Here is a 57,671-nt window from a genome sequence, read left to right on the forward strand (position 1 = left end):
CGCTCATTTGTTTCCAGTCCAGAAACGTTAACGCTATCCCAGGGCCGTAGTCCATTAAGTTCCCTGAGTTTTCATCGGGTAGCTCTCCGGTAATTCGAAAAATATGTTTCAGTTGAAAGATTCCATGGCCGAGTTCATGGATTGCAACCCCGGTAGGATCAGGTTTAAATTCCAGTGTTTCAGAATCCTGTGCTCCAAAAACGAAGCCCCATTGACGTCCAGGAGGCATAAACCCGGATATTCCAGCCGAATTCCTGATCTCTTCCCCACAGATGAACAGATAGTAAGTTCCACTCTCATAATCAAAATTGCGCTTTTTATATACCCGTATAAAGGATCGGAATTCTTCCGGATAGTCCGACAATAATCCGCTGCCATCATAGGTTAGCAATCCATCATGATCCTCTGTATCCCAGTCATTTTGTGCAATCTTCCATTCTGAAAAACTAACCGACAGCGCTGCTCCTGCAGTTTTAAATATGCCGGTTAATTCTGATTCCAGTGATTTTGGTTTAGCAGCAGCATTCACCAGCACCACATGCACTTGTATATCCTTAATCGATCGTAAATGATGAAGAAAGAACATCGAGATCACCTGGTCCTTTGCTGCTCCTGCAGGGTGAAGAGCTATAATTATCTCTTCATCGAGATCAGGTGTAAGCCCCTTTAATGTAAGCTTCAGATCGCTCCCATTATTCAATACTTCTGTCGGAATTGCTCTACCCTCTTTGGTTTTCACTACAATATCCTCCGGTTCGAATCCGGTATTTCCAAAATTGATCCCTACATACAAAAAATCTTCTTGCCCACTGACGACCGCCTTGTGCGGTGGATAGAGCCGTTGCCCTTGAAACGCCACTGAAGGATAGTAAGCCAATTCGGTTTTATGGTCCGCAATATCAATTCCGTAACGGGTTCCTTTTCCAAGATAATAGTTAATCTCAATTCCGGTATCAGCTATTGTATCAACCACGATGTCTCCGGTATCGGGATCCATCGAAATCCCTTCGGTATTCACGGGAGAAATGGGTCCACCGGTTGCACCTTCACCGATCTTTCGAACTTCTCCGTCTCCAGCTATTGTAAACTGATCTCCTGAAGCATCTGTGATAATGACTACATCATGAGGATCATGATCATAGTTTAACTGGTTGCCATCCGGAAGATCGATGATGATCTTCCCATTCTCAATAGAAATATCATCTTCCTCAATATCATATTCCAATGGATTTATTGTGATCAGGTCTCCTCCGGATACCACATCCCCAATATCTTCAATCGCATCGATGACCTCATCTGCATCGACTACCTGATCCCATTCTTTATCATAAATGGTCAATACTACTCCATCTGCAAGTTGCTGCTCCGAATTGATAAAAACTCCGGTGAATTTAACAGCAACCTTCATATTTCCCAGGTATGGAATCGTGATATATCCATTCCCTGTAAAAATGCCATCACTTCCTTTCACCTTAGTCACCTTGACCGGAAAACCTCCAGCCTTAAAAACATCGTTTACTTCCAGTTGCTGCAAAGGAACTTCTGCCCTGACATTCATTTCAGGTACAATTCCACAATCGTAGATGGATAGACTATCAACAGCCAATCCGGTTGTGAAGCTTCGAAGTTTAGCGTAATCACTGTTAATCTCTTCACACTGCTTCATGACCTGGTATTCGTAAGTTGTACCTGGTCTGAGATCCCAAAGTGTAAGCCATGATAAACGGGTTTTGCTGAAAAACCATCGACTCCCAGCCACTTTTTCCCGGTATCGAATCAGATACACACCACCTTTAAGATCTGGATCGTCCCAATAGATATTCGCCTGATGTTTTCCTTTAATTTCATGAGATACATCCAGGGGATAATTACAGGGAGCTGTATAATCAAAAGAATATATTTCACTATATCCATGGTTGCGAAATAGTCCTGTATCACTTCCATCAATTGCCTGAATTACCCTTACCTGCCAGGCATAGCGGGTGTCAGCCCGCAATAAGGGATAGGTGTTATCATAATTTAAGTAAGGTTCTGTGACCACTTCTCGGTGTATCACTGAAGACCAGCTGTAAACTGTATTAACATCTTGTGAACGGTCTGCGATAGCTTTTAAGGTGAATTCATAAGCAACCGCATTGACATTGATATGTCTGGGCGACCATTGAAAGAATATTCGTTGCGGTATAAAATTCGCTATCCCCTTTCCATTAATGGGAAGCAACAGAAAAGGCGGATCATTATGATAGACATAGGCATAAGCACAGGTTCTTTGCGCTAAGCTTCTATGGGTGATACTATCAAAAATCTCTATACAGAAACTTATATCCCCCTCCGGCAACATATCAGTCGATAATTCATCATCGATCCCGGAAGTGTTCTGTTCTTCAAAGTAATAGGCGATTTCTTCTGGTGTCAACTCGTATGGGATCCCGCTTTCCAGGTAAAAAGTCTGGCCCTGAGAAGCAGCCACATTAGATTTAAATCCGCCTGATCGGGTCTTGCAGGTGATTTTGATATACACTTCCCTACCCGTCACCCTCAGATCGTTCAACAGCAACCGAACTTTTAATGCGGGGTTCCCACTTAACTTTCCGGAATACTCATTCAGATATACCGGTGCCGGTGATTTTATATGTACCAATGCCTGAACGGGATATTGCTGTCCAAAAACGGAAATAGATATACATACTGAAATCAGTATAAGAATTCGCAAACGCATAATTTCAGGATTTAGGGTTCTTTGTTGTTAGACATGGATCTGAGAAGGTGATCTTCTGCAATGGTGAGAAGCGATTTGAATAGAAAATCGATCAGCTCAATTTCCAACGCTACTTTCCTGCTTTCCAAGAATCGCTCCCCTTCCCGAAGCTTGCTGTAGTTTTTAAAATGAAGTTCCTGAAACTCGCGTAATTCCGGGATGACCAGCATGGCTGAATTAAAATCTGAAACAAGTGCAAGTTTTTTCAATAACCTACTATGCACTTTCCTGTTAATTGCAGATCTGACCTCTTCATGATCATCAATCAACGATCCGGTGTCGGCTTGTCCGGGTTCTGCCGTTTGGACATCCCGAATGAAATGACGGAATAAATTATCCAGCATCTCCTGATAATCATGAAAAGTTTTCGTTATAGCATAGGCAGATCTCAGATACGCTATTGCATGAAATCGAAACGCTCCTTTTCGCTCATATTCCTTTAGATCTTTAAAACTGTCTTTTAACTGTTTCCTTTCGGCAGGTAATAATTCACCGACTCCCAATTGTGCAGTTAAATTTTGGATCTGTGCCGTGACTTCAGGAATCGATCCTTTATAGACGATACCACGAAACTTAAATTGTAATTCCGAATTTCTGTCCGTCATCTTTTTACGCCCTATTTCAACCTTATATTTATCCAGACTATTGAAGGTATACCTGTAGCCTGCAGAAATATTTATTGCGCTGCTCCTATTCAATCCTGATTCCCTAAAGACAGAACCAACATTCATGGTTAACGATTGGTTTTTTCGGATAGTCCATACATTTCTGCATCTAATGGTAACATTTGTACCCTGCCAGGCTCCATTTTTCCGGTGTTTATTCCAGCTAACGGTTACCCCGGACCTCAGGCGGTCTTTCAGAAACTTTTGACTGATCCCCAAATTTGGCCCCAATGTAAAATCATGTGATTCTTTGCTCACCAGTAACGCATAATTCAAAGAAGTGTTTATCGATATCCCAAATTTTTTAATGTTCTGTCCGTATCCGGTAGTAGCCTGAAAATTTAGAGGTGCCAAAGCATCAGGGTCACCGGTTACGCTTCGCTGAGCAGAAATATTAACATGAAGATCAGCTGATGAGGTGAAATTTATATACGCACTTAAGGAAGCATTCTCATTTATCTGACGATAGGTCACTGTATCATGAACGATAGGTTCCGAAATCCGTTCCTCAAAGGGGTCTTTAGTGTTGATTCGGGTTGTAAAATTTGAATAATCCACCTGCATCCTCAATTGTTTACCTGAATCATAGGTAATGCTCATCGCATTGACCATTTTCAAAGTATTACTGGATTTCTTTTGCTGCAGATCGTTCCTTTGAATACCGGAATGCATACTAATACCGATCTTACCGGAAAAAAGAGATTGTTGCAATTTTAGGGTGATCTGCTCCAGATCATTATTAAAAAAATGGGTGCCCATTGATCGGAATCCCGGATCCAAACGTTCATATTTCAGCTCAAGTCCTCCATTATCTGTGCTCACATCCAGAGAGAAATTCATAGCCTTATAAAAATATTTACGGCTTACTGCGTTATTTCCCTGCGCGTTGAACAAGGTGGTTTTCCAGTGAGATCCGGCCAAACCGACCATAACTTTGAAGTTCGGATTCAGCCGGTAAACACCGGAGATGTGCCACACCTGATTTGACGATGGGAAGTCGGCTTTATCAATCGAAAGCGAATCCGTTAAGGATCCCCGATGATCACGCGCAGCAAAGAATATTCCCTCAAGTGTGAGCTTATCAAAATCGTGTCGGAATCTGGCGCCATACCCACTCCGCTTATAGACCGGTAAAGTTTCGGGGTGGGCAGTACCGAAAAGGATCCGCTTTTGTAATCTTCCGGTAAAAACTTCTGCAGAGAAAGCGCCTGTATTTTCAAGTTGGAGCCCCATACCTGTCACCGGTATTCCTTGCATGCTATAGGAAGAAAAGGATGGATTAAAATCTCCCCAATTCAACCGAATATTTTTCCATGAAGGAGAAAGACTTAATCGGTTATAATTAAAAGGTGTCGGTATATTTACTCCTCCATCTGTTATTGATAACATCAAAGGAATTTGAATCTGACCGGCGAATGTAATATTCAGATTCGCTTTTAAAAGATAGGTAAACAGGTTAGCATTCCGGTCGGAAGTGGCATAATTACCATCCAGAGATATTCCTCCGGCATAGCGCAACCAATCATCTTTTCCGATTTCATCCAAGGCAATTGCCTGCCCGGAGACTATCAAAGTTGAAAAAAGAAATGGCCATATCAAGCGAGAGTCCAGAAATACGCAGATCATAGTAACATATTTGGCTCAATATGTAGAAAATAATCTATATTTCAGGGATTAAAAAAGTTACCTTCTAAAATATTTCAACCTATGGATCGTTATTATGCTTTGCCCCTTCCGTTCAAATTATAGTCTTGTAGCACCTTATTTTATCAGAAAACATTACAGGTGAAACATTTGATAATAAGGATGTTAATAATTTCCTTAAATAGTACTAAACAGAATTTTTTAAGGTCTAATATTAGTATCTTTAACTTAAACCAATCCTATCATAACCAACAAATTAAAGTAAAATGGCCGTTGCCGGAGATCAAAGTCAGAATGCTATTTTTCTTCAAAAGCTGAAAATGATCATCCTGGAAAATCTGGAAAATGAAGATTTCAGCGTAGAAGAACTTGCGGAACTGATCGGATTGAGCAGATCACAATTACACCGAAAATTAAAATCGCAGCGTGGTTTATCGATAAGTCAGTTCATCAGGGAGGTCCGTCTTGAAGAAGCTTTAAAAATGCTTAAAAAAGATGTTGCTACTACCTCTGAGATCGCTTATCGCTGTGGTTTCAACAGTCCGTCATATTTTCATAAATGTTTTCATAAGTATTTTGGTTATACTCCCGGAGAGATCAAAGACCATTTTCGCAATCAGATTGCAGATGAGGAATACAATCCTCTTTCTGATACCGGATCAGATCAATCTTCGATATCGCCGGCTGTAAAATCTGAAACAATCTCGCTACCTGTTAAAACACCCGAGATCGATTTTGGATATTTCAGGGGGAAACGCAAACTCCTATGGTTGTTTATGAGCACCTTCATAATTCTGGCAGTGATGTCTTTCATCTATCTTCGGTACAATGCTACATCCGATAAACGCGAAACTTCAATAGCAGTACTACCTTTTACCAATCTTAGCGACAAACAGGAAAATCAGTTCTTTGCGGATGGTATTGTAGAAGATCTTCTCTTCAGATTATCCAAGATCGATGGATTTAAAGTAATCTCAAGAACATCATCTGACCGATACCGAAACAGAAATGACAAAACCATTCCTCAGATTGGGAAAGAGCTCGGAGTCAATTATATTATCGAAGGAAGTATTCAACGTTCTGACGACCATACAAGATTCAACATTCAGCTCATCGACGCCAACACCGACACACAGCTATGGGTTAAGAACTTTGACAGGGATATGGCTAACATTTTCGATACTCAAAGTGAAATCGCTGTCAATATTGCTACAGAACTCAACAGGTTTCTTAGTCCGGAAGAAGAAGCCAGTATAAACCGGCATAATACAAATAACCTCCGCGCTTTCGAACTCTATCAGCTAGGGAATTTTGAATTGAAAAAAAGAACCGGATTAGGCTATATTTCAGGAATCAACTTTTTCGAAGATGCGATAAAAGAAGATCCAAAATATGCAAGGGCTTATGCGGGACTTGCTGAAATCTATCTTCTGATGTCCCTTGAAGGTTCGATTGAAGTTAGCAGGGGTAGAAATCAATCGGAAGCTCTTGCAAAAAGGGCTTTGGAGATCGATCCAAGTCTGGCTGAAGCCCACACCGTTCTGGCTTCAATCTATACGAATATCGATTTTAACTGGACGAAGGCTGAACAGGAATTCCGCAGAGCGATCGCACTCAACCCCAATTACTCTGCCGTTTATCATTATTACTCCGGTTTCTTAAGCATTCAGGGAAAACATCAGGAAGCAAGAGCGCAGTTAAACAAAGCGTTGGAACTCGATCCATTATCCTTTGTCATTCGCTATTTCAGTGCACATCTCTATTTCAATCAGGGTGATTTTCAAAATGCCCTGGCCGAGAATCAACGCTGTAAGGAGATGCTTCAGGACCATCCCTGGTCTACCTGGAATGATTTTGAAATCAATTATATGCTCGGCAATTATGATAAGGCTTTAGACGCTTTTAAATTATACGGACTTCTTACTAACGAATACCCTCCTAGCAAAGCTGATAGTATCTATAAGAATGAAGGACCGGAAGGATTACTGAAAATGCGTATCGATTACAGTGAGCAACCCTATTTAAATGCCCGGTATTATACACTTTTGGGAGATCGGAACAAAGCCCTGGAAAGTCTTCAACAATCTTTTGATACCGGGACTCCAAATCCGGAGATCTCTTTCGATTATTTCCTCAGAGATTTACGGGAAGATCCCCGATTTTTGAGTATCCTTGATAAAATAGGGCTTAAACCCGAGTTCAGGATTTAATTTTTTATTAAGAATAATGCAACATATGTGCACAATACAACATAAGTGCACAGAAAATCTACACAGATTCTCAACATAATTTCTAAGTCAACCGTGTTTTTAATGAAGAACTTCGATAAACCTTGTTGTCACCAGCAACGAGGAATTCATTAATCAAAAACACGTAAAATGAAAGCTATTAAACTAAAGTGGGTAATCACCACGATGCTATTAAGCCTGTTTATCGTCTCCTGCAGTAGCAGTGACGATGATGTTGCGACCTTCCAGGGTCCTACACCTAGGACCGTGGATCCCGGAATGTCCATTCCGGTTAGTATGGAATTTATCTCCAATCAGACTGCTATTACTGATATGGGTGCCTGTGAGGAAGGATCCTTATATATCACGCATGAGGGTGAAGGCTCTTCTGACGAAATTGGAACGTTCAAAATTAATTACACTTTCTGCGCTGCTCCTAAGAAATTCGGCGTTCACAATTTCGAAGCTGTTATCACCGATGCTTCCGGTGACAACATATTTCTTCGATCTGCGAATTTATTTGAAGAAGATGAATTGCTTCTGGAAGCAGAAATCGACGAGGATGATCAGGATGTTCCGGAGGGAGATGAGCCTGAACTCGCCAACAAAGTTATCATAGATGGAGGAACCGGAGCATATAAAGGTCTTAAAGGTGAATTAACGTACAAATTTCCACCGATAGCTACGCAATCGGTCTTAGAGGTAAAACTCAACGGAAAAATGGAAATAAACGAAGCAGTGGAACTATGATTTAGTTTATTATGCTAATCCGGAAGCTTTCTTAGAACGAGCCTCCAATTCATGATGACAGATGCTGTAAGGGAGAGCAGGCCCTTACAGCATCATTTTTATTATCGAACCGAGTCCATTACGCGTTCTTCTTCAGTAATGTAATTCGACAGATTGATCGCAGTTTCGATTAAAGCCAGATGCGAATATGCCTGCGGAAAGTTTCCGAGTAATCGTTTCGACTCAAAATCGATATCCTCACTAAAAAGGCCCAGATGGTTACTGTATGATAATAAGGTATCGAATAATTTGATCGCCTTTTCTTTTTCCCCAATTTTATTCAGGGCATTGATAAACCAGAATGTACAGATTGTGAACGAGGAAGTGGGCAATCCGAAATCATCCTTATTCTTATATCGATATAAAAGTCCGTTATAACTCAACTCCTTCTCTATGGCTTTGACCGTAGATACATACTTAGGATCTTTGGCATCGATGAACCCATAAGGCTCCATCAGCAAAACAGAAGCATCGAGATCGACCGAACCATAGGATTGTGTAAATGCCTGCGCTTCTTCGCTCCAGGCATTCTCAAAGATATCATCCCTGATTTTCTGTGCTAAAGGCTGCCACTTTTCCAGTTTCTTGGTCTTCCCCAGAATCTGGGCAACTTTAAGTGCCTTATCTACCGCAACCCAGCAGAGTACCTTTGAAAAAGTAAAATGTCTTTCTTCTGTTCTGAATTCCCAAATACCTTTATCCGGTTCTGTCCAGTGACGATTCACCACCCAAACGATCCCCTTGGTGATCGTCCATAGATCTTCACAATTATCGATATCCGTACTAAATTTTGCTATCTGCTCATAGATCACATCCATTAGAATGCCATAGATATCATTCTGACGTTGTTCATAGGCAGCGTTTCCAATTCGAACCGGACGCGAACCTTCATATCCGTCAAGATGATCAAGCGTGATCTCTGTGAGTGTTTTCTCTTTGTTGATCCCGTACATGATCTGAAGCTTCTCATCCTTGTCAGGAACAAGATCAATGATGAACTGTAAATACCGCCTGGCGATATTCTTATGCCCCAGTTCAGAAACTACTTTGATCACCATTGAGGCATCACGAATCCAGCAGAAACGATAATCCCAGTTTCGTACTTCTCCGATAGTCTCAGGAAGTGAGGTTGTAGCTGCCGCAAGTACAGCTCCAGATTTATCATAACTCAGCATTTTGAGCGTCATGGCACTCCGAATGATGATATCATTATATTTTCGATAACTCGGAGTCTTCTCTGTCCAGTTTAACCAGTATACCATGGTTCGCTGCATTTCAAGATGCACCTTATCGGTATTGGGCACAAAGATTTTCTCATTATATCCGATGGAAAAAAAGCCATCCTGACTGAGTTCGATCTCATCCCTGTTCAGAACAGCCTCTTTATCAAAACTTGTATAAAGAAATAGTGTATCGAATTTTTCCTTATCCGTCAGGCTGACGATGAAATCATCCTTAATATAAGTTGCGGTCGATCCGATCGCGTATTCAAGCCTGGGATCATAGACTACTTTGAATCTGGGGCGTCCTTTCTTATATTTTACATATCGGATAATATCCGGTGGCGCATAATGCTTTCCACTTTCACGATAATAACGCGGCATAAAGTCCATCACATCAAAGGAATCGTTCCCGTTGGTAAAACTCGTAACCAATATGCTGGTATTCTTCAAATAGTTCTGAGAAATGGTATAATCTTCATCAACCTGAAAGCCGAAGCTTCCTCCCTTATTCTTATCCAGTAATTTAGCAAAAACCGAGGATGAATCGAACTCCGGCAAACAACACCAATCGATTGATCCATATTTTGAAATTAATGCTGCACTTCTGCAGTTTCCGACAATTCCATAGTCCAAATTCTTCATTAAATAATCGCATTTTTAATGGTAAACAGCTTTTAATTCCTTAAATTAACGAAAATAACATTTGTTAAACAAGACCAGCTTTATGAATAAAACCATTATCGTTTCGAATCGATTACCACTACAAGTAAAACTCAAAGAAAATAACGAACTAGAGATCATTCCAAGTGTAGGAGGACTCGCTACCGGAATGAAATCAGTTCATGCTGAAGGAAATGGAATTTGGATAGGTTGGTCAGGGTTAACAGAAGAAGAATTAACCGATGATCTCAAAGATCGGGTTGACAATGCAATAGCCGCAGAAAAGTGTGCCACAGTCCAACTTTCTCAAAATGATATAGACAATTATTACTTCGGCTTCAGCAATCGTACGTTATGGCCTTTATTCCACTACTTCATGGAATATACGGAGTTTGAAAAAGATTTTTGGGAATCGTATAAAAAAGTGAATGAAAAATTTGCTGAAGTGGTACTCGAAAACCTCGACGAAGGCGATACGGTATGGGTACATGATTATCAACTGCTCTTGCTACCTCAAATGATCAAGGATAAGAAGCCAAATACCTCCATCGGTTTCTTCCTTCATATTCCCTACCCATCCTATGAGATCTTCAGAACTTTTCCCTGGAGGGAGGAAGTTCTTCACGGAATGTTGGGCTCTGACCTCATCGGATTTCATACCTATGATTATGAACGACATTTCCTGAGCTCGGTCAAACGAATACTCCGACTCGAGGTTAAGTTCAATGAAATCGTATATTACGACCGTATCATAAAGGTGGATTCATTCCCGATGGGTATCGATTATAAAAAATTCTATGATGCCGCTGAAAATCATATGCAGCAGGAACAAAATGAACGTTCGGAACTGCAGCAACGTCTGGATGATCATTTACAGGCCGATGAAGAGACCAAGCTCATACTTTCAATCGACAGAATGGACTACACCAAAGGGATACCAAACCGTATCCGTGCCTATGAATATTTTCTGAACAAATACCCGCAATTCAAAGAAAAGGTTCGTCTGATCATGTTGGCAGTACCCTCCCGATCGAATGTTCCACAATATCAATTACTCAAAAAGGAAACCGACGAACTGGTAGGCCGGATCAATGGACATTTCGCCACGGTAAGCTGGACTCCGATCTGGTATTTTTACCGTTCGATGCCTTTTGAAAATCTCATCGACCTTTACACCTCTTCGGATGTAGCCATGATCACTCCTGTTCGCGACGGTATGAACCTGGTTGCCAAAGAATATATCGCCACAAGAACCAATAAGGACGGCGTATTGATCCTTAGCGAAATGGCCGGGGCGGCCAAAGAAATGAACGAAGCACTGGTGGTCAATCCGAACAATTTCGAAGAACTCGCCGATGCTATGAAACAGGCGCTGGAAATGCCGATGGATGAACAAAAAAGAAGAAATGCCATTCTGCAGGAACGTCTCGCGCGATACAGCATCGAGAAATGGGCTACCGAATTTATGAAATCACTCAAAGCCACACAAAACCTGGGAGATGTGATCGTTTCCAAGCGCATGTCTTCGGATGTAGAAACCGAAATGATCCATAGTTTCAAAAAGGCAGAACAGAAACTATTACTTCTGGATTACGACGGTACACTCACCGGCTTTCAGAATAATCCACAAGATGCCAGTCCCGACGCTGAATTATTCGAACTGATCGATAAGCTAAATACCCTCGAAAATGCTGATGTCGTGATCATCAGCGGGCGAGACAAAGCAACTTTTACCAATTGGTTCGGTAACCACGACTACAATCTGATCACCGATCATGGTGTATGGCTAAGAAGAAAACACAAAGACTGGGAGGCACTGGAAAGGCTCAAAACAGACTGGATGGTAAACATCCGCCCTATTTTGGAATCATTCGTTGACCGGACTCCGGGAACCTTCATAGAAGAAAAGCAATATTCACTGGCATGGCATTACCGCAAGGCCGATCCTGAGCTGGCTCAAATTAGAACCATCGAGCTGAACACTGTTCTTACAAGCCTAATTTCCAATAACGATCTGACCGTCTTAAACGGCAATAAGGTCATGGAAATTAAAAGCAGCAGCGTGAATAAAGGCCGGGCCGCATCCCGTTTACTTTCAGAAAAGAACTATGATTTTACCTTTGCCATCGGGGATGACTGGACCGATGAATATATGTTCGATGAATTACCCAAGGATGCTTATACTGTTAAGGTCGGATTTGTAAAGACCAAAGCAAAATACTATGTGAAAAGTAATAATGAAGTTCGAAACCTATTAGAGAAATTTCTGAACTAAAACGTTAAAATAGCAGCTTTTTTAAGGTATACATTTATATTTGTGAGGAACCAGGGAACCTCAGGGTTCCTCAAAATTCTTATGTAACCAACTCAATTTAAAATTTTCATGAGAAAACTCACTACCCTTGCCTTATTACTATCATTTTTTGCACATTCACAAACCGATCAAAAGATCTATGATATCATAGACAACATCTCTCCGGAGAGGATCGAAGCCGACATCACCACCTTGGTCGGATTCGGCACCAGACATACGCTGAGTGATACCGTTTCCCAAACCAGAGGTATCGGTGCCGCCAGAAGATGGATTAAATCTGAATTTGACAAAATCGATAAAAACTGCGGTGATTGTCTGGAAGTATTCTATCAGAAGAACTTTGTTGAAAAAGGTAGCAGCGAAAGAATATTTCAGGATGTATGGATCAACAATGTCGTTGCCATTCAGCGAGGCACCAAATATCCGAACCGATTTATCATAATGAGTGGTGATATCGATTCACGGGTAAGCGATGTAAATAACAATACCGCTGATAGCCCGGGTGCAAATGACAATGCCAGTGGAATGGCGGGAACGATAGAAGCAGCCCGGGTACTCTCCAAATACAAGTTTGAGAACAGTATTATTTACACCGGACTCTCCGGTGAGGAACAAGGTTTGCACGGAGGGAAAGGACTTGCTGAATATGCCAAGGAAAAAGGTTGGGAGATCATCGGGATCTTCAATAATGATATGATCGGAAATATAAAAGGTGTTGATGGCATTATTAGCAATACCGACTTCCGTATCTTTTCTGAACCAGTTCCTCCAACGGAAACCGAACGACAAAGAAATATGAGACGCTTCTACGGCGGAGAGGTCGATGGGATTTCACGGCAATTAGCTCGGTATGTATACAAAACAGTAACAACCTATATGCCTGAAATGAACCCCATGCTGATCTACCGCTTAGACCGATTCGGCCGCGGAGGACATCACAGACCTTTTAATGATGCAGGGTTCGCCGGAATACGTATCATGGAAGCTCATGAAAACTATACACAGCAACATCAGGATCTGAGAACAGAGAATGGAATAGCGTATGGAGATGTACTCGAACATGTCAATTTTGATTATGCTGCGAAACTTACGGCAGTGAATGCGATCAATCTGGCCTCTATCGCATGGGCACCTCCGGCTCCGGAAGAAGTTGAGATCGGCGGAATCGTTGAGGCTGATGTAAAATTAAAATGGAAACCTTCTCCCGGTGCTGTTAGTTACAAGATCTATTGGAGAGATACCACTTCCCCTACGTGGGATCACAGTAGAAATGTAGGTTCAGCAACAGAATTCAAGCTTGAAGGCGTTGTGATCGATAATTTCTTCTTCGGTGTTTCTGCTGTTGATGAAGAAGGTCATGAAAGTGTTGTCACCTTTCCTTCAGGAATAATTAGAAACCGATAATAATTAAACCCTACAGTTTATACAACCCGATTAACGATGAAACGAATATTGCTCACCTTGCTTATCTGTGTTACTGCCGTTGTTCAGGCTCAGGAAACAAATTTCACCAAACAGGACACTCTCAGAGGTAGTATCACCCCTGAAAGAGAATGGTGGGATCTTACCTTTTATCATCTGGACATCAAAGTAACTCCCGAAGATAAATATATCGAAGGAAAGAACACCGTTCGGTACCGAGTGATCAAACCTTACAACCTCCTGCAGATCGACCTGCAAAGTCCGATGCAAATTGACAAGGTTACTCAGGATGATCAGGAACTGGAGGTGATTCATGAAGGCAATGCGCATTTCATCAAACTTAAAAAAACACAAACGGCCGGTGAAGAAAATGAAGTGGTCGTTCATTATTCCGGACATCCCCGGGAAGCCGTACGCGCTCCCTGGGACGGAGGACTCTCCTGGAAAAAGGATGTGAATGGAAATCATTTTGTTGCCACCTCCTGTCAGGGACTCGGAGCCAGTGTATGGTGGCCCTGCAAAGACCACATGTATGATGAAGTAGATAGTATGAAGATCAGTGTTAATGTGCCTGCCGATCTTATGGACGTTTCAAATGGCCGACTGGTGGGTACTGATGACCATGGAACTACCAAAACCTGGCACTGGCAGGTGGATAACCCGATCAATAATTATGGAGTAAATATCAATATTGGTGATTATGTACACTTCGGAGAGGTTTATGAAGGTGAAAAAGGTCCGTTAGATATGAACTATTATGTGGTTTCCTATAACCTTGATAAAGCTAAGGAACAATTTAAACAGGCACCCATGATGATGAAAGCTTTTGAACACTGGTTTGGTCCGTACCCATTTTATGAGGATGGTTTCAAACTCGTAGAAGTACCCTACCTCGGCATGGAACATCAGAGTTCCGTAACTTACGGAAACCAATACGGAAACGGCTATCTGGGAAGAGACCTATCTTCAACCGGTTGGGGACTGAAATTTGATTTTATTATTATTCACGAATCTGGTCATGAATGGTTTGCCAATAACATCACATACAAGGATATAGCGGATATGTGGATCCATGAAAGTTTTACCGCCTATTCCGAAGGACTGTATGTAGAATATTATTATGGGAAGGAAGCCGGAGCAGACTATCTGATAGGTACCCGTAGTGGTATCCGTAACAACAAACCGATCATCGGTAATTACGATGTGAATAATGAAGGTTCCGGTGATATGTATCCGAAAGGAGCCAATATGCTTCATACGATCAGACAACTAGTGGAAGACGACGAAAAATGGAGAATGATGCTGAGGGGACTTAATAAAGAATTCTATCATCAAACGGTGACGACCAAACAGATCGAAGATTATATTTCCGATTATACCGGAAAAGACCTTACAGCGCTGTTCAATCAGTATTTGCGCGACATAAGAATACCAAATCTGGAATATCGTATAAAAGGCAAACAACTTGAATTCCGATATACGGATATCGTCGAAGATTTCGATATGCCGGTCATCGTTGAGGTCGACGGTAAATCTGAATGGATCTTTCCGGAAAATAACTGGAAGTCCCTTGCTTTCAAAAATGACATTAACAAGCTGAAAGTCAATAAGAATTTCTATATTAGAAGTACCGAAATGAAATAAATACAGCTAAAAACTGTTTTTATTCTACGGATTACGAAACTGGGGATCGATGCGGTAAAGGTATAATAAAAGTGATCTGACTAACAGGCTCAGATATTCCATTTACAGAATTCCAATATAAACCAGCAATAATACGTTCAAGAATGAAAACTTTTAAATTGTTATTTATAATTGCCTGCCTGGGTCTGACAGGCTGTAAGGAGGAACAGGCAGAAAAGGAGGCTCAGCGCGAAATAGGCTCCTACACCATCAAGCAGTTTCTGGACACCGAAAATGTTTTTGACAATAGCTTTTCGTATGATGATTCCAAGATCCTTTTAACCAGCAACAAAACAGGAATCTATAATTTATATACGGTTCCCTCATCCGGAGGTGAATTCATTCCTTTAACGGAGTCAGACAGCTCTTCGATACTAGGAGTATCTTATTTCCCAAAGGATGATCGTATTCTATTCAGAATGGATGACAATGGTGATGAGGTCTACAAGATCTATCTTAAAGACAGTACCGGTGTTAAACGACTGACTCCTGCAGAAAATGTAAGAACACTTTTCTATAAATGGGCTAAGGATAATAATAGTTTCTATTTTGCCAGCAACGAACGTGATCCGAACTTTATGGATCTACTTGAAATGTCGACGGAAGACTTTTCTACGAAAGTTGTCTATGAGAATAAGGAAGGGATGGAGATCACCGACATCAGTGATGACAAAACTTATGTGGTTCTAGTTCAACCCCTGAACACCAATGATACTGATATCTATCTGAAGAATCTCAAAACCGGAGAGAAGATCAAGGTGAATGAACGCCAAAGCGGAAATACCCCGATGGATTTCAGTCCGGACGGAAAATGGTACTATTATACCTCCGACGAGGGCTCTGAATTCAGTTATCTGATGCGTTTCAATCCTGAGTCAAAGGTCTATGAAAAAGTAACCGAAAAAAGTTGGGATATATCCAATTTCTATTTTACGCATAAGGGCACCTATTCGGTATTACTTACGAATGAGGATGCCTCCAATAAACTGGAAGTAAAACGCACAGCAGATAACTCCACGGTAAAACTTCCTCAGGTTGAAGGAAAACAGATTCTTGGGATCAGTATATCCAGAGATGAGAAAATGGCTATCCTCGATGTGGGTAATTCCAATACACCCACCGATCTATATTCCTATAATATGGAGAGCGGTGAAACATTCCGTCTGACCAATGTACTGAATGAAGCTATAAATCCGGAGGATCTCGTCGCTGCAGAGGTAGTTCGATTCAAATCATTCGATGATCTGGAAATTCCGGCTATCTATTATAAACCGGTTCAGGCAACACCCGATCAAAAAGTTCCAGCCCTTGTATGGGTACATGGTGGTCCGGGAGGACAATCAAGAACAAATTACTCCTCTCTGATACAGTACCTTGTTAATCACGGGTATGCCGTTCTGGCGGTTAATAACAGAGGAAGCAGCGGGTATGGTAAGACGTTCTATCAAATGGATGACCAGAATCATGGTGATAAGGATCTTAAAGATTGTATCGCCGGAAAAGACTGGCTGGCCTCACAAGACGTCATAGATTCTTCTAAGATCGGAATATTAGGTGGTTCTTATGGAGGTTATATGACCATGGCAGCACTTACCTATGCTCCTGACGAATTTGAAGTGGGCGTAAATCTATTCGGTGTTACAAACTGGTTGCGTACTTTAAAAAGTATTCCGCCGTGGTGGTCTTCTTTTAAAGATGCACTCTATCAGGAAATGGGAGATCCTAATACTGTAGATTCAGTAAGATTAAAAGCCATTTCTCCATTATTCCATACGGATCAGGTAAAAAAACCACTCATCGTACTTCAGGGTTCGAAAGACCCCAGAGTTTTACAGGTTGAGTCAGACGAAATCGTTGCCGGCGTTCGTAAGAATGGAGTTCCGGTTGAATATGTCCTTTTCGAAGATGAAGGTCATGGTTTCGTAAAGAAAGAAAATCAAATCGAAGGATACGAGCAGATCCTCAACTTTCTGGATGAATACCTGAAAGGCGAAAGCCATGATCCGGATATGGATGCCACTAAGGAAATATCGACAGAATAATATATATTTACAATACTATAATCTTTTAGATTCCTGCCTGATGTAATCCTGCTCAGGCAGGAATCTTTTTTTAAACACGTAACCCAAAATAGACCTTATGAGCAAAAAAATTCGCATTTTTCTATGTATCGCATTTACCGGTATGTGCCTTCATTTACACGCCCAGGATAGAGGTGACGATAATTGGGGGGCCTGGTACATGTACTTCGGAACCAATAAAATTTCAGAAAAATGGAGTATCCATACCGAGGCACAATTCCGATTCTACGAGATCACTTCCAACTTTAATCAACTCTTATTAAGAACAGGGGTCAATTATCACATTTCACCAAAAGCCATAGCCACATTAGGGTACGGTTTTATCGATACGGATACCGACTTTATGGATCAACCGGGTGAGGAGAAATTAAAAGAACACAGGATATTTGAACAATTTATATTAAAAAATAATTTAGGGAAATTCGCCTTTGAACATCGATACCGGTTCGAACAACGCTTTCTGCATCGCTATGATGAAAGCGAGACGCAACATCGGGCCCGATACCGTCTTCAGATCACCTACCCTCTCGGTACGCATTGGTTCCTGAATGCCTATGATGAAATATTTATCAATTTGCAAGAACCCGTATTTGGTCAGAACCGACTTTATGGTGCTGTGGGATACAAAGTGAATAAAGACCTTAGCTTTCAATTCGGTTATTTAAAGAATCATTTTACAGGGATAAACTTCGACCGTCTTCAACTGGCAGTCTTTTTTAACACAGATTTTCTAGTTAAAAACAATAAATAGTATTTACTTCGTTTACTTTAACAGATAGTAGTTTTAAAGGAATGTACCCGGTATAAAATGTTCCCTAAAGGGGATATTCAGGCAATATCTTTGCGATTCCACATTAAACTTACTATCTTAGAAAAGATCAATTAACATTTAAAAATGAAAATGAAAAAATTCTTAGGTTTATTTATTGCGGTTTCCTTCTTAACTACAGTAAGTTGCAAAAGCGAAAAGAAAAAAGAAGCAGAAACACCTGTACAGGAAGAGACAAAAATTGAAACCCCAGCAGTTAAAAAAATAACGGTTACCATGGAACCGAAAAGCGAAAGCGAAGTTAAAGGTAACGTAGTATTTACAGAAGAAAACGGAGTAGTAACCATGACAGCCGTATTTGAAGGACTTGCTCCGGGGGAGCACGCTATTCACCTGCATGAGAAAGCAGATTGTAGTGCTGAAGACGGAACTTCAAGTGGTGGTCACTGGAATCCTACATTTGCCCAGCACGGTAAATGGGGTAGCCCTGACGGGTATCACAAAGGTGACATCGGAAACTTTACCGCAGACGAAAATGGTAATGGTACCATCACTTTCGAGACCGATGAATGGTGTATCGGATGTGGTGATGCAAACAAGGATATCGTTGGTAAAGCAGTGATCGTACATCAAGGTACCGACGACTATGTTTCACAACCCAGTGGTGCTGCAGGTGCAAGAGTAAGTTGCGGAGGAGTTATCCAATAATTTATCGAACACCCCGGATTCTTAAAGAATTCAAACAAAAAATTAAAAGCGGATCAATGATCCGCTTTTTTTATTCCCCAAATCCTAATACAACACTACAAAACAGCTGGTTACCTAACATTTTTTCATGCATTTCGTGCCGTTTATTCCACAAGTATCGTATTTTTATATCAGACGCACACGCTTTTAATTAACTCAACATCAAAGCATTATGAAAAAAGTATTAAGATTATTACCTATACTCCTCTTACCGTTTATTATTGGTGCCTGTTCCGGTGATGATGATGCCAGTAATGACACAAGTACTCTGGAATATGATATTATCGTGATTAACGAAACGGCTTACGATCTGAATATTTATGTGGATGCACTGGACGAAGGCGATGCCGGATTTACCGACTATGGTATCGTACTTTCCGGGCACGACCGGGAAATCAGTTCGTTTAAAGCGAATATACAACATGTGCTCAGAGCTACTCTGGAAGGAAACCTGCCCTCAGCATTTGTCTATGAAACAAATTTCACGAATAACAGTAATGGCGATATAGAAATATTGATCTTTTCGATCGATTAATCAAAGTTCTAAAAAGGAATAATCTCTCGTCAAAACACATCATTTTGACCGGCTGTATTTTAAAGATTCCCGGAGGTAACTTTACGTAGGAAGCTGCTGTTACAGAATCGTAGAAATGTATTCCTGGTACAACAGAAACGACTCCTTTCCGTCCCGAAATAAACTCGTGTATTCTCAATCCAGGTGACCGTTTCTAATTGCAAAGATCAGCACAATTAAATAAAATGAACAACCCTTAAAACAGCGTGATTACACCTGTAATAAGGGTTGTTGTTGCTATATCCTTAATTTCTATCAGAGTCCGCTAATATAACTACCATAGAGATCATTGAACTGATGACCTTTTACAAAACGGTTCTTACTAAGTTTTTTATGAACGGATAGTCCCCAAAGCAAAAACTCTCTCATAAAATCCTGTTCAACGGGATCGGTATCCGGTTGATATTTAGAGATCAGGGTATTCAGAGGTTCCACACCGGAAAGTAAATGATGATAATCTTCATTGGATAGTTCGTCATCGATCTCGAACCCGCTTCCTTCAAAGAACCATAGTACGATCTCATCATAGGGCCCTTTAGCATTAGGCTTTTCTAATTTTTCGATCTTCGGGAAACAAGTGTCGAACAGTGACCTTACAGCCTCATTAATCAAATGCATGGCTACCACGGCTGCCCCTTCCTGCTCTCCTTCATAAACGAGTTCCACTTTCCCCGTGATACTGGGTATCACCCCCATAAAATCGCCCATTCGAATAACCGTCTCCGATTCATCATTGATCAGCATTCTCCTTTCAGCAGCACTGATGAGATTTTCAAGGATGGTTATGCTCATTCTTGCACTTATACCACTTTTATGATCTATATATTCGCTTTCCCGTGCCTCAAAGGATATTTGCTCTATCAGATCCCTGGCAAGTTCGGGCACTCGGATACTGTCTTTTTGAATCGATTTAAGATGGGCTTCCTGTGCGGTGATCGTCTTGGCGATCTCGATCTCTTCCGGATAATGCGTAAGTATCTGTGATCCTATCCTGTCTTTTAAAGGCGTTACGATACTTCCCCGGTTGGTATAATCTTCCGGGTTTGCCGTAAAAACGAATTGCAGATCCAGTGGTAACCGCAATTTAAACCCACGAATCTGAATATCTCCTTCCTGAAGGATATTGAATAAAGCAACCTGAATCCTGGCCTGCAGATCGGGAAGTTCATTGATCACAAATATGCTTCTGTTAGCCCTGGGTATCATCCCAAAGTGTATCACCCGATCATCTGCATAACTCAACTTGAGATTTGCAGCTTTGATCGGATCCACATCACCGATAAGGTCTGCTACCGTTACGTCAGGTGTTGCAAGCTTTTCAAAGAAACGCTCATCACGATGCACCCAGGCAACAGGGGTATCCTCACCTTTTTCTGCGATAAGATCTTTAGCATAACGTGAAATTGGTTGAAAAGGATCATCGTTGATCTCTGACCCGGCAATTACAGGTATCCATTCATCCAGGAGTCCTACCATCAATCTGGCAAGCCTTGTCTTTGCCTGACCTCGTAACCCAAGGAGATTGATATGATGCCTGGCAAGAATGGCCCGTTCCAGTTCCGGGATTACTGTATTTTCATATCCATGTATTCCTTCAAAAACGGTTTTACCACCTTTGATGGAACTGATTAGATTATCCCTGAGTTCGTTCTTTATGGATTTAGACGTGTAGCCTGCAGATTTGAGTTCGCCTAATGTGGTTATATTTTTATAATCCATTGATCTGAGTTGTTGAAGTGTTAACTATTAGCCTCTTAATCTTCTTTTCCTGTTATTTTCGTAATCTTCAAAAATCATTTCTCCCAACCCCTTTAAACCGGTAAAAAATGCCTTTCCTTTATTCGCCTCGGTAAACTGCCTTACAAATTGCATCAGATACGGATCTCTTGCAATCATAAAAGTGGTAATGGGAATATGAAGACGCCTGGCTTGTCTGGCGGTATTATAACATTGTTCCACAATATACCGATCCAGTCCGACACTATTCATGTAATATTCTCCATCCGGTTTTCGGATACAACTGGGTTTACCATCGGTGATCATGAATATCTGTTTATTGGTATTGCGTTTTCTGCGAAGAATGTCCATCGCCAGTTGCATACCTGCAACCGTATTGGTATGGTAAGGACCTACTTTAAGGTATGGAAGGTCTTTGATCGATATGGGCCATGCATCATTTCCGAATACCAGAATATCCAGTGTGTCTTTCGGATAACGGGTGGTTATGAGTTCAGCGAGCGCCATCGCAACCTTTTTAGCGGGCGTGATCCGATCTTCTCCGTAAAGTATCATGCTGTGACTGATATCGATCATCAAAACCGTACTCATCTGAGCCTTTAAATGCGTTTCCTCGACTACCAGATCATTCTCGTTCAATTGAAAGCTATCGATACCATGATTGATCTGGGCATTACGCATACTTTCGGTCATCGAAATGCGTTCCAATGGATCTCCAAACCGAAAATCCCTGAAGTCACCTGTGTGTTCATCACCTCTTCCAGTATAGTTTGTGCGGTGATTTCCAGACTGACTTCTTTTGATCTTTCCGAAAATCTGATCGAGCGCATGCTTTCGAATCAACTGCTCAGTTTTGGCTGTGATCGATATATTTCCTTTACCATCACCTTCTCCTGAACCGTCGGGATCGATCTCTTCCCGGATATATCCTTTTCGCTTCAAATCTTCAATAAAGTCGTCGATGGTATAATTCTCATCAGTAAGGCTATATTCCTTATCGAGTTCTCGCAACCAATCTATCGCTTCGTCAAAATCACCTGAAGTATGGGTGATCAATTCCTTGAAAATTTCGAATAACTTTTCAAAAGGCGATTGGTCTGGCGCCTTATATGTCTCGAAAACAAATCCTTTGATGTTCCTGTGTTTCATAGCCCTATAAAATTACGCCTTTTTTAGGAAGAACACCAAACGCTGTCTCTCGTAAAACCGGGCTGTGTTCTCACAAAAAAATGATTTTAATATTTTTTTTGTAGTATTGTACGCTAACTTTATAACCTCATGACTAAATCACTTCTACTATGCTTTACAGCACTATCCTTTAGTGCTTTTTCGCAAGAAAGTTCAGATACCCTGAACATCGACACCGAAGCTTTTTTCCAGGCAAGGATTGACAGCATCGAAAATTCATTTCATTACCAACACGGAACGATCGAAATTGGTGAAGGCCTTGCCACCATAACGGTACCGGAAGGATTTAAATTCCTGGATGCAGAGCAGAGCCAGATTGTATTGACCGACCTTTGGGGGAATCCTCCCGCGGAAACCTACGGACTCCTGTTTCCCGAAGATATGAGTCCAATCCACGAAAATTTCACCTACGCAGTTGAAATCACCTATTCAGAAGATGGCTATATAGATGACACCGATGCAAGAGAACTGGATTACGATGAACTGCTGGCTGAGATGAAAGAAGACATGAAATCTACTAACCCGGCTCGGGTTGCAGAAGGGTATCCCGAAATCGAACTGATCGGATGGGCTTCTGCTCCCTATTATGATTCGATGAACAAAAAACTACACTGGGCTAAGGAGTTGCATTTTGGAGGCGAAGATGAAAATACACTGAACTACGAGATCAGAGTGTTGGGTCGTAAAGGATACCTGAACCTAAATGCGATCGGGAATATGCCAGCCCTGCCAATTATTCAGAATGATACTGAGACTATTCTTAGCAGTGTTAACTTTAATGAAGGATATCGCTATTCAGATTTCAATCCAGATCTTGACGAAGTTGCAGCTTATGGAATCGGCGGACTCATAGCCGGTAAGGTTTTGGCAAAAGCAGGTTTCTTTGCGGTAATTTTAAAATTCTGGAAAGTTATCGCCTTAGGAGTTGCCGGTGGTTTCGGAATTCTAAGAAAGAAGATCTTCGGCAGTAAAGACAATAAAGAATCCGCATGATGTAAATACATGAATCATCATAAAAAAGAAGGGATAGCTAACGCTATCCCTTTATTTTTGCCCCTTGTACGATACCGTATTTATCGATCAGATAGATCAATGAGGTCATGGTAGCAGCACCTAGCTCCAACTCCCTTTTATTGACATGTTCAAAGGTGTCATTCTCCGCGTGATGATGATCGAAATAGCGCTGAGAATCCGGTCTGAGTCCGGCGAGCACCGTACCATCTCCTTTTAGCGGGCCTATATCGGCACCACTACCTCCTTTTTCGAACAAATGGATCAGATAAGGTTCGAATAAAGGCTTCCATGCAAGAATCCTTTCGTAATTCTTCGCATCGCTATCAAAAGAAAAACCGCGTGGTGTAAATCCTCCTGCATCACTTTCCAAGGCAAAAACATGATTTTCACCTTTTTCTTTAGCTACTTCAGCATATTTATTACCTCCTCTGAGTCCGTTTTCCTCGTTCATGAACAATACTACACGTATGGTTCTTTTTGGTGTATACCCTGATTCCTTTAACAATCTCAAAACTTCCATACTTTGCACACATCCGGCTCCATCGTCATGAGATCCGTCACCCAGATCCCAGGAATCCAGATGTCCACCCACAGTGATGATCTCATTCGGATACGTACTCCCTTTGATCTCTCCGATCACGTTATAAGATTCAACATCCGGGAATACCCGACATTTCTGACTGAAATAGAATTTAAGTCCGGGATCCAATGCCAGCATCGTGCTCAGCATCTCAGCATCATTTGTACTGATCGCCGCTGCAGGAATTCGCTGATCAACAGGCAATTCTCCATATCCCATACTTCCGGTATGAGGATAATCATCGAGACGAAGATTCATGGAACGCACAATAACTCCTACTGCACCGTATTTCACTGCCTCAGCAGCTCCCGAATATCTTTGATCAACACATCCGCCGTACGCCGCAAAAGTACTGATGAGATCCGCCTGCATCGGACGATTAAAGAAAACGATCTTTCCCTTGATCTTACTTTCACCAAGTGCTTTCAGATCCTCAAGCCCTTTTACCTCAACCATTTCAGTTTTGAGACCTCCATCAGGTGTAGCCACGGACCCACCCAGTGCGCAAATATTTACGGAAGTAGTCTTGCCGGGCTCAGATTCGACATAAGCATATTCTTTAACACCACGTGTCCATTTCGGAACCATCACCGGTTGTAACCATACACGATCGAGGCCCAGAGCTTCCAATTCCTGTTTGGTATAACGAACGGCTCTTTCCGCATTCAGCGACCCGGATAATCTTCCTCCGATCTGATTGGAAAGATAATCAAGCCACTCATAGCTCTTTCCGTTCAGCAGCGATTGTTTATAGATTTCCTTTAATTGATCCTCATCAGATTTCTGAGCCATAAGGCTTGTAGAAATCATGAGCATTAGCAAGAGTATTCTTTTCATGTTTAGGTAATTTTGCCACTAAAATGATTAAAGCACTTTAATGATCGTGTTAATTATTCAATAAATTTTCAATCTCCCGAAAGCTCTTTACGATATTCATCCAGATTAGCTTTGATTTCGGGTGGTAACTCCGGCTCATCGATATCCTTTATTTCCTTAAGTTCATCGAAGATAATATCCGCAACGATCACTCTTGCTGCATTCTTATCATCCGCAGGAATCACATACCAGGGAGCATGGCCAAAGGAAGTCTCGTTGATCGCTTCTTCATAACATTCCTGATACCTATCCCATAATCGCCGTTCTTTGAGATCTCCGGGAGAGAATTTCCAATTTTTTTCTTCCTTCTCAATGCGACGTAACAACCGGTTTCGCTGTTCTTCCTTCGACAAATGAAGAAAAAATTTAAAGATGATCGTACCGTTCTCACTGATGTGTTTTTCAAAATGCCGGATCTGTTCAAAGCGACTGAACCAAAATCCTGCATCTACATCCTCCACAGAATTGATTCCGGGAATATTCTCGCCAAGTATATACTCCGGATGTACCCGGGTGACCAATACATTCTCATAATGGGTCCGATTAAATACTCCAAACTTCCCTCTTGCCGGTAAGGCGATATAATGTCTCCAGAGGTAATCATGCTTTAATTCGAGATCGGTTGGAGTTTTAAAACTGTGAACCACGACCCCCCGCATATTGAAATCTTTGAATACCTCACGTATAAGACTATCCTTTCCAGCCGTATCCATACCCTGCAGACAGATCAGTACCGCATATTTTCCGTGTGCATACATTTTGTCCTGAAATTTCCCAAGCTTGACCCGGGTATCTTCAAGACGTTCCTCAAGCTCCTTTTCACTGGCATTTAAGGTGTCTAAAGTAGGAATTTTACTCAGCTTTATTTTGGAATCTACGCGAAAATCGGATGATTTTATTTTATCCATCATGTAAGAAATTAGAAATTTAACACTGTAAACAACATAGAATCATAAGTTTACCACAAAGTTTTTTAATATCCAATTTAAATTGTATTATTGCTATGCCCAATTTTAACGAACCTAATCTTATTATGTTATGAAGAAAATACTTCCACTTATTTTCTTTCTCCTGGCTATATCCCAATGGGGAAAGGCACAATGTTCCACTGCATACTCTTCAGCGACTTATGCTTTGGCACATACCAAGAAATCATTCAAAGCCGATAATTTCGATCATCAGAAATATTATGCTGAACGTGCATTAGAAGCATTTGAGAAGACCAAGGAACAAGTTACTGCCTGCGGATGTGACAATGCACTTACTCCGATCATCGACGGAATCGATAACCTTAGTCAGGCCGTGGATCCAGAAGATTGGGAGGCAGGTCGCTTCTATGTTCAGAAAGCCCTGGATAATGCCAGAGATCTGATCAATGAGATGGATATCTGTACCAGTGCTCAGACCTCAACAGTAAATTATTCACTCGACACTTCATCATCTTCGACATCGACTACCCCGGTAGCGAATGATGGTAGTCTGCTGGCAAAACAAAAGGAACTTGAAGCACAGCAACAAGCCCTGATTGCGCAACAAAGAGCTCTCGAGGAAAAGATCGTGGAACAGCGAAAACTAGCTGAACAGGCTCGACTAAAGCGTCAGATGGAACTGGAGGAACAAGTAAAACTGAAAAGAGTTTCGGAGGCTTCACTTACGGAACTTGAAAAGAATTTAAAGAACCTCGCATTGAACTATGGTTGTGATGCAGCTCTTAATACCTTGAACGGCGATTATATGCGCTCAGATGCTGCGCTGGAATCTGAAACGCTGGCTCAAACCAGAGCCTATTACCTCAATAAGGCTATAAAAATGCAGGAAAAAGCATTGGAGGCTCTTAAAAGCTGTGCAACATCAGCCAAATAGCAACTTCAAATATCCAACAACCAACCAAAAAAAAACACTGCCATTGCAGTGTTTTTTTTTGATTTTTACGTCCTATTAATATCAGAAACTATTTACTGGCAAACAAACGAACATCTTCCTCGGTAACTTCCTTACCTCCCAGGATGCATAGTCTTTCCACCACATTTCTGAGTTCCCGGATATTTCCGGTCCAGTCGTATTGCTGAAGCAGTTCCAGAGCAGCCGGATTAAAAACCTTTTTCCCTGTCCCCTGCTCCTCAGCTATCTTTTCCGTAAAATGATCTACTAATAAAGGTATATCATCCCTGCGATCATTCAGTGAGGGAACATTGATAAGAATTACAGCAAGACGATGGTAGAGATCTTCTCTGAAATTACCGTTTTCGATCTCCTTTTTCAAATTTTTGTTGGTTGCCGCAATAACGCGAACATCAATTTTAATATCCTTATCACTACCTACCCGTGAGATTCGGTTCTCCTGTAAAGCACGTAATACTTTAGCCTGGGCTGAAAGGCTCATATCTCCGATCTCATCCAGAAATATCGTACCCCCATTGGCAGCTTCGAACTTACCGGCTCGGTCTTTAATCGCAGAGGTAAAAGCCCCTTTGACATGTCCAAACAATTCACTTTCTATGAGTTCTGATGGTATCGCTGCACAATTCACTTCAACCATAGGAGAAGCAGACCTGGGACTTTTTTCATGGAGCCAGTGAGCTACCAGTTCTTTACCGGTACCGTTAGGCCCAGTAATCATGACTCTGGCATCGGTAGGCGCAACCTTTTCGATGATATCCTTGATATGATTGATCGATTCACTTTCACCGATCATTTCATAGTTCTTACTTACCTTTTTCTTAAGTCTTTTGTTTTCAACCACTAGTTCTTTCCGATCAAGGGCATTACGAACTGTATTCAGCAAGCGATTCAGATCCGGGGGTTTAGAGATATAATCAAAAGCCCCGAGGCGCATTGTGTTCACCGCAGTATCGAGGTCGCCATGTCCGGAGATCATCACGAAAGGAATCTCAGGTTTTAAAGCGGCTGCCGTTTCCAGTACTTCAACACCATCCATTTTAGGCATTTTAATGTCACAAAGAACCAGATCAAAATCTTCTTTTCTGATCAGTTCGATTCCGTCTAGTCCGTTCTCTGCTTCACTGAGCTGATATTTATCGTTTTCTTCAGAGAGGATCTTTACCAAAACACGACGAATGGCGGCTTCATCCTCTATTACTAATATCTTTGACATTCAAGTGGTATTTATTATTGAAATATAGGCATTTCATCAATGAAGTGCCTGTTAAAGAACTTTTAATATTCTGACCGATCAAAAGCCTTGCCAGCTTCTGTACCAGGCGATCATTTATACCGCAACCATTTGAAAATTTCCTTATATGTGGGTTTCTTTCCATACATAAGGATTCCTACCCGATAGATCTTTGCCGCAAAAGAGACGATCAGGAAGAATGTAAGTATCAACAATACCACGGAAGTAATCAATTGCCACCAGGGTACCCCGTCACCACCGATACCAGAAGGTAAACGCATCAGCATTACGATGGGAGAAGTTAAAGGTATCAGTGAAAAAGCAACGGCGATAGGACCGTTTGGGTTTTCAAAGACCGAAAAGAAGCCGACGTAGATCGCCAGCATCAACGGCATGATCACCGGAAACATAAACTGTTGGGTGTCTGTTTCATTATCCACCGCTGCCCCGATCGCAGCATATATCGAACTATAGATCAAATAGCCAAGTGTAAAGTATAAAAGGAATGAAATAAAGAGCGTGACCCAGGGAAAGGTCATAAGCTCGTTCACATAAAGTTGTATGGTCTCACTGGACTCAGAGGCCTCCTTTATTGCACGAACAGTATTTTCATCCAGATTGGGTCCGTTGGAAAAAAGATCAACTTTGATACCCATAAAATAAAAGACCAATACCGAAAGAAAACCTGCCGAAATGATCCAGATAATAAACTGAGTAATTCCTGCCAGTGAAGTACCTATGATCTTCCCCAGCATTAATTGAAAGGGTTTAACCGAAGAAATAATTACCTCGATAATCCTGCTCGTCTTTTCTTCGATCACACTTCGCATCACGAAGGCACCATAGATAATGATGAACATCATGATAAGATATCCAAATCCGCCTCCGATAGCTGCTTTGATCTCATTGATCCCTTTCAGACTTGTATGCCCGGAATAGGTGGATGTTCTCAATTGAAAACTACTTCCTATATTGGAGATCTGATTGGCTGACACTCCCAGTTCCTCAAGTTTTTCCTCTCGTATTCGCTTTTGGATTTTAGATTCCAGTACTCCCAGAACACCCATGGAAGGCGACTTTTTGGAATAGAAGGTAATCTCTGAAGAAACCTCATCGATGGATGATTCGTCAGGAATGTGCAGTAAGCCGTAAAGTCCCATTGAAGCAACTGAATCTTTAGCTTCCTGGAGACTGATATTTTTGAGATCTATATAAGATACTTCCGGTCCGGATATAAACTGATTTGCAAAAAACGGACTCTCGTCCAGTACGGCTATCAGGTTCTTTTCATCACTGTTCACTTGCGTAAGAAAAACGACCAGTGCGATCATTCCCACGATCAGGATCGGACTCAGGATCGTGAGTACGATAAATGATTTATTTCTGACCTTAGCGAGATATTCCCGCTTGATTATGAGTAAAAGCTTATCCATCTAATTCTTTCCTACCTTTTCGATAAATATTTCATTGGCACTGGGTATCACCTCCACAAAATGGCTGACGGTTGCACGGGAAGACAAATATTGAAGGAGGTCATTTGAATGCTGACCTTCCGGAAGTTTTATCCGAAGTTTAACTTCATCTTCCAGCGATTTAAAATGAGCAGTTTCCGTTTGAAACCTTTGCGCTAATTCCTTTTGTAGTCCATCCTTGTCGGAAGTGAGCAAACCAACCTCAAAAGTGTTGTTTTTATAATTCCTCTTGATATCTGCCAGATTACCGTCCAATATCTTTTTAGAACGGTTGATCAATGCTATATGGTCACAAAGTTCTTCGACCGATTCCATTCGGTGAGTCGAAAATATAACGGTTGCTCCATTTTCCCTAAGATGCAGGATCTCATCTTTGATCAGATTGGCATTGATGGGATCGAAGCCACTAAAAGGTTCATCGAAGATCAGCAAGTTTGGTTTGTGTAGTACAGTAACCACGAACTGTATCTTCTGAGCCATTCCTTTCGACAATTCCTGAACCTTTTTATTCCACCAGTCACCGATATCCAGACGGTCGAACCAATAAGTCAGTGCCGCTTTTGCCTCCGCTTTACTCAAACCTTTCAACTGGGCGAGATACATCGCTTGCTCCCCCACCTTCATCGATTTATAAAGTCCGCGTTCTTCCGGAAGGTATCCAATGTTACGGATATGTTCCGGCATAAGCGGTTTCCCGTCGAAATAAACTGCGCCAGTATCGGGATATGTGATTTGATTAATTATACGTATCAAAGTGGTCTTCCCTGCACCGTTAGGCCCGAGTAAACCGAATATGGTTCCCTTAGGAATTTCGATACTCACATCATCAAGCGCGGTATGATCTCCAAAGGATTTGCTGACGTGTTCAGCCACCAATAAATTTGACATAGATTTTTGTTTGTTCAAAGATATTCAATTGCTCATAAAGAGCATTCCTTTCGTCCGCAAACTTTATAAAAATGCCGTGGAAAAGAGCATGATAATCCCAAAATAAAAACCCACCCTTAATATGGATCAAGGATGGGAAAAAATTGCTATGAAAAAGAAAAAATTAACACTAGCCAGAAACCAGTGTCCTTACAAAGATATGTTTTTTTGCAAAATGGCAAAGCCAAATCACGAAAACATATCCTTCACTTTTTCAAAAAATGATTTATCACTTTTTTCAGGATTTGGCCTGAAATTATCATCGTCAATCATACGTTCAAAAAACTCCTTTTGTTCTTTGTTAAGTGTCTTGGGAGTCCATACGTTCACATGTACCAGAAGGTCTCCGCTACCATAGCCATTAATGCTTGGTATACCTTTACCTCGAAGACGCAGAATCTTACCTGACTGAATACCTTCTTCCAGTTTAATTCTTACTTTACCACCGATGGTATCGATCTCTTTTGAAGTACCCAATATCGCTTCCGCAATATTGACATACAGGTCGAAATGAAGGTTGTCACCCTCCCGCTTCAGTGTATCATGTTCGAGCTCCTCAATGGCCACCAAAAGGTCTCCAGGAACCCCGTCTCCGGGGGCCTCATTACCTTTTCCACCCACCTTGAGTTGCATCCCGTCAACAACTCCTGCAGGAATCTTGATTGAAACGGTCTCTTCAACTACTTTCAGACCCTGTGCATCGGCGTCATGGGGTTTATGATCAATCACTTGTCCGGCACCGTTACAATGGTTACAGGTTGTTGCGGTCTGCATTCTACCCAGGATCGTATTGGTGATACGGGTTACCTGACCACTACCATGACAGGTCGGACAAGTTTTATAGGTAACGCCATCTGCTTGTACCTTCCTCCTTACCTTGACTTTTTTCTCAACACCATTAGCGATCTCCTCCAGGTTCAGTTTCACACGAATACGGAGATTACTACCCTTAACCCGGGCACGTCCTCCACCAAATCCGCCAAATCCTCCAAAACCGCCACCAAAGGCACTTCCAAAAATATCACCGAACTGACTGAAGATATCATCCATATTCATTCCGCCACCGCCGAAACCACCGCCTTCAAATGCTGCATGACCATACTGATCATAACGTGCACGCTTATCAGGATCACTTAATACTTCATATGCTTCAGCAGCCTGCTTAAACCTTTCTTCGGCTTCCTTATTACCCGGATTCTTATCAGGGTGATATTTTATAGCTTGCTTTCGATATGCTTTTTTGATCTCTGTCGTCGTTGATTTCTTATCAATCTCAAGTATTTCGTAATAATCTTGCTTCATGGAACTCATTAAATGGGGATCACTGTATTAGTTATCGACTTTTGTATATTATTTTTTGTTGAATCGTTACTGACAATACGTCTGACAAGACTATTGCCCTACGACAACTTTGGGATGTCTTATGATTCGATCACCGAGCTTATAACCCTTCTCGATCACATCGATGATCTTACCCTTAAGATCCTCGGAGGGTGCCGGGATCTGTGTGATCGCTTCATGGAGCTCTGCATCAAAAGCATCACCCTGAGCTACCTCTACAATCGCCAACCCTTTATTTTTAAGCGTATCCTTAAGCTTATTGCTAATAAGCTCAACACCTGTAAGAACATCTCCTTCATCATTCTTTGCTAATTCTGCAAGTGCACGATCGAAATCATCCAGCACTGGCAACATAGAAACCATGATGTCCTGACCTGCTGTCTTATACAATTCCATACGTTCCTTCGAAGTACGCTTCTTATAGTTCTCGAATTCTGCAAATAGTCGCAGAAATTTATCTTTCTCTTTTTGCAGTTCTTCCTGCATTACTTCGGTTTCAGATTGCACCTGTTCATTTTCGGCCTTTGCGGTTGCAGCATCTTCCTGAACCGGAGCGCCCTGTGTTTCTATATTTTCATCTGTCATTGCAGTATCTTTTTCCTTAGCTTTCTTAGACATATTTATATTTTCAGAAATTCATCGCTTCATTTCAATTGGCAAAAGTATTGCCATTTCATGTAAAATGTCAAAATGTCACGATATTTTTTTAATATTTTTTTAATTGTTACAGTGCGGTTATTTTCTATTTTTGGAGCTTAATGTAATTACAACAACAACTGTTATGAGAATGAATTTTCTAAAAAGCGCAACTATTGCGTGCCTCGTTTTTACAATTGGATGTAAATCTGAACCAAAAAATGAAACCAGTGCTGATACTGCTGAAACCGTAGCTGAAGCCAGCGCTGAAGCTGTCTCTTATGCGGCAGAAACAGAAAACAGTACTATTGAATGGAAAGGTTTCAAACCAACCGGAACCCACACAGGATTTGTAAACATCAAATCTGGTAACCTTAAATTTAATGGAGAAGCTATCGAAGGTGGAGACTTCACTATCGACATGAACACCATTACAGTAACCGATCTTGAAGGTAAAGGTAAAGACGGACTTGAAGCGCACCTGAAAGGTACTGCAGAAGAAAAAGAAGATCACTTCTTCAATGTTGCTGAATTCCCTACGGCTAGTTTCGCGATCACCGGACTTTCAGAAGCAGAAGGAAAGAAAATGCTTGAAGGAAACCTTACAATCAAAGGGATCACTAAAAACATTGCTTTTCCGGTAAGCATCACCAGTACAGAAGAAACTGTTGTTCTTGAAAGCGAACCTTTCACTATCAACAGAACTGACTGGAATGTAAACTATGGTTCTAAGTCTATCTTTGCTGATCTTGGTGATAAATTCATCAATGATGAGATCGAGCTTAAAGTTAGCCTTAAAGCGAATAAGGGATAATTCCTTTTTCTCCCAGACAAAAAAATTGAGATCAGGCCAGTTCTTCACGGAGCTGGCCTTTTTCCTGGACCAAATCCATCAATGCAGGTTGTATTCGCTCATATTGGAAATGAAAACCTTCTTCCTGAATCTTTTTAGCACTGACCCGCTGACTCGATATAAGAATATAACTCATTTCACCCAGTAACAATTTGAGCACGAATTGCGGAATATTAGGCAATACTACCGATCGGTGCACAATCGACGCTATTTCCGAAGTCATTTTAGCATTGGTGACCGGATTGGGAGCAACTGCATTAAAAACGCCATTCAACTCTTCTTCGATGACGAAGAGATACAAAGCAGCTATATCTTCGATATGTATCCAGCTTTGCCATTGTTCACCGTTTCCCGCAGCAGCCGACATAAAATAACGTGCCGCTTTAACCAGTTTAGGTAACGCTCCTCCTTTTTCGCTTAAGACTAATCCGGTTCTGACCTTAACCACATTAAAATCATGACGATCCATCAGATCAGCCGCAGCTTCCCATTCACGGGTTAACCTTCCGGGGAACGAATCATCAACGTCATTACAGGATTCTTCGTAATAATTGGTGTAAGAATGCGGGTAGATCCCAATTGCTGAAGCAGTCACAAAGCTTTTTATAGTATGATTCACCTTACCGATCGTCTGATCGAGCAGTTTCAGAGAAGAAATACGACTTTTAAGGATTTTCTTTTTGTTTTGAGGGGTCCAGCGTGAAGCAATAGAGGTACCGGCAAGATTGATCACAGCATCAACGCCATTGAAACAGGTATCATCGATTTTTCCAGCGGAAGGGTTCCAGTAGAAACCGTGGTAATCATCCCTATGAACAATCTTGTTTTTTCGGGTAGTGAGATAATTTACCTGATATCCTCTGTGATGGCACAACCTTACAATAGCTGAACCAATTAATCCTGTCGCCCCTGTAATTAAAATCCGCATGCACTGAACATTTTTGTAAAATTATGAATTTTAAACAGTTGCAAATCTCAATTTAATTTAGGTTTAACAGATGTATTATGAAGTTTTAACGAATGTACGCAGAATTATTAAGGCGCTTTAACAGCTCTTAACATCTCTCGCTTACCGGGAGGTCCGGGAAGCTTCTCTGTTTGGAAACCCACAGCCAACATCGCTCTTCTGACACTTCCCTTACTGGCATAGGTAACCAACACCCCATGCGTATCAAGTGCATCATACATCAATTTAAATACGGACTCACCCCATAATTCCGGTTGAACACGAGCACCGAAAGCATCGAAATAGATCAGATCATAAGCCTCATGATCATCTATTGCCGTAAAATCCTTTTGTTGTTTAGTCAGACTGAAGTCAGGGGTTAACTCTAAAGCAGTCTCCCATACGCCTTCATGCATCGCCTTAAAAGCCGCAGCGTACTTTTCTGCATGTAACTGGTCTGTATAATTTAGTAGTTCCCATTCTTCTCTTGTGACAGGAAAAGCTTCAACACCGGTATATTCGATCTTCAAAGTAGATCGCTTCGCTTCTATAAGCGTAATAATAGCGTTGAGCCCCGTACCAAACCCAATTTCAAGAATCCTCAAAGGACGATCTGAAAAATTTGCTTTGATAGGGTTTAAACCCATTTCAATAAAAACATGATAAGCCTCCTGAATGGCACCATGCTTGGAATGATAGTGCTCATTCCATTCTTCTATAAAGATGGTTGAAGAACCATCTGCAGTTTTAATAATTTTTCGCTTCAACTACTCCGCTTTAATTTTCACTCCGTCTGCGAGAAAAGCATAGGTTTTCTTCACCTCGGTGATCGCGAGAACCTCTTCTTCAGACTTACCGGCATCTTCAGCATAATGCTGCTGATCTTCAACGGACATCTCCTGGATATATGCCTTACCATTCATCACCACTTCTTTACCGGCAAGATCCTTAGGCATAAAGAATGCATAATCCTTGAACTTAACCATCGCTTCCTCACCGTTTCCAAGATCGACTTTCATCCAGCAACCACGGGTCTGGCATACGGCATTAACCTTCGCAGTCGCAGTCAGATTCAACGTATCTCCTACCTGTAATTCGGTATACTCAGTCATGAGCGCGGCATGATCTGCCGGGTCGTTTGCTTCAAACTGAGCTCCAAAAAATTCAGATTGCTGTTCCGTATTCTCACTCACTTCTTTTTTTTCAGTTTTACATCCTGCCGATATCAGTAGCAGGAAAGCCATGATCAAAGTCAATTTATTCATAAGACATCCATTTGATTTTTACAGCTACAAATTAATTCAAAATTATGTTTTAATCCCCATTCCTGCCGTAATAATTGCTAAATTAGCGGAAATTATACGAACCATGAGTAAGGACACTATCAGTGAATTAAAAATCGAAAAGACAGCTAAGTCGAAGATCGGTGAAGTGGATTTCGAAAATCTTAAATTCGGAAGCGTATTTACAGATCACATGTTTGTATGTGACTATAAGGACGGCGCATGGCAAACTCCTGAAATAGTTGCATATCAACCCCTGACACTGGACCCTTCTGCAAGGGTATTTCATTATGGTCAGGCAGTGTTTGAAGGTATGAAAGCTTACCGTGACGAAGATGATCAGATTTGGCTTTTCCGTCCGGATGAGAACTTTCATCGTATCAACAAATCTTCTGCCCGACTGGCGATTCCGGAATTCCCGGAAAACTATTTCTACGAGGGATTAACCACCTTATTAAAACTGGATTCCGCATGGATTCGCAAAGGTGAAGGAAATTCACTCTATATTCGTCCGTTCGTGATCGCGACGGAAAGCGGTGTTATGGCTTCTCCATCGAGTGAATATAAATTTATCATTATCTGTTCTCCGGCACAATCGTATTACGGAGGGAAGGTAAAAGTTAAGATAGCCGACCATTATTCAAGAGCAGCAAGCGGAGGTTTTGGATTTGCTAAAGCTGCCGGTAATTATGCCGGTCAGTTCTATCCTACCAGACTGGCTAATGAAGAGGGATATCAACAGGTTATCTGGACTGATGCCAATACGCATGAATATCTGGAGGAAGCGGGTACCATGAACGTATTCTTCAGAATAGGAGATAAATTGATCACCTGCCCGACCAGCGACCGTATACTCGACGGGGTTACCCGGAAAAGTGTAATCGCCATCGCAGAGAAACTCGGAATCACTGTAGAAGTTCGCCCGATCAAAGTAAGTGAGCTTCTGGAGGCATCTAAAAATGGCATGTTAAAAGAGATTTTTGGCAGCGGAACCGCAGCTGTGATTACTGAAATTTCCAGTTTCGGATACAAAGGTCAGGATACCGACCTTCCGGTTTTGGAAGACAGCTACGCTTCAAAGATCAAAAAATCCATTATCGGCATACAATACAACAAATCAGAAGACCCATTCGGATGGCGTTATAAAGTATAACTGCTACCAATCAGGAATACTAAAGGGGGCTTTCGGCCCCCTTTTTAATTATTATTTTTTCAAAACTGAGCTGATATCCGGTTTAAAATAACCGGGCCCTTTCAATACTTTCCCATCTTCCCGATAAATAGGCTTACCATCAGGACCAAGTTTACTCATATTACTCTCCTGAATAACATTAAATACATCTTCGATCAAATGTTGCATGCCATGCTCCAGGATTGTACCACATAAAATATATAGCATATCCCCTAAAGCATCTGCTACCTCCACCAGGTCATTATTCTGAGCTGCTTCCAGATATTCCTTATTTTCTTCATCCATAAGATTATACCTTAAAGATATTACGGATTCCGAGGGTTGTGCTACAGGATTTTCACTTACTCCAAGGCCAAAAGCTTCATGAAATTCTTTAACACCTTCCAATTGTTTTTTCATACTATTCAGATTATTTCAACTTTATATTACGGTGAGGTCTAAACCCGTGGTTAATTTACTATTTTCGCGGAAAATAGTATTATATGATGAGTCAGGGTCAGTTGATATTTGCAATTTGTTTCGCCATTAGTTTCATTTTTGTAATCTTTTTAAGCTATAAGAAGGACAAAAAGACTCATAATAAATCGTATAAAGGCAGTATTTGGGTTTTAGTCGGTTTCATAATTTTTATAATTTCTTTAATTATTATTAAACTTTTATTAAAATAACTGCGCATTCATCATTAAATTTTGATTTAACACGCTTCTTTTCAAAAAACCATCAACACATTTAAAGCTGTTCACTCATTTTGCCCTACCTTTGTAGCAAAGCAAGCAACTTTAAGCAATGATGATTTTTTTAGCCACTTTGTTCAGTTTACTGATAGTTAATGGCATTCTATTAATTTTCAGCGTGAACAAATTACCAAAACAGAAGAAGGCTTACCAAGACCATCGTCCGATTATCAGAACCGGTTTAAAATCGGTTTACGACGTGGTTTACAAAGAGGCGATCTGAGAGATCTGCCCATCAAGCCTGTAAGTCCCGGATATTAAAAAGTCCCCCAATTTATCCGGTGTATTATTATTTTACGAAGTGAAATTTTAAAATCGATCGCCCCATGGGCGATTTTGCTTTTATAGTCTGGCTGTGAATACATTTCACGAATTTAGAAGTTACAAGCGACAACGTAACAAGTGACAGAAGTCAGAAGACGGAAAACAGTTTATGGTCAAAAGGTTACACGTTATAAGCTCACAAATAACAACTACACAACGTAACAGGTAACACCGTTTATAGTATACCACATCAATTCTCAATTATCAATTCTCAATTATCCATTCTCAATTAAGCAGATTCCTGAAAACGGAATTAAGAGCCCGATTTTTTTTCTTACAAAGTGCTGTTAAATTTGTAAATTAGTGCTAACCTAATTAACTGAACTCAAATGAAAATCTTCAAGTATCTTATATTCCTATTTCTCATTGCCTTAATTGGTTTTGCGATCTATGTAGCTATACAGCCGGATGCTTACAACGTATCCAGAACTCATACCATCAAGGCCCCGGTTGCAGTAATTCACGATTACATAGACGATTATAAGGAATGGTCAAAATGGTCTCCATGGCAATCTCAGGAACCTGATGCAGTGATCACCTATGGGGATCCATCTAAAGGAGAAGGGGCTACCTACAACTGGAAAGGAGAGGTACTTGGAGAAGGAAGCATGAACACTATATACTCAGGAAACGACTCCCTGCTACAGGAAATCCATTTTATCAAACCCTATGAATCATCGTCAGAAGTATATTGGAATCTGGACCCTGCAACGACAGGAACCAATGTCACCTGGGGAATGAAGGGAAAACTGAGCTTTATGGAAAAGGCATTCATGACTTTTCAGGGAAGTATGGATCAGGTGATCGGGAAAGATTATGAGAAAGGACTCATGAATCTTGACAGTGTTGTTACAACGGAGATGAGTAGATATAGTATCGAGTACCCGGGAAAAACCGAATATGGAGGTGGCTTCTACCTCTATCAGACCACTGCAGCCAAACATTCAGAACTGGAATCGCATATGGAGCGTATGTTTGGAGAGATCAGTAGTTTCATGCAACAGGAAGGCATTCCTTCAGCCGGGATGCCATTTACCTTATATGAAAAATGGGATACGGAAAACAAAACCGCCATTTTCTCCGCATGCATCCCTGTCTCTGAAAAAATGATCACCCCGGCGGGAAGTGATATCCTTTGTGGCTTCATTGAACCTGCTCCGTATTTCAAAACCATATTAAAAGGAGATTATGATCACCTGGAAGAAGCCTGGGAACGCGCCTACGAAAAGATCACCGAAGCAGGTTTTACGGCAGATGAAAATAAAAGTCCGATGGAAAAGTATGTCAACGACTCTGAGATGGTTCCCAACCCCGCTAACTGGATTACGGAGATATACATTCCTATTCTTCCGGTAACTGCAGAATAATCCGTATTTGATACATTCCGGACATCATGATTTCAGCTTTTGATCTCAGAATAGAAAATCTTATTCCTTTTATAATGTGATTTTCTATATTTGTTCTGAATTGATCCCCATAAAATGAAGCAAGTACTTTTGGTCTTTATAGGAGGTGGCGTCGGAAGCGCAATGCGGTATCTGATCGGTCGCTGGCTCAATCCGTTATTCGAAAGCTTTCCACTTGGTACATTTCTCGCAAATATTATCGGATGCTTCATCATTGGCTTCACCCTTGAATTGGTTGTCAAAGGAGACCATCTTACCCACAGACAATTACTTTTAATAGCAACCGGATTCTGTGGTGGATTCACCACATTTTCAACGTTTTCCCTCGAAAACTTCCTTTTTCTCAAAAACGGAGACTACCTGCACTTTCTGGTATACAGTATCAGCACTTTTGCGATTGGATTAACCGCAGTTCTGGTGGGAGCCTCATCTGCAAAACTTTTCTAACAAGGCATTTAAAAATTAACATTTTCAGGCCAGGTGAATTTTTAATTTCATCGAAATAAAGGAACAGATATACCCTTTAAATGCCTTAAAACACCATTATATTCCTATTTCCTATAGAGTAACTATGATAATTAACAAAAAAATATAACAAATCCCGCGAATACCGTTATAAATCAAGGGTTTACAAAGGTTTGCTATTTTCACTCATACACTACCCTATTTTTTTTAACGTGAAATATCCTTAAATAATCATCAAAAAAAAATTAACCCCGTGTTAAATGGGGGGTATATTTAACAATTTGATAAAAATTCAGTTTCACACCCCTATTTTTTTTGACCTGTTTAAATTTTAACATAGTTTTAAGTAAACAAATCAATTAAATATGAAAAAAATTGAAGCTATTATTCGTAAATCGAAATTTGACGAAGTGCGTGATGCGCTTCATCAGGTAGAAGTTAACTTTTTTAGTTACTGGGATGTTACGGGGGTAGGGAATGAAAAGCAGGGCCATGTTTATCGTGGCGTCAGCTACAGTACCGCAGACATCCAAAGAAGATATGTATCGATCGTCGTAAATGACGAATTCGTAGATCGCACACTGGAAGCCTTATTAAAATCGGCTTACACAGGTAACGTTGGTGATGGTAAAATTTTTGTATCACCGGTGGATGAAGCCTATCGAATTAGAACGAGAGAAAAAGGCAAAGAATCATTAAACTAATCAACCAACTAATCAATTACTCTATTTATTATTATGGAAGCAAACGAAGTTTTAGATATAATGTGGATCATCGTTGCCGGTATACTGGTTTTCTTTATGCAGGCAGGATTCACACTCGTAGAATCAGGATTTACAAGATCGAAGAACGTAATCAACATTATCATGAAGAACCTGGTGGATCTCGCTGTAGGTTCTCTTGCCTTCTGGGCGATTGGTTACACGATCATGTACGGAGATTCTATCGCAAGTTTTATTGGGAGTCCATCATTATTTTACAATGTAAGAGAAGATATGCATAACCTTTTCTTCCAGACCGTATTCTGTGCGACTGCAGCAACGATCGTATCCGGTGCGGTTGCAGAGCGCACAAAGTTCTCTACCTATGTGATTTTCTCATTGATCATGACCTCGGTTATTTATCCGATCTCAGGACATTGGGTATGGCAAGGTGACGGATGGTTAACTTCCTTAGGATTCATCGATTTCGCGGGTTCAACTGTAGTTCACTCCGTTGGTGGATGGGCAGCACTTGTCGGCGCATTCCTGGTAGGACCAAGAATCGGAAAATACACAGACGGTAAATCAAATGCGATCCCGGGACACAATATGATGTATGGAGCATTAGGAGTTTTCATCCTTTGGCTGGGATGGTTCGGATTCAACCCTGGATCAGAACTTGCGATCTCAGGAGACAGCGCCTATAATGTAGCAGGTATCGTTATCACAACAAATCTGGCTGCTGCAGCCGGTGCTGTTACTGCATTGATCACTACCTGGATAAGATACGGCAAAGCAGAGATCTCAATGACTTTGAACGGCGCACTTGCAGGTCTTGTAGGAATTACTGCAGGTTGTGCTGCTGTAAGTCCAGCAGGTGCTGCGATCATCGGAGTTCTTTCCGGATTAACAGTGATCTTCTCTATCGAATTCATCGATAAGAAACTTAAAATTGATGATCCTGTAGGAGCGATTTCAGTACACGGTGTCGTAGGGGCATTAGGAACACTTCTGGTAGGAGTATTTGCACTCGACGGAGGTTTACTTTACGGAGGTGGATTCACTCAACTCGGAATTCAGGCTGTTGGCGTAGCCGGAATTGGAGCCTGGGCCCTTGTAACCTCTTTCATCGTATTGTATACACTTAAGAAAACAATTGGACTAAGAGTATCTAAGGAAGAAGAGATCGACGGATTGGATAGCCATGAGCACGATGGTGCAGCTTATCCTGATTTCCGTTTGAATCAGCACTGATCACAGACACTCAATTAGAACAACAACTTATAGTTTTTTAAACTATGGTGGGTAAAAAAGAACGGAGCGGTATTTGGCGGTACGCTCCGTTCGGTAACCCACTCTCAATCCAACCTTTTCAATTAATATTTGAGACACGTTTTCATTGGCACGAGAACGTAATCCATTTAATCAATTAAAATTATGAAAGCGATTACAAAAACAAATTTCGTGAAAAATATATTCCTAGTTGCAATTTCATTAGTGAGTTTACAAACTTTTGCACAAGAAGAGGAAGAAACTCCTAAGAAATTTACACTGAGCGGATCGGTCGATGCCTATTTCCGCACGAATATCGGGGGACCTGTTGGTGAAGACGCCATAGCTCCCGCCACCTCATTTGCAAACCTTAATGGTTTTGCCCTGGGTATGGCAAATTTCATTGCCAGTTATGAAGGGGAGAAAGTTGGTTTCGTAGCTGACCTGGTTTTCGGACCACGTGGTGAAGAAGCCGTTTTCGGTTCTCTTCCTTCCAATAATATCGTTAATCAATTGTATGTGTACTGGAATGTTAGTGAGAGTGTAACCCTGACCATGGGTAACTTCAATACCTTTCTCGGTTATGAAGTGATCTCTCCGGTTGCTAACTTCAATTACAGTACTTCCTATATGTTCTCCTACGGGCCTTTCTCCCATACGGGTATTAAGGCTGATTTCGCACTGTCTGATGATTTCTCATTGATGCTCGCCGTTATGAACAGTACCGATGAAACTGAATTCAACATCGATGGTAGTTATACCGCAGGTGCGCAACTTGGATATAAAGGACAATTTCTTAATTTCCTTTACGGAGAACAAACCAATAGCAATGACGCATTATTTCAAATAGACTACACCGGAGGATTTGATCTGTCTGACAGTTTCTTCCTCGGACTTAACGCTACCTACAATGATACTGACGGATCCGGATTTTACGGAGCCGCACTCTATCCGCAGCTGACTACAAGCGAAAGTTTTGCTATCGGATTAAGAGCTGAATATTTCAAAGAATTTGAAGGAGGTGTTGGTGCACTTGGAGTATATGATGGTGGAGGCGACTCCAGTGTCTTTGATATAACCCTTACAGGAAGCTATACCGTAGGTGATCTTATCATAAAGCCTGAGCTACGACTGGATACCGGATCAGAGGACATCTTCCTCAATAAGGATCTGGAACCAAACGGAAGCCTGTCATCTTTCGTGGTGGCTGCTATTTACTCTTTCTAAGTTAACCCAACCCAACTAAAAACTGAGAAAGCATTAAGATTAGCCGTTTACTCGTTCTAAGTTGTAGCTTTCATTGAGTTACAAGGCCTGGTGGTGGCTCCACCAGGCTATTTTTTTAATGAAACTTCTTCACTCCCACAGGAATCGCCACATCAAGCGTATTCTCTTTTGGAACTAAAGGACATGAAAATTTTTTATTATAAGCACAATAAGGATTATACGCCTTGTTAAAGTCGATCACCATCGTGTCTCCTTCCGGAATTCTCATATCGAGATATCTCCCCCCTCCATAACTCTCCTTGCCATTGGTTTGATCTGAAAAAGGAAGAAATAAATAATCCTTATATTCTTCTTGCTGCATGAGCTTAAGACTCTGATACAGATTTAAACGGAATGGCTTTCCCTGCAATTCGAAATCGAGCACCCCATAGATCACTTCCTCTGACACCCTTTCCGTAGTGGTAGGCAATAAGATCGTTTCATTGTTTGGTGTACGCGTGAATTTTGCTACAACCCTGAAAGCACTATCTGCCGGAAAGAATTCAAGACCCGAAAACGCTGCAAGATCATCTTGCGTTAAAGGTGATCGTTCGGGATCTGCATATTCTGCATTAAGTTCATCCCTGAAACTCTTTACGGATGACATAAAATCCTCTTTTTGGACGGTGTCCGTAAAGATCACCTCTTCTTTATGATTTTGAGAAGATTCGTGGTATCGCTTTTCATCTTTACAGGATACTATACAAAGTGTTGCCATACCGGCCAGCATCAGATACTGAGATGTTTTCATTTTATTTTTTGATTTCAAAAATACTACTTATTAATATTTTACATAGCTTTGTGCAAACAGATACACAAAAAATGATTTGCAACACCACATATCTTAAACCGGTCTTTCGTGACAAATATTGTCGGGACTTTGATATGTTGTGATCTGAAATATAAGAACCACACTTTAAAAACCCGACGTATATCGTCGGGTTTTTTTGTTTTCAACCATAATCAACACAAAACACTATCAGCACTCATGAGAAAAATCTATCTGAGTTACATCAATTCCTTTGCCGGTCTTTCCAGAGAAGTCTGGTGGCTGTCATTGATCACCCTGATCAATCGTGCGGGCACCATGGTAATTCCCTTCTTGTCATTATACCTGACCCAAAGTCTGAATTTTTCTTTAAAAGATGTCGGATGGATCATGACTGCCTTCGGTTGTGGGTCACTACTTGGCTCCTGGATAGGCGGAAAGATCACCGATAAGATCGGCTATTACAAGGTCATGGTAGCAAGCCTGCTGCTTTCCGGGATCGCTTTCGTCTTTCTGCAATTAATGGATAGCTTCTGGACAATCTCCCTGGGTATCTTTGTCACCATGGCTCTTGCAGACATGTTCAGACCGGCGGTGTTTGTGGCCTTAAGCGCCTACAGTAAACCGGAGAATAAAACACGGTCGGTAACGCTGATAAGACTTGCTATTAATCTCGGATTTTCAATGGGACCCGCTCTGGGCGGACTAATCATTACAAGACTCGGGTATGCAGGACTTTTCTGGGTAGACGGAGTTACCTGTTTTCTGGCAGGATTGCTACTGCTACAAATTCTAAACCCTAAGAAGGCACGGGTACTCGACGAAGTTAAAGCTGATTCAACCAGGAAAGCCTATAAAGATCAGCCCTACCTCTTGTTTCTCGTGACTATGGTTCTCTTTGGTTTCATGTTCATGCAATATTTTTCATCAGTGCCTGTCTTCTACAAAGAAGCTCATGCACTAAGCGAATATCAGATCGGACTTTTACTGGGATTGAATGGATTTCTCATCTTTATTTTTGAGATGCCACTTATCAAATATTTCGAATCAAAGCCATGGTCGGTTCTTACCAATCTGATCATAGGCTGTGCGCTTACCCTTCTCAGCTTTCTGATTCTAAATATGGGAAGCTGGATAGGACTTTTATTAATCGGTATTATCCTCATGACCTTTGGAGAAATGCTAACGTTTCCATTCTCCAACGCCTTCGCACTTAACCGGGCAAAAGGCGGCAATCAGGGAGAATATATGGCGCTTTACAGTATCGCCTTCAGTATAGCTCACATATTCGGACATAATTCAGGAATGCATCTGGTAGAGGGCCTTGGATTTACCACTTCCTGGAATATCATTGCAGCATTGGGATTACTGGGTTGTCTGTTATTGTTTTTACTCAAAAAAATGTTACGCCGATAGCGATCATTTTTTTAGACGCCCCACTTTGTAAAAAACGGAAAAAGAATAGGTTTGAGGATCTGTGTCCTTTAGCGCCTTCATAAAAGGCACTATCGGATCCTCTCCTTTTTCGTTTATATATTTTCGTACGGATGACCAGCTTTGCAGATATCCCTGTAGCTCATCAGGACTCCATAAAGCCTGAATCGTGTAACTGGTATTCAAATGCAACACTTCGAAGGGAAAGGAAGTATTTTGGTACTCAGCCTCTATAATTTTTCGCTCCGGATCCCAGAATGGGCCCAACGTATTCGTATAGAGATCCTGTAACAGGGAATTAAATTTATCAGACCCCTTAATTAAACTATAGCCTCCGAGGAAAAGGATTCCATCAGGTTTCAATATCCGTTTGACTTCCTTAAAGAATCGTTCCGAATCGAACCAGTGAAATGCCTGAACAGCGGTCACCAGGTCAAATACATCAGCTTCGAAAGGCGTTTCTTCCGCCCTGCTTCCCAAATAATGAATCTTATCGTTCTTTACCGCTGCCTCTAATTGGGAAAGGCTTACATCGATTGCATCCACATGATTAAAATGTGCTGCCAATTGCACGGCGAACTGACCATTACCGGTACCACAATCGAGACATCTATTATTGGCCGGCGCTAACTGACTGAGCTCTACAGCTATTCCCGGTGGCAGAATGGGCCTGAAATCCCTGTAATCCTTACCGGCATCAAAAAAATTTTTATTCAGGCTCTTCATCTGTCGATTCATATAGAGAAGGCATCCCATATTCCGCAAGAATCTCACTATAATCCGGTTGAATTCGCAATAAAGCGATTCCTTTAAGGGAATTCAGTTCCTCTGAATTTCGGTAACCGTTTTTCAGCATTTCTTCCAGATAATACCATGCCATACCGTAATCACCTTTATAAACTGCAAGAATCAGGATATTCTTGTAGGCGTCATAATCTTTCTTATCTAAAAGCGTATAAAATATTTGGGTAAATAGAATACTGTCGGCATGTTCAGCCAGATTCAGAGTAGCGCTACTTTCCTCCGCAACTACTCTGAGGTAAGAAGTGACCCTGCGATACATTTTGATTTCTTCCGTTTTCTTACTTACTCCATAAATAGATTCAAAGGTCTTCAATTCATTCTCCCAATATCCAAGAGCCTCAAGATCTCCTGATCGAATATCTAATGGCAGATAAGCGGCATATTCTTCCATATAGGCACGCTCATTAAGATCGCGATAAGAATTCCGCTGCGCTTTATAAATCTTGCTTCGTTTGATTTCTTTTTGCCGGTCTTTTAACTCGTCGGTGTCCCTCAAATTATCATAATCCCTCAGTAACTGCTCCAGATCATCATAGGTCCACAAGAATCTGTTCGCATTTTCGAGATCCTTATCAAAATGCATATCCTCCTGATAAAGCATAGCGATATCATAGTTGGAAGGTTTTAAAATATTCATATTCAAAGAACGTAACACCATCGTACGCAAGGCCTTTGTCAAGTAATTTTCAGGAGCCCATTCATGACCTCCATCAAAAACCAGAAGAGTGCTATTGAATCCAACTTTTTGCAGATACACATCTGAAGAATGCATTTCCATATAATTGAAATCTTCATCACCGGTCAGTCCTACGTATATAAATTTGTACGTTGAAGGGGTATAGGCAGTGCTTCCTGCAAAGGAAGCGCTATTTGCAATAACGCCTTTAACTTTATCAGAAATAACAGCGATGGCGGTAGCTAACCGTGCACCTCCTGAAAATCCAGCCAGATAAATCTTTTGGGGATCGATAAAAAACCGTTGCTCAGTATCATCGAAAATATGACGGACCTTATTGAAATTGACCTGGTAAGGACCATTACGGATATCATTGGAACCGATAACTATAAAACCATAGGCTTCGGCTCCGGGAATAAATCTCCTTACTGCATCGGCTCCCTTACCCGATGGATCGAACACATAGAGCACAGGCCATTTCTTAGCGGTATCACCATAACTATATTCCGGTGGCAAATAAATCGCATAAGTGTCATTTTCCATAGTGGTAACTCTGACGGAGTCGGTGAGTTCCCCGGGTTTAATATCGGGCAGTTGCGCTTGTACGAAAACAGAGAGTAGGAAAAAAAGGAAACTTATTTTTTTCATTGACGGATAGTGTTGCGTAGATCTTTTCTAAGTTAAAAATATGGATAATTCACCAACTTTCCGGCAAAAGGTATCATCAGAATCGACATTACCCATTCAAATAACATAAGTGAATTATCGTGATAACATTCAAAAATCAAGCCATAACCCACTTGATTTCTTATAATTTGTTCATCCCTTGATCTTTCTGCGAATGGGACTGTTCTCAACCACATTAGACAACACAATATGGGTACGTGTTTCCCCATAAGTAATAAGCTGATCGATGAATTCTTCAAGATGATATTGATCAGCCAGCACCACTTCCATAATGATATTCTCATTCCCTGTAATACGATAGCAGTTCAATACCTCATCCAATTGAACAACCTTCTGCAGGAAGGGTTTTAATTTACCCATGAATGCACGTAACGTGATGATCGCCTTCAATTGATACCCCATAGATCCGAAATCTAATTCTGCACGGTATCCATTGATAATTCCGAGATCCTCCATCTTTTTTATACGTTCAGCAACCGCTGGAGATGAGAGTCCCACATTCCTTCCAATTTCTGCATTCGTCATCCTCGCATTGGACTGCAGTAATCCGAGAATTTGCCAGTTAATCGAATCTATTTTCATTCTTCGGTTTTAGGAATCCAAAATTTACGAAATTAAAGTTAATTCGTTGATTAACTTTAATATTTAAAGACAAAATTAATAAAAGGAACGTAAATTTGATAGTAAAATGCAATAGATGAAAAAGTACAAGCGACCATATCAATTTGGGGCTTCTGACACCACACAATCTCCTGTGTATCAAAAAGCTATAGAGATATTTAAGCTCAGCAGACAGGTGGTAAATTACATCAGTGGTGATAAGAATATACTCCAATTACACAAGTCGGAAAATCCTTCTGACCTACACTCTGATCATTTGGTAATGGCTTCACTTGGACTAGCTCCGAAGATTGCAATGGCTGAAAGTTCACCGGACCTGACAATCCGATTGAACTCCGTACGAGCGATTCGAAATGCTACCATCAATCTTTTACAACATTGTGACCATCTTGAAAACCGAAGCCACAACGGAAAGGAATTTATCCGCCTACTGCGTTTTGAGATCAAAAAATTCCGTAGAATGCAACGCCAATGGGCCACACGGGTTTGCTATAAAAATTAATCTTGCAATAATTTCTATATATTAAAAAAACGCTGTTCTTTTTCATCGGAGCAGCGTTTTTTTTTATGATTATATCCCTACATATTTCGTCGATATTGGCCACCTACATCAAACAAAGCATTGGTTATCTGACCCAGTGAGCACACCTTGGTCGCTTCCATAAGTTCTTCAAACATATTTCGGTTATTGACAGCGGCTTCTTTGACATTTTCCAGGGAAGCATCGGCCCTTTCTCCATAGACTGCATGAAGTTTTTTAAGCGTAGCGATCTGTTGTTGTTTTTCTTCTTCCGTTGCACGAATCACTTCCGAAGGTATGATCGTCGGTGAACCTTTACTGCTCAAAAAGGTATTAACCCCGATGATCGGATATTCCCCACTATGCTTCAGTGTTTCATAATAAAGACTTTCCTCCTGGATCTTCGAGCGTTGATACATGGTTTCCATTGCGCCAAGAACACCTCCCCGCTCCGTGATTCGATCGAATTCAGTCAGAACCGCTTCCTCCACCAGATCGGTTAGTTCTTCAATGATAAAGCTTCCCTGTAAAGGATTTTCATTTTTCGCAAGCCCCAGCTCTTTATTAATGATCAGCTGTATCGCCATGGCTCTTCGAACCGATTCTTCTGTAGGCGTCGTGATCGCTTCATCATAGGCATTGGTATGCAAAGAATTACAATTGTCATAGATAGCATACAATGCTTGCAGTGTCGTTCTGATATCGTTAAAATCGATCTCCTGTGCATGTAATGAGCGTCCACTCGTCTGTATGTGATATTTGAGCATTTGCGCTCTCTCATTTGCCCCATACTTATGCTTCAGCGCCTTTGACCATATTCTTCTGGCAACACGACCTATCACCGCGTATTCCGGATCTACCCCGTTCGAGAAAAAGAAAGAGAGATTAGGTCCGAATTTATTGATATCCATACCTCTGCTCAGGTAGTACTCAACATAGGTAAACCCATTTGCCAGTGTAAATGCCAACTGCGTGATCGGATTTGCTCCGGCTTCAGCGATATGGTAACCTGAAATAGAAACCGAATAGAAATTACGCACCTGTTTTTCAATGAAGTATTCCTGAACATCCCCCATTAGTCTTAATGCAAACTCCGTAGAGAAGATGCAAGTATTCTGTGCCTGATCTTCTTTGAGAATATCTGCCTGAACCGTCCCCCGAACCTGGGAGAGCGTACGCTGTTTGATCTCCGTATAGATGGCTGACGGCAACACCTGATCACCTGTAACACCCAACAACATCAAACCGAGTCCGTCATTGCCTTCCGGAAGTCCTTCAGACGCTCCAAACCCTTTATAAACCGGACGCGCAACCCCCTTTTCCTGATAGATTGCATCGATCTTTCGATTTACTTCTTCTTCCAGTCCTTTTTCTCGGATATACAACTCACATTGCTGATCGATGGCTGCATTCATAAAGAATCCGAGCAACATAGGTGCCGGCCCATTAATGGTCATACTTACCGAGGTAAGCGGATCGGCAAGATTAAAACCCGAATAAAGCTTTTTAGCATCATCCAGACAACATACCGAAACTCCAGAGTTCCCGATCTTTCCATAGATATCAGGTCTCATATCCGGATCATTTCCGTATAGGGTTACCGAATCAAATGCTGTGGAAAGTCTTTTAGCAGGCATACCGAGACTCACATAATGAAATCTTCGGTTAGTTCGTTCCGGACCACCTTCCCCGGCAAACATCCGTGTCGGATCCTCCCCGGTACGCTTAAAGGGATATAATCCCGCTGTAAATGGAAATTCACCCGGTACATTCTCCTGCATAACCCATTGAAGAACATCTCCCCATGCTTCATATTTAGGTAAGGTCACCTTCGGAATCATGGTATGTGAAAGCGATTCGGAATGCGTATCGATACTGATTTTTTTCCCTCTTACTTCAAAGGTATATTCCGGTGCTTTATAACGTTCTCTTTTTGTTTGCCAACCAGTAATGATATTCCAGTTGACCGGATCCAGATGTAGTCGTACACTGTCGAATTCCGCCAGTAACAATTTGATAAGATCCCTTTTCTCTTCTTCCGCAGCCACCATAATCGCCTCGTGATCGAGTCCGTGCTGCAGGAGTTCCGGTTCTGATTTCAGAATTGAACCGAGGGTCAACCAGATCCCATATAACTTCTGCGCTACAGATCGCTGTGCTAATCCCCTACGGTCATAATGACGGTTGTTTTCCGAGATTTCAGAAAGGTACCTTGTTCGATTGGGAGGAATTACATAGATCTTTTCACTCATACCCGCGCTTAGCTGGTGTAACGAACGAAGATCAGCTCCCGTCTTCTCAGCGACCTTATCCATTATTGCCCGGTAGAGCGTATTCATACCCGGATCATTAAACTGAGAAGCGATGGTTCCAAAAACCGGAATTTCATCCTCTTTAGCATTCCATAGCTGATGGTTTCGCTGGTATTGTTTTTTGACGTCTCGTAAAGCATCCAAAGCTCCGCGTTTATCGAACTTATTGATCGCAACCAGATCGGCAAAATCCAGCATATCGATCTTCTCCAATTGCGTGGCAGCCCCGAATTCAGGAGTCATCACATAAAGTGAAACATCAGAATGATCCAGAATCTCCGTATCGCTCTGGCCAATTCCTGAAGTTTCAAGCACTATCAAGTCGTAGCCCGCAGCCTTGAGTACTTCAACGGCTTCGGCCACATGTTTAGAAAGCGCCAGATTAGATTGGCGTGTTGCCAGGCTCCGCATATAGACTCTCGGACTATTAATCGCATTCATACGAATACGATCTCCCAGCAATGCGCCTCCTGTCTTTCTTTTAGAAGGATCCACGGAAATGATTCCGATGGTCTTTTCCGGAAAATCGGATAAAAAGCGCCTTACCACCTCATCGACAAGACTGCTTTTTCCGGCACCGCCAGTACCCGTAATACCTAAAACAGGGATCTCAGCATTCTTATTCTTATCATGGATCTTCTTCAGGACAGCACCATGTGCTTCCGGAAAATTCTCTACAGCAGAGATGATCCTGGCTATTGCCCCATTACTCTTTTCATTCAAATGATCAAACTCCCCGTTCAGTTGCTCTCCGATAGCAAAATCGGATTCTTTAACCAGATCATTAATCATTCCCTGTAATCCCAGTTCTCTTCCATCATCAGGAGAATAGATTCGGGTGATTCCGTAATCCATCAGTTCCTTGATCTCTTCCGGCAGGATCACACCGCCACCGCCTCCGAAGATCTTGATATGCTCCGCCCCTTTTTCCTTCAGGAGATCATACATATACTTGAAATATTCTGTATGTCCTCCCTGATAGGATGTGATCGCGATAGCATTGACATCTTCCTGAATTGCAGTATTTACGACCTCTTCAACACTGCGGTCATGTCCGAGGTGAATAACCTCGACTCCGGTCGACTGAATGATACGACGCATGATGTTTATTGCGGCATCATGTCCGTCAAAAAGAGAAGCTGCAGTCACTATCCGAACTTTATGTTTCGGCTTATAGGGCTTTATTTGTTCCATTTGTAATGAAATTGCTTTTAAGGGGATGCAATTTACTGATTTTGCAAAAATCCAGAGAATTTTTTTAGAATAATTCAAAGGGATTCCACAAAAAGATTCAGCACAAAATATTTATTTTTAAATGTTGAAAAACACTGATAATGAACAGTATCACACTTTTGATTCACTGCCCCGATTCCAAAGGCATCATCGCCGGCGTAACCGGATTCATTTTGAAGCATTCCGGCAACATCGTATACAATGACCAGTTCGTAGACCGTGAAAACGGAGTATTCTTTATGCGCACCGAGGCTGAATTCGGCGATGATTTCAATTCGGAAGTCTTCCGGGCTGATTTCAGCAAAACGCTGGCAATACCTTATGAAATGCATTGGCAATGTCATACACGCGAAGATAAACCCCGAATGGCGGTCTTCGTCTCAAAATATGACCACTGCCTGTATGATATTCTCAGCCGTTATCATTCCGGGGAATGGAACGTGGAAATACCACTGATCATCAGTAACCACCCGGATCTCGAAAAAGCAGCGCTTAACTTTGATATTCCGTATTATTATATTCCTGTAAATGCATCCAATAAAAAGGAGGCTGAGGCCCGACAACTCGAACTGCTCAGGGCTTTTAGAATCGATTTCATCGTCCTCGCAAGATATATGCAGATTGTCTCGGAGAAACTCATCGAGGAATTCCCGAACAGGATCATCAATATTCACCATTCCTTTCTTCCGGCATTTGTTGGTGCAAAGCCTTATCATTCAGCCTTCAAAAGAGGAGTTAAGATCATTGGTGCCACGTCTCATTATGTCACCGAAGACCTGGATGCAGGTCCGATCATCGAACAGGACGTTACCCGAGTAACCCATGCGCACTCCGTAAAAGACCTGGTTTCGAAAGGAAAAGATCTGGAAAAGATCGTTCTTTCCAGAGGAATTCGTCTGCATATCGAAAGAAAGACTATGGTGTTTAACAATAAAACAATTATTTTTAGCTGATAATATTTTAGCCCCAATTCATGAAAAAAATTATGACCCTTGCCTTGATGTTCGTACTTACATCTTGTGCAGAATTACAACAGATCGCTTCACAATTTCCCGTACAATCGGTAACGGAAGGTGATATCGCTACTGGTTTACAACAAGCATTGCAAAAAGGTATCGACCAACAGGTAACGCTGCTTACAAAAGAAAATGGTTTCTTCGGTAATCAATTGGTAAAGATCAGCCTCCCGGAAGAACTGCAATATGTAGACAAAGCCCTGAGAAATATCGGACTTGATGATCTGGCAGATCAGGGTATCCTGTTGTTGAATCGCGCTGCAGAGGATGCAGTTAAGGAAGCCACTCCCATCTTTGTGGCAGCGGTGAAAGATATAACATTTACCGATGCCCGAAACATCCTTATGGGAGATAATCTGGCTGCCACCAGTTATCTTGAAAATAAGACGAGCGACCAGCTTTCAGAAAAGTTCAAACCGGTGATCAAAAATTCTCTGGACAAGGTTGGAGCTAACGACATTTGGAAAAACATCATCACGAAATACAATAGTATTCCACTTACCAAAAAGGTAGATCCCGACCTTACTTCCTATGTGAACAATAAGGCTCTTGACGGAGTCTTCACGATGATCGGAGAAGAAGAAAAAGAGATCAGAAGCTCAGTCTCGGAGCGAACCACCCTGGTACTTCAGAAAGTTTTCGCCCTTCAGGACGGTGTTTGATCAACCGAACAAAGTCAAAAACGCAAGACCACAAACCGTTAAAAATCACTTAATTACATCCAATTTTAGTTGGATGTAATTAATTTTTTTTTATATTTGAGTAAATAGATACTGATTAGGATTTGTTTTTTAAAACAATACAGTAGCTAACGGTGGTTTTAGGTATAATTAATACAAAGGTAATTTGTAATTAACATTTTTTATACCCTCAAATCAGACCTTTGCAGAGTAAATTTTATTTTCATACTTTGAATTGTTTGAGTTAGCTAGTTTTAGAAAAACCGATTTCCATAATCGGTTTTTTTTATTTAAATAACATCCCTACACCCCTTGAATCAGGATCATGACCATTTGTTGTGGATTAAGCAAAAATAATAGTTAGCCTGAATAAGTAGAATTCGTATTTATGAAGAATTATGGATTAAGAATTAATTTATTCAATTCTCAATTTTCAATTCTCAATTCTTCACCCTTAACCACTGGATGTTATAATTTAACTCCGGTGTATTTCAAACAATTTTCTTGCATTAGCGTTCAGCTTGTATGCGCTCAATCTCAACTCTTAAATCTTTAAAATAGTCAAAAGCGTTTAACAACCTGCTCCCATACCACGAGAAGAATTCTCCATCAACCAGTAAAGGCTTCCCTCCGAAGACAGCATTAACTTCATCCTTATGTTTTTCTTTAAAAGGAAAGGGTTCGGAAGACATAAAAACAAAATCCGGCTCGGGAAGCGGATAATTTGCCTCAGTAAGTGGGTAACGTTTCAAATCCCCAAAGATATTTTTCAAATTACACAGACTAAGCATATGGTGTATGAAGGTATCCCCGCCAATCGTCATCCAGGGTTTTCGCCAGATCAGATACAGTACCTCAAAGACAGGCCTCCCCTTCATGAAGGCTGAAAAATTATGAATTTCTACTTGTAATGCGTCTATAAGCGCAGTGGTATTTTTACGTGTACCGAACAAGACTCCATAATCTTCTATAAGTCTTATTACGTCATCGAGATCATTTATGTCAGAAACATGCACCTGTGTTAATTCTCTCAATGTAGCAACGATCTCCTCGGTATTCTCTTCCTTATTGCAAATTATGATATCAGGTTTTAACGCTGAAATTTTGTGGAAATCCACTTGCTTGGTTCCACCTACAATTGCGATGTCATCCTTGAGCGTTTTCGGATGAACACAAAATTTTGTAATTCCCACCAATCGTTCCTTCAATCCGAGATCAACCAGCAATTCTGTCAGGGAAGGCACCAAAGAAATAATCCTTACAGGGGATACATCAAATTTAAGGAGACATCCGGTAGCATCGGTGAGGACAACAGCCATAATGGTATATGCTTACATATAAGCCTCCATCTGAAGCTTTAGCTCCAAGGCTTTTTCTCTGGCTACGTCAGCGAAATTTTCATCCGTTCCTGCATAGATAATTCCCCGTGAGGAATTGATTAGCAGACCGATCTGATCATTCAGACCATATTTACAAACTTCTTCCAGACTCCCACCCTGTGCACCCACACCAGGCACCAGTAAAAAGCTATCAGGAACGATCTTCCTGACCTCTTTCAGGTATTCGGCTTTCGTAGCTCCTACCACATACATAAGCTGTTCCGAATTCGTATACGTTGTGGAAGTTTTTAGCACATGCTTGTAGATTTCTATACCATCAGCCTTTAAGGTTTGAAAGTCAAATGCTCCCGGATTTGAAGTCAGGGCCAACAGAATGGTATGACGATCTTCAAATTCAAGAAAAGGCTCTATGGAGTCTTTCCCCATATAAGGTGCCACGGTTACAGAATCAAAGTTGAGATCCTCAAAGAAGGCCTTTGCATACATACGGGCGGTATTTCCGATATCTCCTCTTTTAGCATCGGCGATCGTAAAGACTTCCGGACATTTCTCATTGAGATAATCGATGGTCTTCTTAAGAGACTCCCAGCCTTTTAATCCATAAGCCTCAAAAAAAGCTATATTCGGTTTATAGGCAACCGCAAGATCATGGGTTGCATCGATGATCGCTTTGTTAAAGGCAAATATAGGATCTGGTTCATCCAGGAGGAATGAAGGTATCTTGGACATATCTACATCCAAACCTACACATAAAAAGGATCTTTTCTCTCGGATCTGTGCTACAAGGGCTTCGGTTCTCATTTGCTATAACGGGTATTTATAAAAAATGCCATGCCTGTTATGGCATGACATTCTTCTTTACGTAATATTTTTGTTTTACAGTGTTTCACTGGCTTCTTTGAGCTTTTCAGTATTCTCTGCCATTTTGAGTTCGTCGATGATCTTTTCGATATCTCCGTTCACGATATTAGACAGATCATATAGAGTCAATCCGATCCTGTGATCGGTAACCCTTCCCTGCGGATAATTATAGGTACGGATCTTTGCACTTCTGTCACCACTGGAAACCATACTTTTACGCTTTGCTGCATCCGCTTCCATCTTTTTAGCCAATTCTCTTTCATAGAGTCTTGAACGAAGTACCTTGATGGCTTTTTCGAGGTTCTTATGCTGAGATTTCTCATCCTGACATCGCACCTCGATTCCAGTCGGAATATGCTGCAACTGGATCGCCGAATAAGTCGTATTCACCGACTGTCCTCCGGGCCCTGTAGAGGTGGTTCGAATAATTTTCACATCCCCCATATCCAGTTCCACATCGAATTCCTCTGCTTCCGGTAACACCATTACTGTTGCGGCCGAGGTATGAACTCTACCCTGGGTCTCTGTTTGAGGAACACGCTGAACACGATGCACGCCTGCTTCAAACTTCAGGGTACCATAGACATCTTCGCCATTCACTTCAAAAATGATCTCCTTATATCCTCCGGAGGTCCCTTCGTTGAAATCAACAACATTAACTTTCCAACCCTTGCTCTCACAATATTTGGTATACATACGTTGCAGATCTCCCGCAAAGATACTGGCTTCGTCGCCTCCTGTTCCTGCACGGATCTCCATCACAACGTTCTTGGCGTCTTCCGGATCCTTAGGTATCAGGAGATATTTGATCTCTTCTTCAAGGGAAGGTAATTGCTCTCTGGCCTCATCAAGTTGCATCTTTGCCATTTCGACCATTTCAGCATCGCTTCCATCTGCAATTATCTCCTCAGCCTCACTGATGTTATTGGTCACAGCAATATACTCTTCTCTTTTATCGACCAGCTCTTTAAGATCCTTATATTCCTTATTTAACTGGACATAACGTTTCTGATCAGCAATAACATCCGGCTGTATGATCAGATCGGATATCTCGTCAAAACGTTGTTTTACTATATTTAATTTATCTAACATAAATGGTATTCTAACTCGGATTGCAAATTTACGATAATTTTGATGATATCCACCTTCGAATATAAACCTGCGAATTGGAAGATTTACAGGACCCAATAAAAAAAGCCTGTGAATTATCTTCACAGGCTTTTATCATATAGCAGGGTATTGTTATCCGCATTTAGAAGAGCCACAATCTTTACAGGTAAGGCATCCTTCCTGATAGATAAGATTTGTACTCTCACAATTTGTACATTGTTGCCCTTTGATCTCTGTTCCATCCGGCACGTATCGCTTCAATGCTCTTGCCACACCATTCTTCCAGGTATTGATCGACTCACTATCAAGCTGAAGGCTATTGATAAGATCTACCACCTTTTCAATAGGCATTCCGTGACGCAGTGTACTGGAGATCAGTTTTGCATAATTCCAGTATTCCGGATCAAACTTGTGTGAAAGTCCTTCGATGGTAGTCTTGTATCCACGTTTGTTCTCAAACTGAAAATCATATCTTCCGGTTCCATCTTCATTCTTATTCTTGATGATATAACCTCGATTCACCCATCTTGGAATAAGGATTCCGTCTTCATCATCTGAAAGTCCGGTGAAGATCTCATAAGGATTCTCATCGATGAGTCCGATAAAGGCGATCCACTTCTCTTTATTGTTCTGAAATCTTACGACATCCGCTTCCAGAGTCTGAGGACGTTTGGTCGGGAATGCTGTAAGCGTATTATCATTTTG

Annotated in this window: 47 protein-coding genes (2 of these 47 cut by a window edge); 22 read left to right on the top strand and 25 right to left on the bottom strand. The window is 41.3% G+C overall.

Annotation, left to right across the window (positions count from 1 at the left end; translation table 11 throughout):
• Together DMZ48_RS09785 and DMZ48_RS09790 are read right to left on the bottom strand one after the other, a co-directional pair.
• Positions 1-2,719: the 5' portion of a fibronectin type III domain-containing protein gene (locus DMZ48_RS09785; protein WP_143954950.1), read on the bottom strand. 2,657 nt of this gene lie to the left of the window's left edge; the window shows 2,719 of its 5,376 coding nt (coding positions 1-2,719); it begins with the start codon at positions 2,717-2,719; the stop codon falls past the left edge of the window.
• An 11-nt stretch (positions 2,720-2,730) separates the two neighbouring features.
• Positions 2,731-5,049, bottom strand: coding sequence for a hypothetical protein (locus DMZ48_RS09790; RefSeq protein ID WP_143954951.1), 2,319 nt, complete (start codon positions 5,047-5,049; stop codon positions 2,731-2,733).
• 284 nt (positions 5,050-5,333) lie between these two features.
• Between DMZ48_RS09790 and DMZ48_RS09795 the strand changes: the two genes are divergently transcribed.
• Both DMZ48_RS09795 and DMZ48_RS09800 read left to right on the top strand, forming a co-directional pair.
• Entirely contained in the window at positions 5,334-7,277 is a 1,944-nt protein-coding gene (locus DMZ48_RS09795) for a helix-turn-helix domain-containing protein (protein WP_143954952.1), read from the top strand.
• Positions 7,278-7,445: 168 nt separating this feature from the next.
• A complete protein-coding gene (locus DMZ48_RS09800; protein ID WP_143954953.1) occupies positions 7,446-8,045 on the top strand; it encodes a hypothetical protein in 600 nt (199 codons plus the stop codon).
• Between the two features lie 101 nt (positions 8,046-8,146).
• Here the strand turns inward: DMZ48_RS09800 and DMZ48_RS09805 are convergent, their stop codons facing one another.
• Positions 8,147-9,949 carry a glycoside hydrolase family 15 protein gene (locus DMZ48_RS09805; protein WP_143954954.1) on the bottom strand — a complete coding sequence of 601 codons (1,803 nt, stop codon included), beginning with the start codon at positions 9,947-9,949 and terminating at the stop codon, positions 8,147-8,149.
• A gap of 82 nt (positions 9,950-10,031) precedes the next feature.
• On the opposite strand from DMZ48_RS09805, the gene DMZ48_RS09810 reads away from it, so the two are divergent.
• The 7 genes from DMZ48_RS09810 to DMZ48_RS09840 all read left to right on the top strand — a co-directional run bounded on the left by DMZ48_RS09810 (position 10,032) and on the right by DMZ48_RS09840 (position 19,518).
• The gene (locus DMZ48_RS09810; protein ID WP_143954955.1) at positions 10,032-12,242 is read left to right on the top strand and encodes a bifunctional alpha,alpha-trehalose-phosphate synthase (UDP-forming)/trehalose-phosphatase; all 2,211 of its coding nucleotides are present in this window, start codon (positions 10,032-10,034) and stop codon (positions 12,240-12,242) included.
• Between the two features lie 108 nt (positions 12,243-12,350).
• Entirely contained in the window at positions 12,351-13,685 is a 1,335-nt protein-coding gene (locus DMZ48_RS09815) for a M28 family metallopeptidase (protein WP_143954956.1), read from the top strand.
• Positions 13,686-13,721: 36 nt separating this feature from the next.
• A complete protein-coding gene (locus tag DMZ48_RS09820) occupies positions 13,722-15,347 on the top strand; it encodes a M1 family metallopeptidase (protein WP_143954957.1) in 1,626 nt (541 codons plus the stop codon).
• 143 nt (positions 15,348-15,490) lie between these two features.
• Entirely contained in the window at positions 15,491-17,428 is a 1,938-nt protein-coding gene (locus DMZ48_RS09825) for a S9 family peptidase (protein WP_143954958.1), read from the top strand.
• 97 nt (positions 17,429-17,525) lie between these two features.
• Positions 17,526-18,218, top strand: a complete 693-nt coding sequence (locus DMZ48_RS09830) for a DUF2490 domain-containing protein (protein ID WP_143954959.1) — start codon at positions 17,526-17,528, stop codon at positions 18,216-18,218.
• 150 nt (positions 18,219-18,368) lie between these two features.
• Positions 18,369-18,944 (top strand): superoxide dismutase family protein, encoded by a 576-nt coding sequence (locus DMZ48_RS09835; RefSeq protein ID WP_143954960.1) that lies wholly within the window; start codon positions 18,369-18,371, stop codon positions 18,942-18,944.
• A gap of 211 nt (positions 18,945-19,155) precedes the next feature.
• Entirely contained in the window at positions 19,156-19,518 is a 363-nt protein-coding gene (locus DMZ48_RS09840; RefSeq protein ID WP_143954961.1) for a hypothetical protein, read from the top strand.
• A gap of 294 nt (positions 19,519-19,812) precedes the next feature.
• Here DMZ48_RS09840 and DMZ48_RS09845 read toward each other — a convergent pair whose 3' ends face one another.
• Positions 19,813-21,276, bottom strand: a complete 1,464-nt coding sequence (locus tag DMZ48_RS09845) for a magnesium chelatase (protein ID WP_143954962.1) — start codon at positions 21,274-21,276, stop codon at positions 19,813-19,815.
• A 27-nt stretch (positions 21,277-21,303) separates the two neighbouring features.
• Positions 21,304-22,443, bottom strand: a complete 1,140-nt coding sequence (locus DMZ48_RS09850; RefSeq protein WP_143954963.1) for a vWA domain-containing protein — start codon at positions 22,441-22,443, stop codon at positions 21,304-21,306.
• Positions 22,444-22,572: 129 nt separating this feature from the next.
• Between DMZ48_RS09850 and DMZ48_RS09855 the strand changes: the two genes are divergently transcribed.
• Positions 22,573-23,475, top strand: coding sequence for a DUF2167 domain-containing protein (locus DMZ48_RS09855; RefSeq protein WP_143954964.1), 903 nt, complete (start codon positions 22,573-22,575; stop codon positions 23,473-23,475).
• A gap of 43 nt (positions 23,476-23,518) precedes the next feature.
• On the opposite strand, the gene DMZ48_RS09860 is transcribed toward DMZ48_RS09855, so the two are convergent.
• A complete protein-coding gene (locus tag DMZ48_RS09860) occupies positions 23,519-24,913 on the bottom strand; it encodes a M20/M25/M40 family metallo-hydrolase (RefSeq protein ID WP_143954965.1) in 1,395 nt (464 codons plus the stop codon).
• A gap of 68 nt (positions 24,914-24,981) precedes the next feature.
• Positions 24,982-25,860, bottom strand: coding sequence for a PPK2 family polyphosphate kinase (locus DMZ48_RS09865; RefSeq protein WP_143955053.1), 879 nt, complete (start codon positions 25,858-25,860; stop codon positions 24,982-24,984).
• A 130-nt stretch (positions 25,861-25,990) separates the two neighbouring features.
• Here DMZ48_RS09865 and DMZ48_RS09870 point away from each other — a divergent pair, with 130 nt between their 5' ends.
• On the top strand, positions 25,991-26,815 hold the full coding sequence (locus DMZ48_RS09870; protein ID WP_143954966.1) for a hypothetical protein: 825 nt from the start codon (positions 25,991-25,993) through the stop codon (positions 26,813-26,815).
• A gap of 88 nt (positions 26,816-26,903) precedes the next feature.
• On the opposite strand, the gene DMZ48_RS09875 is transcribed toward DMZ48_RS09870, so the two are convergent.
• The 5 genes from DMZ48_RS09875 to DMZ48_RS09895 all read right to left on the bottom strand — a co-directional run bounded on the left by DMZ48_RS09875 (position 26,904) and on the right by DMZ48_RS09895 (position 32,443).
• The gene (locus tag DMZ48_RS09875; protein WP_143954967.1) at positions 26,904-28,067 is read right to left on the bottom strand and encodes a sigma-54-dependent transcriptional regulator; all 1,164 of its coding nucleotides are present in this window, start codon (positions 28,065-28,067) and stop codon (positions 26,904-26,906) included.
• A gap of 110 nt (positions 28,068-28,177) precedes the next feature.
• Positions 28,178-29,518 carry an ABC transporter permease gene (locus tag DMZ48_RS09880; RefSeq protein WP_143954968.1) on the bottom strand — a complete coding sequence of 447 codons (1,341 nt, stop codon included), beginning with the start codon at positions 29,516-29,518 and terminating at the stop codon, positions 28,178-28,180.
• A complete protein-coding gene (locus DMZ48_RS09885) occupies positions 29,519-30,445 on the bottom strand; it encodes an ABC transporter ATP-binding protein (protein ID WP_143954969.1) in 927 nt (308 codons plus the stop codon).
• 228 nt (positions 30,446-30,673) lie between these two features.
• Positions 30,674-31,786 carry a molecular chaperone DnaJ gene (dnaJ, locus tag DMZ48_RS09890; protein ID WP_143954970.1) on the bottom strand — a complete coding sequence of 371 codons (1,113 nt, stop codon included), beginning with the start codon at positions 31,784-31,786 and terminating at the stop codon, positions 30,674-30,676.
• Positions 31,787-31,876: 90 nt separating this feature from the next.
• Positions 31,877-32,443, bottom strand: a complete 567-nt coding sequence (locus DMZ48_RS09895; protein ID WP_143954971.1) for a nucleotide exchange factor GrpE — start codon at positions 32,441-32,443, stop codon at positions 31,877-31,879.
• Positions 32,444-32,612: 169 nt separating this feature from the next.
• On the opposite strand from DMZ48_RS09895, the gene DMZ48_RS09900 reads away from it, so the two are divergent.
• Positions 32,613-33,275, top strand: a complete 663-nt coding sequence (locus DMZ48_RS09900) for a YceI family protein (protein WP_338420305.1) — start codon at positions 32,613-32,615, stop codon at positions 33,273-33,275.
• Between the two features lie 31 nt (positions 33,276-33,306).
• On the opposite strand, the gene DMZ48_RS09905 is transcribed toward DMZ48_RS09900, so the two are convergent.
• The 3 genes from DMZ48_RS09905 to DMZ48_RS09915 all read right to left on the bottom strand — a co-directional run bounded on the left by DMZ48_RS09905 (position 33,307) and on the right by DMZ48_RS09915 (position 35,525).
• Complete coding sequence (locus DMZ48_RS09905) at positions 33,307-34,242, bottom strand: TIGR01777 family oxidoreductase (RefSeq protein ID WP_143954973.1); 936 nt, start codon at positions 34,240-34,242, stop codon at positions 33,307-33,309.
• Positions 34,243-34,349: 107 nt separating this feature from the next.
• The gene (gene mnmC2, locus DMZ48_RS09910; RefSeq protein WP_143954974.1) at positions 34,350-35,027 is read right to left on the bottom strand and encodes a tRNA (5-methylaminomethyl-2-thiouridine)(34)-methyltransferase MnmC2; all 678 of its coding nucleotides are present in this window, start codon (positions 35,025-35,027) and stop codon (positions 34,350-34,352) included.
• Positions 35,028-35,525, bottom strand: a complete 498-nt coding sequence (locus DMZ48_RS09915; protein ID WP_143954975.1) for a DUF4920 domain-containing protein — start codon at positions 35,523-35,525, stop codon at positions 35,028-35,030.
• Positions 35,526-35,628: 103 nt separating this feature from the next.
• Between DMZ48_RS09915 and DMZ48_RS09920 the strand changes: the two genes are divergently transcribed.
• Positions 35,629-36,696 carry a branched-chain amino acid aminotransferase gene (locus tag DMZ48_RS09920; RefSeq protein WP_143954976.1) on the top strand — a complete coding sequence of 356 codons (1,068 nt, stop codon included), beginning with the start codon at positions 35,629-35,631 and terminating at the stop codon, positions 36,694-36,696.
• Positions 36,697-36,747: 51 nt separating this feature from the next.
• Here the strand turns inward: DMZ48_RS09920 and DMZ48_RS09925 are convergent, their stop codons facing one another.
• On the bottom strand, positions 36,748-37,134 hold the full coding sequence (locus DMZ48_RS09925) for a pyrophosphohydrolase domain-containing protein (protein WP_143954977.1): 387 nt from the start codon (positions 37,132-37,134) through the stop codon (positions 36,748-36,750).
• A 988-nt stretch (positions 37,135-38,122) separates the two neighbouring features.
• On the opposite strand from DMZ48_RS09925, the gene DMZ48_RS09935 reads away from it, so the two are divergent.
• The 5 genes from DMZ48_RS09935 to DMZ48_RS09955 all read left to right on the top strand — a co-directional run bounded on the left by DMZ48_RS09935 (position 38,123) and on the right by DMZ48_RS09955 (position 42,864).
• Positions 38,123-39,160: an SRPBCC family protein gene (locus DMZ48_RS09935; RefSeq protein WP_143954979.1), complete on the top strand. Its 1,038-nt coding sequence runs from the start codon at positions 38,123-38,125 to the stop codon at positions 39,158-39,160.
• 114 nt (positions 39,161-39,274) lie between these two features.
• Positions 39,275-39,646 (top strand): fluoride efflux transporter CrcB, encoded by a 372-nt coding sequence (crcB, locus tag DMZ48_RS09940; protein ID WP_143954980.1) that lies wholly within the window; start codon positions 39,275-39,277, stop codon positions 39,644-39,646.
• A gap of 383 nt (positions 39,647-40,029) precedes the next feature.
• Positions 40,030-40,368, top strand: coding sequence for a P-II family nitrogen regulator (locus DMZ48_RS09945; protein ID WP_143954981.1), 339 nt, complete (start codon positions 40,030-40,032; stop codon positions 40,366-40,368).
• A gap of 33 nt (positions 40,369-40,401) precedes the next feature.
• The gene (locus DMZ48_RS09950; protein WP_143954982.1) at positions 40,402-41,619 is read left to right on the top strand and encodes an ammonium transporter; all 1,218 of its coding nucleotides are present in this window, start codon (positions 40,402-40,404) and stop codon (positions 41,617-41,619) included.
• Between the two features lie 183 nt (positions 41,620-41,802).
• Positions 41,803-42,864, top strand: coding sequence for a porin (locus DMZ48_RS09955; protein WP_143954983.1), 1,062 nt, complete (start codon positions 41,803-41,805; stop codon positions 42,862-42,864).
• A gap of 115 nt (positions 42,865-42,979) precedes the next feature.
• Here DMZ48_RS09955 and DMZ48_RS09960 read toward each other — a convergent pair whose 3' ends face one another.
• Positions 42,980-43,654, bottom strand: a complete 675-nt coding sequence (locus tag DMZ48_RS09960) for a DUF1684 domain-containing protein (RefSeq protein ID WP_143954984.1) — start codon at positions 43,652-43,654, stop codon at positions 42,980-42,982.
• A gap of 237 nt (positions 43,655-43,891) precedes the next feature.
• Here DMZ48_RS09960 and DMZ48_RS09965 point away from each other — a divergent pair, with 237 nt between their 5' ends.
• Positions 43,892-45,088 carry an MFS transporter gene (locus DMZ48_RS09965; RefSeq protein WP_143954985.1) on the top strand — a complete coding sequence of 399 codons (1,197 nt, stop codon included), beginning with the start codon at positions 43,892-43,894 and terminating at the stop codon, positions 45,086-45,088.
• Between the two features lie 3 nt (positions 45,089-45,091).
• On the opposite strand, the gene DMZ48_RS09970 is transcribed toward DMZ48_RS09965, so the two are convergent.
• From DMZ48_RS09970 to DMZ48_RS09980, 3 genes are all read right to left on the bottom strand, one after another.
• Positions 45,092-45,832 carry a class I SAM-dependent methyltransferase gene (locus DMZ48_RS09970; protein WP_162558699.1) on the bottom strand — a complete coding sequence of 247 codons (741 nt, stop codon included), beginning with the start codon at positions 45,830-45,832 and terminating at the stop codon, positions 45,092-45,094.
• Complete coding sequence (locus tag DMZ48_RS09975; protein WP_143954987.1) at positions 45,816-47,234, bottom strand: alpha/beta hydrolase family protein; 1,419 nt, start codon at positions 47,232-47,234, stop codon at positions 45,816-45,818. The genes DMZ48_RS09970 and DMZ48_RS09975 overlap by 17 nt, the downstream gene beginning before the upstream one ends.
• Before the next feature lie 171 nt (positions 47,235-47,405).
• On the bottom strand, positions 47,406-47,855 hold the full coding sequence (locus DMZ48_RS09980) for an Lrp/AsnC family transcriptional regulator (protein ID WP_143954988.1): 450 nt from the start codon (positions 47,853-47,855) through the stop codon (positions 47,406-47,408).
• Positions 47,856-47,970: 115 nt separating this feature from the next.
• Here DMZ48_RS09980 and DMZ48_RS09985 point away from each other — a divergent pair, with 115 nt between their 5' ends.
• Positions 47,971-48,396: a hypothetical protein gene (locus tag DMZ48_RS09985; protein WP_143954989.1), complete on the top strand. Its 426-nt coding sequence runs from the start codon at positions 47,971-47,973 to the stop codon at positions 48,394-48,396.
• 77 nt (positions 48,397-48,473) lie between these two features.
• Here the strand turns inward: DMZ48_RS09985 and DMZ48_RS09990 are convergent, their stop codons facing one another.
• A complete protein-coding gene (locus DMZ48_RS09990; protein WP_143954990.1) occupies positions 48,474-51,920 on the bottom strand; it encodes a methylmalonyl-CoA mutase family protein in 3,447 nt (1,148 codons plus the stop codon).
• A gap of 140 nt (positions 51,921-52,060) precedes the next feature.
• On the opposite strand from DMZ48_RS09990, the gene purU reads away from it, so the two are divergent.
• Both purU and DMZ48_RS10000 read left to right on the top strand, forming a co-directional pair.
• Positions 52,061-52,912 (top strand): formyltetrahydrofolate deformylase, encoded by an 852-nt coding sequence (purU, locus tag DMZ48_RS09995; protein WP_143954991.1) that lies wholly within the window; start codon positions 52,061-52,063, stop codon positions 52,910-52,912.
• A 20-nt stretch (positions 52,913-52,932) separates the two neighbouring features.
• A complete protein-coding gene (locus DMZ48_RS10000; RefSeq protein ID WP_143954992.1) occupies positions 52,933-53,637 on the top strand; it encodes a DUF4197 domain-containing protein in 705 nt (234 codons plus the stop codon).
• 527 nt (positions 53,638-54,164) lie between these two features.
• Here DMZ48_RS10000 and DMZ48_RS10005 read toward each other — a convergent pair.
• From DMZ48_RS10005 to DMZ48_RS10020, 4 genes are all read right to left on the bottom strand, one after another.
• Complete coding sequence (locus tag DMZ48_RS10005) at positions 54,165-54,974, bottom strand: helical backbone metal receptor (RefSeq protein WP_143954993.1); 810 nt, start codon at positions 54,972-54,974, stop codon at positions 54,165-54,167.
• Positions 54,975-54,986: 12 nt separating this feature from the next.
• The gene (pyrF, locus tag DMZ48_RS10010; RefSeq protein ID WP_143954994.1) at positions 54,987-55,796 is read right to left on the bottom strand and encodes an orotidine-5'-phosphate decarboxylase; all 810 of its coding nucleotides are present in this window, start codon (positions 55,794-55,796) and stop codon (positions 54,987-54,989) included.
• Positions 55,797-55,871: 75 nt separating this feature from the next.
• Positions 55,872-56,948: a peptide chain release factor 1 gene (gene prfA, locus DMZ48_RS10015; RefSeq protein WP_143954995.1), complete on the bottom strand. Its 1,077-nt coding sequence runs from the start codon at positions 56,946-56,948 to the stop codon at positions 55,872-55,874.
• A 150-nt stretch (positions 56,949-57,098) separates the two neighbouring features.
• A protein-coding gene (locus tag DMZ48_RS10020; protein ID WP_143954996.1) for an adenosylcobalamin-dependent ribonucleoside-diphosphate reductase crosses the window boundary here: on the bottom strand, positions 57,099-57,671 show its final stretch. Its footprint extends 1,983 nt past the window's final position; 573 of the gene's 2,556 nt are visible here — the last part of the coding sequence; its start codon lies off the right edge, out of view; it ends in the stop codon at positions 57,099-57,101.

Origin of the sequence: Robertkochia solimangrovi, assembly GCF_007279655.1 — a bacterium.
Taxonomy (GTDB): domain Bacteria; phylum Bacteroidota; class Bacteroidia; order Flavobacteriales; family Flavobacteriaceae; genus Robertkochia; species Robertkochia solimangrovi.

Excerpts from the sequence above, each read along its gene's own strand:
- DMZ48_RS09790 (WP_143954951.1), bottom strand. The coding sequence starts at position 5,049 with ATGATCTGCGTATTTCTGGACTCTCGCTTGATATGGCCATTTCTTTTT.
- DMZ48_RS09795 (WP_143954952.1), top strand. The coding sequence starts at position 5,334 with ATGGCCGTTGCCGGAGATCAAAGTCAGAATGCTATTTTTCTTCAAAAG.
- DMZ48_RS09800 (WP_143954953.1), top strand. The coding sequence starts at position 7,446 with ATGAAAGCTATTAAACTAAAGTGGGTAATCACCACGATGCTATTAAGC.
- DMZ48_RS09805 (WP_143954954.1), bottom strand. The coding sequence starts at position 9,949 with ATGAAGAATTTGGACTATGGAATTGTCGGAAACTGCAGAAGTGCAGCA.
- DMZ48_RS09810 (WP_143954955.1), top strand. The coding sequence starts at position 10,032 with ATGAATAAAACCATTATCGTTTCGAATCGATTACCACTACAAGTAAAA.
- DMZ48_RS09815 (WP_143954956.1), top strand. The coding sequence starts at position 12,351 with ATGAGAAAACTCACTACCCTTGCCTTATTACTATCATTTTTTGCACAT.
- DMZ48_RS09820 (WP_143954957.1), top strand. The coding sequence starts at position 13,722 with ATGAAACGAATATTGCTCACCTTGCTTATCTGTGTTACTGCCGTTGTT.
- DMZ48_RS09825 (WP_143954958.1), top strand. The coding sequence starts at position 15,491 with ATGAAAACTTTTAAATTGTTATTTATAATTGCCTGCCTGGGTCTGACA.
- DMZ48_RS09830 (WP_143954959.1), top strand. The coding sequence starts at position 17,526 with ATGAGCAAAAAAATTCGCATTTTTCTATGTATCGCATTTACCGGTATG.
- DMZ48_RS09835 (WP_143954960.1), top strand. The coding sequence starts at position 18,369 with ATGAAAAAATTCTTAGGTTTATTTATTGCGGTTTCCTTCTTAACTACA.
- DMZ48_RS09840 (WP_143954961.1), top strand. The coding sequence starts at position 19,156 with ATGAAAAAAGTATTAAGATTATTACCTATACTCCTCTTACCGTTTATT.
- DMZ48_RS09845 (WP_143954962.1), bottom strand. The coding sequence starts at position 21,276 with ATGGATTATAAAAATATAACCACATTAGGCGAACTCAAATCTGCAGGC.
- DMZ48_RS09850 (WP_143954963.1), bottom strand. The coding sequence starts at position 22,443 with ATGAAACACAGGAACATCAAAGGATTTGTTTTCGAGACATATAAGGCG.
- DMZ48_RS09855 (WP_143954964.1), top strand. The coding sequence starts at position 22,573 with ATGACTAAATCACTTCTACTATGCTTTACAGCACTATCCTTTAGTGCT.
- DMZ48_RS09860 (WP_143954965.1), bottom strand. The coding sequence starts at position 24,913 with ATGAAAAGAATACTCTTGCTAATGCTCATGATTTCTACAAGCCTTATG.
- DMZ48_RS09865 (WP_143955053.1), bottom strand. The coding sequence starts at position 25,860 with ATGGATAAAATAAAATCATCCGATTTTCGCGTAGATTCCAAAATAAAG.
- DMZ48_RS09870 (WP_143954966.1), top strand. The coding sequence starts at position 25,991 with ATGAAGAAAATACTTCCACTTATTTTCTTTCTCCTGGCTATATCCCAA.
- DMZ48_RS09875 (WP_143954967.1), bottom strand. The coding sequence starts at position 28,067 with ATGTCAAAGATATTAGTAATAGAGGATGAAGCCGCCATTCGTCGTGTT.
- DMZ48_RS09880 (WP_143954968.1), bottom strand. The coding sequence starts at position 29,518 with ATGGATAAGCTTTTACTCATAATCAAGCGGGAATATCTCGCTAAGGTC.
- DMZ48_RS09885 (WP_143954969.1), bottom strand. The coding sequence starts at position 30,445 with ATGTCAAATTTATTGGTGGCTGAACACGTCAGCAAATCCTTTGGAGAT.
- dnaJ (WP_143954970.1), bottom strand. The coding sequence starts at position 31,786 with ATGAAGCAAGATTATTACGAAATACTTGAGATTGATAAGAAATCAACG.
- DMZ48_RS09895 (WP_143954971.1), bottom strand. The coding sequence starts at position 32,443 with ATGTCTAAGAAAGCTAAGGAAAAAGATACTGCAATGACAGATGAAAAT.
- DMZ48_RS09900 (WP_338420305.1), top strand. The coding sequence starts at position 32,613 with ATGAATTTTCTAAAAAGCGCAACTATTGCGTGCCTCGTTTTTACAATT.
- DMZ48_RS09905 (WP_143954973.1), bottom strand. The coding sequence starts at position 34,242 with ATGCGGATTTTAATTACAGGGGCGACAGGATTAATTGGTTCAGCTATT.
- DMZ48_RS09915 (WP_143954975.1), bottom strand. The coding sequence starts at position 35,525 with ATGAATAAATTGACTTTGATCATGGCTTTCCTGCTACTGATATCGGCA.
- DMZ48_RS09920 (WP_143954976.1), top strand. The coding sequence starts at position 35,629 with ATGAGTAAGGACACTATCAGTGAATTAAAAATCGAAAAGACAGCTAAG.
- DMZ48_RS09925 (WP_143954977.1), bottom strand. The coding sequence starts at position 37,134 with ATGAAAAAACAATTGGAAGGTGTTAAAGAATTTCATGAAGCTTTTGGC.
- DMZ48_RS09935 (WP_143954979.1), top strand. The coding sequence starts at position 38,123 with ATGAAAATCTTCAAGTATCTTATATTCCTATTTCTCATTGCCTTAATT.
- crcB (WP_143954980.1), top strand. The coding sequence starts at position 39,275 with ATGAAGCAAGTACTTTTGGTCTTTATAGGAGGTGGCGTCGGAAGCGCA.
- DMZ48_RS09945 (WP_143954981.1), top strand. The coding sequence starts at position 40,030 with ATGAAAAAAATTGAAGCTATTATTCGTAAATCGAAATTTGACGAAGTG.
- DMZ48_RS09950 (WP_143954982.1), top strand. The coding sequence starts at position 40,402 with ATGGAAGCAAACGAAGTTTTAGATATAATGTGGATCATCGTTGCCGGT.
- DMZ48_RS09955 (WP_143954983.1), top strand. The coding sequence starts at position 41,803 with ATGAAAGCGATTACAAAAACAAATTTCGTGAAAAATATATTCCTAGTT.
- DMZ48_RS09960 (WP_143954984.1), bottom strand. The coding sequence starts at position 43,654 with ATGAAAACATCTCAGTATCTGATGCTGGCCGGTATGGCAACACTTTGT.
- DMZ48_RS09965 (WP_143954985.1), top strand. The coding sequence starts at position 43,892 with ATGAGAAAAATCTATCTGAGTTACATCAATTCCTTTGCCGGTCTTTCC.
- DMZ48_RS09970 (WP_162558699.1), bottom strand. The coding sequence starts at position 45,832 with ATGAAGAGCCTGAATAAAAATTTTTTTGATGCCGGTAAGGATTACAGG.
- DMZ48_RS09975 (WP_143954987.1), bottom strand. The coding sequence starts at position 47,234 with ATGAAAAAAATAAGTTTCCTTTTTTTCCTACTCTCTGTTTTCGTACAA.
- DMZ48_RS09980 (WP_143954988.1), bottom strand. The coding sequence starts at position 47,855 with ATGAAAATAGATTCGATTAACTGGCAAATTCTCGGATTACTGCAGTCC.
- DMZ48_RS09985 (WP_143954989.1), top strand. The coding sequence starts at position 47,971 with ATGAAAAAGTACAAGCGACCATATCAATTTGGGGCTTCTGACACCACA.
- DMZ48_RS09990 (WP_143954990.1), bottom strand. The coding sequence starts at position 51,920 with ATGGAACAAATAAAGCCCTATAAGCCGAAACATAAAGTTCGGATAGTG.
- purU (WP_143954991.1), top strand. The coding sequence starts at position 52,061 with ATGAACAGTATCACACTTTTGATTCACTGCCCCGATTCCAAAGGCATC.
- DMZ48_RS10000 (WP_143954992.1), top strand. The coding sequence starts at position 52,933 with ATGAAAAAAATTATGACCCTTGCCTTGATGTTCGTACTTACATCTTGT.
- DMZ48_RS10005 (WP_143954993.1), bottom strand. The coding sequence starts at position 54,974 with ATGGCTGTTGTCCTCACCGATGCTACCGGATGTCTCCTTAAATTTGAT.
- pyrF (WP_143954994.1), bottom strand. The coding sequence starts at position 55,796 with ATGAGAACCGAAGCCCTTGTAGCACAGATCCGAGAGAAAAGATCCTTT.
- prfA (WP_143954995.1), bottom strand. The coding sequence starts at position 56,948 with ATGTTAGATAAATTAAATATAGTAAAACAACGTTTTGACGAGATATCC.